We start from the raw sequence: 57,671 nt of genomic DNA, 5'->3' as shown, positions 1-57,671 counted from the left end.
TTGAATACATGCATGTGATCTATAAAACATACTTTGTCATATTTATTCGTGAAACTTATCAACAAGTCATTTGTTGTAGCATCTTGTTCAAGTATTACTTCAATCACTTTTTTGCCTCAAGGCATCTATAAATCATCAGATGTAATCTGTTCTATAATTTTATGGTAGTCAATAATCTGACTGATCTAATAATTCACGTAAAGTACTATCAGGTAGACATTGCCCTTTTAGCCAATGACTATTTAGCAAATAGATTAAAGAACTTAAACGCTCTGATTTACGTTTAACTTGTGCAATGAGCTCATCAGCCTCTTTTTGTTTTTTCTCTAAACGCTCAATAATAACGGTATGGTTTAGCTCATCATTAGATTTTTTTAGCGTTGTAATTTCATCGATTGAAAACCCTAAACTTTGTGAAAACTTAATGCGTTTTAACTCATCTACACTGCCTAATGTGTATTGCCTGTAACCATTGTTATTGCGAATACTCGGTTTTAGTAACCCTTTGCTTTCGTAAAAGCGAATAGTACTGGCGGGTATATTGGTAAGTTTTGCAAGTTCGCCTATTTTCATAACTAATAATAACTCCACTTTACATAAACTTAGTAGGTTGACCTTCAAGCTAACTTTAAGGTTATAGTTGTTTTAATGTCAATTTAATTAGCCAATAATTATGCGCAACCCTGTGTTTACCTCCTTTACCTTGCCAAGTGGTTTAGTATTAAAAAATCGTATTGCCAAAGCCGCTATGGAAGAAAACCTAGCACAAGAGGACCAAACACCCTCCCAAGCACTTAAAAACGTTTATAGCGCATGGGCTAAAGGCGGTACAGGGCTAATTATTACTGGCAATGTAATGGTTGATCATTTAGCGATGACAGGCCCTGGTGGCCTTGTGCTTGAGCAAAGTACCGATATTACTGCCTTTGCCGAGCTTGCTCGTTTATCAAAGCAAAATAATTGCAAAGTGGTGATGCAAATTAATCACCCTGGTAGGCAAGTATTTAAAAAAATGGGTGGAAAGGCTCTATCAGCGTCAAGTATTGCACTTAATATGGGTAAGCACTCGCACTTATTTGGCGTACCAAAGGCAATGACGCAAACCGACATTGACGATGTTATTACCCGCTTTACACAAACTGCACTACAAGCCGAAAAAGCCGGTTTTAATGGCGTACAAATACATGCAGCGCATGGCTATTTACTTGCCCAGTTTTTATCGCCACTTACCAATAAGCGCGACGATAAATGGGGGGGAAGTTTACAAAATAGAGCCCGTTTACTTCTCGAAATAACCCGCAGTATTAAAGCGGTTTGTTCCCCGACCTTTTCGGTTTCAGTAAAGTTAAACTCTGCAGATTTTCAACGTGGTGGGTTCGAATCCAGTGACGCGCAAGTTGTAGTGGATTTATTGAATGAACTCAATGTTGATTTTGTAGAGCTTTCGGGTGGTAGCTACGAAGCCCCTGCCATGCAAGGTAAAACAGGTGACGAACGCACACTTGCCCGCGAAGCATACTTTTTAGAGTTTGCAAAAGCGATTAGCCACCGCTCATCAATCCCAATAATGACCACCGGCGGCATTAGTCGCTTATCTATTGCCAACAACGTGATTGAAAGTGGAGTGGCCCTCGTGGGTATTGCCACTGCGCTTGCATACCAACCAAATTTACCAAACAAATGGCAAAATGAGCCACTGCAACTAGCCGTATTACCCAGTGTTACTTGGCAAGATAAAACCCTCGCAGGGCTTGCCACTATGGCACTGGTAAAAAGGCAAATACGACGTATAGGCCAAGGCAAATCTGTAAAAACAAACGCTTCACCAATATTTACTTTAATTAGCGACCAGCTACGCTCGGTTAAATTAACTAAGCGTTACCGCAATCGCTTTGCTAGTGAGATTAACTAAGCTTTGGTATTCACTCTTTTTATGTATTCCGGTTTTGTTTACTAATTTTTACACTTGAATAAATGTAACCATTTTTATGTTGTGTAAATGAGTATTAAGGCGTGCACCAATTTGGAAGTTTGCTTTTTTATCAAGCTATTAAAGTGCACTATTTTGTGCATATTAAAGTACTGTACGAGTAAAGAAAATAATCATTCTAAAATGTTAATTAAAGTGCGCGTTCAGCGTTTGTTAATTTAGCTATCTTATTGAAAGTATTGACATTTATTGCTTTCCTCTCGCTTGAGTTTGGTTGGTATTTATACTAGTTTATAGCGTAGATATTTAACCTTACTCAAGGAGAATAGTTACATGGTATCTCGCAGAAATTTTATTAAAGCAGGCGCTGCTTTAAGTTTAGGCTCTATTTTTAGTGCTTCAGCTTTGGCTGAACAATTAAAAGTAAAAATGTCTAACGGCAGTGTTATGCAAACTAAAGGATCAATAGATAAAAGCGCTGCTCTGCCCACAAACGATGTTACTAACGCTAAGCATTACCGGCCTGAATCCAGAATGGGCTTAGGCGGTCTTGCCGCTGGGAATGGCTTTAATACTATATCAAGCGATGCAGAAATTTTAACAATGCTAAATGCAGCATGGGATTCTGGTATTCGTCATTTTGATACGTCACCTTTTTACGGCTTGAGTTTAAGTGAAAGGCGCTTCGGTGATTTACTTCGAAACAAAAAGCATGAAGATTATGTTTTATCCTCAAAAGTAGGTCGCCTTCTTACCCCTTCAGCAGAGCCTCTAGAAAATAGTTGGCATTGGGCTGATCACTCACCTTTTCATTATAAATATGATTACTCTGCATCAGGTACGCGTCGTTCAATAGAAGACACGTTACATCGTATTGGTGTCGCCTCACTTGATATTGTTTATATTCACGATTTATCACCGCAAAATAGTGATATGGGAGATGATTGGCTTAAGTATTTTGATCAGGCTGCAAAAGGGGCTATTCCTGAGTTAACTAAAATGCGTGATGAAGGAATAATTAAAGGCTGGGGTTTTGGAGTAAATACACCTCATGCTATTTATAAAGCGCTTGATATGTCAGACCCTGATATTTGCTTACTAGCGCTGCAATATTCAATTTTAGATCATAAGCAGGCACTTGATAAAACCTTTCCTATGCTTGATAAACGAGGTGTTTCAGCAGTCATTGGTGCTCCGCTTAATGGTGGTTTTTTAGCCGGTCGTAACCGCTTTAATTATTCACCTAAAATTCCTGGGCCTATGCAGCAAAAGTTTAATGCAATAAGCGACATTGCATCTAAACATGGGATTGATATTAAAACAGCTGCACTGCAATTCGCAGAGGCACCTTCAACGGTATCCTCAATTATTCCTGGCGCACGCACGGCAGAGCAAATTAAAGCTAATGTAGCCTCAATGAAAGTTACCATACCAAGCGAATTTTGGAGTGAATTGAAATCTAAACAGCTTATTGCAGAAAACGCCCCCATACCCACATAACAAAATAGGTGTGCCATTTGCTTGGCACACCTAGTTATAGTCAGTGTGGTTTATTTTTAAGCAACGCTTAGTAGTAAGTACATTGATTGTTGGGCATTTATATAAGCGCAGCTTGCTGGCGTTTAAAAACGTAGTTTTTAAAATTAGTTTTTAAAATTAGTGATTAGGCAGTCAAAAGCTCGGTTTCTCGCGTGAGCAAGCTCTACATGCTGTGTCTCGATAAATAATAGACACAAGGCGCAGAGCTAATAGGTAGGAAAAATCTACCGATTACACTACCTCAAGCAGTAAAATATTTTATATAACAGCTCGTAACCTTATAAACCAAATGAACATCTCAGTGAGTATGTTAAAAGAGGATTGTTTAGTTGTGGTTGGCCAAAAGCATCATTGCGTGCCTATTACATATTATGCATATCGGTATCATGCTGCGCTTCACCCTAGTGGTGAGAGCGTGTGGAACATATTAAAAGAGCTAAATATATAAGGCAAAAAGTTACTGTAAACCCCCATTACAGTTAGCCGGTAAATAGTACAAATAGTAAATTAGCACTACTTAGTCAATTGAGCAGTGCTAATTGGTTTAATTAAAAGCCACATTTACCGTTATTTATTGCCATTGCGCTTTTGCCAAAACGATCTCAATACTCCACAGCGTTGCTTTTATAAACTTAAAAATATCAAGCACATTGCGATTTATTAACCCATCTTTTGTAAGGTTGGTACTTATCGTACAACACATTAAAAATATACGTGTATATGAGTATAAAAACTAAAAAGCCAGCTTCTAATGCTGTAGCGGCTAGCCATGTAATATTTAAATACCAAGCAAGTATTGGCAGCGTTATTACTAACATACCCAGCTCAAAGCCACATGCATGCGTAATGCGGGTTACTAAACCTCGCTCGATTCGGTTATGCCCAACTATTTTATCAAACACTATGTTGTAAATGTAGTTCCACAACATGGCAAAAATTGATAAACCAATACCTACAATTGCCATTTTTCCTGTTGCAAACCCACCAAAATAAACAGATGCAGGAACAATAATAAATAATGCAATCATCTCAAATATTAGGGCCTGAAAAATACGTTCTGCTGTGTTCATATATAAATAAGTTCTTTAGTGAATGACGAGACGGTTATTTTCATTCATTATTAAGATACATGTTAGTTAGCTAGTATCGGTAAAAGCGATATGTTTAGTATTGAACAACTTCAGGCATTTGTAGCTACCGTTGAGGCTGGATCGTTTTCGGCCGCAGCGCGTAGTTTAAGTAAAGCGCAGTCGGTAGTAAGTCAGCATATTATTAATTTAGAAATAGACTGTAATGCGACATTATTTGAGCGCACAGGGCGCTATCCACAATTAACCGAAGCCGGTAAACAGTTACTACCCCAGGCTAAAGCCGTGCTTAATCAACACCAGCGATTAACAAACTCTGCATTAGCACTAAACGAAAAAACACCAACCGAAATCACTATCGCACTTGACGAAGGGATCCCGTTTAAAACTATCGCGAGTATTATTAGCAAGCTGCAAACTAAGTATCCTTATGTATCGCTTGAGTTTTTAAGTGCATCCAGCCATGACATAATTGACATGCTAAACAGCGAAAAGCCTATAACGGGTATTATTTTTAGTGAATTAAATATACCGAGTTACTTAGACTATGAATATATTGGATCAGTAAAATTTGATTTATATGTTGCTAAATTGCACCCTTTAGCGGGGATCAGATGTGAAAATATGGATGGTCTTCGGCTACATCGACAACTTCTTCTTCGTTCTCGCAATACGCAAACAAGTAGCTTTCAGCTAAAAATTAGCCCAGAGATTTGGTATGCCGATAATTACTTTGTATTACTCGAGCTAGCAATACAAGGTAACGGGTGGTGCTTATTACCAAACCATGTAGCTGTAGATGCAGTACAAAGTGGTGAGCTGGTTAAACTTCCTCTTGAGTTTGAAGAAATGGGTTGGTTGGCTAATGTTGATGTATTACAGCATCAGCAACACAGTAATCAAGAGGTGTTTAAAGTACTAAGAAGTTTACTACGGAATTTTTTAAAAATTTAGCTTTTATATAATGCCTGTTAGGCGGTTTACTTTTTATTACGCTAAATCCCAGTAAGGTGTATCGCCATAATAGCCACTTGCAAAATCAACAAACGCACGTACTTTACTGGGTAAAAACTGTCTGTTTGCATACACCATGTAAAGCCCCATTGGCTCGGGTTCATAGTCTTTTAAAATGCGCACTACTTTACCTTGAGCCAGTGCTTCCCCTGCTATAAATGTTGGCTGCATAGCAATACCACCACCCGCAATGGCTGTATTTAGTAGCAAATCACCATTGTTAGCCACAAAGTTACTTTCAAGCTTTAGCTCGCTTTTTAGCTCATTAACCCCAAATAATCGCTTTGTGGGCTCGCTGTGGGAATAGCGTAAATAATTATGTGACTGTAAATCTAAAAGCGTTTGTGGCGTGCCATGGCGTTTTAAATAGTCGGGTGATGCAAACACCGCTAGGTGTATAGGTGCAATTTTTTTAGCTATCAACGTTGAGTTTTTTAATACGCCAATGCGCAGAGCAATATCAATACCCTGCTCTACTATGTCTACATATTGGTCGGTGAGCCGTAAATCTAACTTTAAATTTGGATACTGCTTTTGAAAATCAACTAGCAAGCCTGCTAAATGCTTTGTACCAAACGACATAGGCGCACTAATACTAAGCACACCCGATACATTTTCGCTTAAGTTATTGAGGGAGTTTTCCATGTCTTCAATATCAATAACCACCTGCTGACAACGCTGATAATACTGATTTCCAGCCTCTGTAACACTTACTTTTCGCGTTGTACGGTGTAATAAACGTGTGCGTAGATTATCTTCCAGCGCAGAAATATATTTGCTGACTAACTGCGGCGAAATATCGAGTTTATCGGCCGCTTTTGAAAATGATCCTTCTTGCACAACGGCTAAAAAGGTCTTCATGGTGGTGAGCTTATCCATTTTTTAACAATGCCTTGTTGATAATGTATAAATAAGTATCATATTTATCGTCAAATTAGAAACTTATATAGTGTTTATAACACGTTTATTTGTTTAAGGTTTTAGTATGACTCAGCCAGCTTTATTTATATCTCACGGCTCGCCAATGATGGCTGTTCAGCAATCGGCTACGTCAGATTTTCTTGCATCATTAGGTCAAACGCTTAGTAAACCACGTGCTATTGTGGTTTTTTCTGCCCACTTTGATGAAGCGCACGATATAGTTATTACATCAGGAGATACGCCGCATACTATTCACGACTTTTATAACTTCCCCAAGCCCCTATATGAAATTCAATACCCAGCACCAGGAGACCCTAAGCTTGCTAATACTATTAGTGAGCACTTTTACAAAGCGGGTATTAAAACGGTGCAAAGTGCAGATCAAGGGTGGGATCATGGTGTGTGGATCCCGCTGCGCTTAATGTACCCAGCAGCTAATATTCCCATTGTTCAGGTGTCTATTAACACGCGTTTAGGCGCTCAGGCGATGTATAAATACGGACAGTTACTTGCACCACTGCGCAGCGATAACGTATTAATTATTGGCTCAGGCGGTATTAGTCACAATCTACGTGAAATATTTAAAAGCCCTGCTACACCTAATCGTGTTCAAATGGTTAATGAGTTTACTTATTGGGTTGAGCAAAAATTAATAGCGCAAAACACCCAGGCGTTACTTAGCTATTTAAATGAAGCACCCCATGCTTTATTTAATCACCCTACCCAGGAGCACTTTTTACCTCTTTTTGCAGCGCTTGGAAGTAGTGACGGTAAAGCCAAAAAAATACATGAAGATATAGAAATGGATATTTTAGCACTCGATGCTTATAAGTTTTATTAATTTGAGCGTTCGTTCAAATTAAGTTAAGCTGTAAGCAAGTACTCTAAAACCAACTTCATTTATTTTATTGCGGAGCAAACATGGCAACTACACTTGCATTTGACGTATACGGTACGCTAATAAACACTCACGGCGTACTGTCCTTACTCGACGACATGATTGGCGATAACGCCCAAGCATTTTCAAATACATGGCGCGAAAAGCAATTAGAGTATTCATTTAGACGTGGATTAATGCAAAATTATATTCCTTTCTCGCTATGTACAAAACACGCACTCGATTACGCCTGCTTAGCACACAAAACCGAGCTAAGTGAAGATCAAAAGGGGCAACTGCTAGAGCTTTATAAAACGCTTCCTGCGTTCGATGATGTAAAAGAAGGCCTTGAGCAATTAAAAGCGAAGGATTACCGTTTGTTTGCATTTTCAAACGGAGCTGCCGACGCAGTTCATACCTTATTAGAAACCGCAGGTATTAGTGAACTTTTTGAAGGGGTAGTAAGTGCCGACGACATTAAAACCTTTAAACCAAATCCAGGGGTTTATAGTCACTTTTTACGCGAAACCAATTCAACAGGCGCAAACACGTGGCTTGTATCAAGTAACCCGTTTGATGTAACCGGTGCCATATCGCACGGTATGCGCGCGGCGTGGATTCAACGATCTAAAGAATCAATCTTCGATCCGTGGGAAATACAGCCAAATACTATCGCAACCGACTTACTCGATTTAAAAGCAAAATTAGAAAGCGTTAACTAATTTTCTGTTCCCCCTTTTGCCTATGGTATTAAGTGCCGTGGGTGTAAAGGGGGTTTACGTTTTAACTATTTACTCCCGCCTTTATTAGCTCAATCACTGTATTCATACGTTTTGCCAACGGCCTATTTCGGTGATGGCACACATAAATAGATTCACTAACCGGACATTCTAAATGATGCGTTTTAATAAGCGCGGGCTTATTGAATGCGCCAACAGCATGAGCAGGTAATACCGTAAAGCCCAACCCTAAACTTACTGGTTCTAGTATTAAACTAATTTGGTTAGAAAATCCCGTACGTCTTATTTGGTCAATATGCTCAAACTCACTGTAGTTTTCGCTTAGTAGTAGCTGCGCATGATGGCTTGCATCGGGATGAGCAATAAACCCTAGCTCACACAGGGTTTGCCAATTAGGCATGTTTATACCTGCAGGCGTTACAAGTAGTAGTGGCTCTTGGCTTATTTTATGGCTGGTTAGTTCGCTAAATGTTGGAGCTTGAGTTAAAAAACCGATGTCGGCACTGTGGTTTGCTACAGCTTGTTCAACACTTACATTGGGCGCAAAGCGGTAATCAATAATCAGCTCTTTATGCTCAGATTGCAGTGCTAATAATTGATTATAAAACTTTAAACCACAACTGCCCGGAGATTGAATCTTTACCGCTCCGCTGTACGGCGAATCATCTTTTAATTGTTGTTCTAAAAACTGCCAATCATTAAGAAGTAAGCTGCCCTGCTGATATAAGTTTTGGCCCTGAGGGGTAAGCGAAAACTGCTTACCATGGCGCTCAAGTAAAGCGCAGTTAACTTGTTGCTCTAGCTTTTTAATGTGCTGGCTTACACCAGATTGGGTCATATAAAGGCGCTCAGCTGTTTGGGTAAAATGATTTACCTCAACCAAAGTGCAAAACGTATTTAACCATGTTGGATTTATCATTACAAAACGTACTCAAAATGATGATTAATGATAATTTTACTTAATGGTGGTCGATTCGTAAACTAACTCCATCAACTAGTCACAAGATAAGTCACAAGTTAAAGAGGAAGCATTATGAGTCATACATATCCACGTAGTTTTTCGCACATTGGTATTTCGGTTCCCGACGTTGAAAAAGCAGTCGAGTTTTACACTAAGGTTATGGGTTGGTACACCATAATGGAACCCACTTTAATTACCGAAGACAAAAGTCCCATTGGCGAAATGTGCACAGAAGTATTTGGCGAAAAGTGGGAAAAATTCAAAATAGCGCACCTATCTACAGGGGATCGTATTGGTGTCGAAATTTTCGAATTTAAAAACCAAGAAAACCCAAAAGACAATTTTGAATACTGGAAAACAGGCATCTTTCATTTTTGTGTTCAAGACCCTGATGTAGAAGGTTTAGCTGAACGTATTGTAGAAGCTGGCGGTAAAAAACGTATGCAAGCCCCTCGTTATTACTACCCAGGTGAAAAACCATACCGCATGATCTACATGGAAGACCCGTTTGGTAATATCCTTGAAATTTACAGCCACAGCTACGAGCTTATTTACAGCGCAGGCGCTTACTAAATAGCACTTAGCTAAAAACAAAGACCGCAGTATTTATTACTGCGGCCTTTTTGTTTCAGTTATAGAGTTTTAAATACACTTCACCGTCTTCTTATTCTCTATAACTTGTTTTTGCTTAGCTTGTGCTGCATGTTTTGCCCTGAGTTGAAAATATTATCAACCTCCAGAAAAACACTACCAATCGAACTGTGTCCTAGTGAATTTATGAACGACATAATGTATTTGTTAGGAACTTTTGCTCTTATCCACAAACAGGCTACATGTCAGTACCGCTGAGATTAAAAAACAAAACATTACGCTTAATGTAAATAATATAAAGTTTTCATTTTTTGATATAGCTGCTCCTTTAAGGAGTATTTCACCGCTATTAAGTGCATCTACTCCTACATAGATCATCAACGGAATTACAAAAAATGCATTGCTGAGCTTAATAAGTAAGTCCTTTGATGAAAGACTTACTAATTGAGAAGCATTATGCTCTTCCTCGTCTCTATTTAATAGTTCGGCTTTTAATAGCTCAAAGCGTTCAGGGTACAAAGCCCTATCAATAGACGTGATAGCTTCTTGCAATTCAGTAATAGAATATTCTGAATAATTTGGTTCCATCTATTAAACCTTCTCCAGTGCCTAGCGCCTGTGTAAGCGTTAGTCTTTGATACTTATTAGAAAAATGATTTTAAAGTGTAGCCACATTGAACTAACTCTTTTGCTACTTGGTTTTTCCATGCACCAGGATCATCAATAGTGACATATAAAACACCACTTATATCATTTGGAGTTTCAAGAGCCCCTTTAACTAAAGGGCAGACATTTTCTCGACCAAGCTTCGCAATAAGGTAACCATGTTCAAACACTACATTTTGTCGTGCTCTATTTTTTGGAGGGTTTGGCTCTGTTATAGCTCTCCCTAAATCACATGGAGTATATAAAACAAGAGCAAAATCAGCATCATTTGAATAATGTTCAATTTTTTCAATAATTGTCATTCCTGCGTTAGCTTGCTCATGCAGGATAATAGCTTCTAAACCAAGTTGCTCGACAAAGCGACTTACTTCTTGTTTTACTTCGTTGTTATGTCCATGAACAATAAACACTTTCCGTTTGTTACGAGGAACTTCTTTAGCTGGAGGCACTGGTGTATTTGTAGTAGTTGGCATTACTCCCTGAGTTGGTTCCCCGAACTCTAATTGATCTAATATTGGTGTGAACTCACCAGATAAATACGTACGTCTTTCGGCGTAACTACTAAATTTTGGCTGAATAAACCCCCAAAATGAATCTAAATTACGGTGCTGTCGTAACCACTGAGGAAGCATTGGTGCAAGATTAGAATTACTCAGCAATTCAGAGCGTAATGCTTCAAATTCACCTGAGTCAGATGCAAGTCCAGTTGCTCTTGCAGTGAGCAAATTCAAAAGGTAGCTAACCTTATCGAAATCCGTTTCTAAAAATTCAATACTCAATTAGATCTCCTATAATTCAATCTAGAACTTAAAAGCACAACAATTTTGCGTATATTCCTGCGGTTGTCACGCTCATTTTCTACTTTACACAGTTTTAACAAATTACCTAAGATATTGCTATCAAAAGCTATTTAATATTTACAAGCAAAGTTAAGGCATATAAATGCGCGTTTCGCTCATTTCCTTGATTATGTAAGTAAGCAGCAGTTTGGCTGGCTTAATAGGTATTACAAGTATATGATATTGATAATTATTTGTATTAACGGGTTTTGAAAGGTGTGTATGAAAAAGTCTATGTTAACTCTGGCGTTAGTTACGGGTTTGAGTGGTTGTAGCACAACAGCCACGGTGCCTGATAAAAGCTCATCGCTTTATTACTCAGCGCTTTATAATGCACAAGCAAAGCCTGTTAGCTCTGTATTATTAGAGCCTTCGCTATTAAATGCCGATGTGGTTTTAGTGGGTGAATGGCATACACATCCGGGCGTACATTTATTTCAGGCGGAGTTATTTGAGCAATTAAGTGTAGGTAATAAACGCACTGCCCTGTCGCTTGAGCAATTTAGCCGCGCAGATCAGCTTACTTTAAACCAGTTCGTTAAGGGTGAAATTGGTGAGCAGTACTTAATTGATAACACCCAAGCATGGCCTAATTACAAAAGCGATTATCGGGCGCTGGTAGAGCTGGCAAAAACGAACAATAGCGATGTAATCGCTGCAAATGCGCCTAAAAATATTGTTACGTGTGTTGGCAGGCAAGGCATAAGTTACCTAAATAAACTTGATGAAACACAGCAGAGCTATATTGCGAGCACTATTGATACGTCCCCCAGTGAATATAAACAACGCTTTATGGCGTCAATGCACCACGGCTCGCCCAGTCAAAACGAAAACTATTTTTCAGCACAAGTTACATGGGATGAAACCATGGGGGAGTCTATTGTTAACTATATAACAGCACATAAAAATACGCAGGTAATGCATATTGCGGGCGATTTTCATGTGAAAAATGGCGAAGGTATAGCGCGTGTTATTAAACGTTTAGCGCCAGAGTTAAATGTTGTCTGGATATCGCCGGTTACAAGTGTGCAAGCTAACCAAACAGGATATCAGTTGCAGGTTAACCCTTTGCCACCCCGTTACATACAAAAAGAACATCAACAAGCGGCTTTTAAAGCGTTAGGCAAGCGAGGCGAGCAAACAGCTTGCTTATAAAATAACGACATAGTTAGTAAACCTCTTAACCAGAGCTCAGGTTAACTATGTCGTCATGTATTTAGTTTAGTTATTGCGTGCTTGATTGGTTAGCGTAACCAGCGCTTTGCGAACCTCTATCGGGCTGTTGCACTGGGTTTTAAAGTTAATAAAGTAGTTACGCTTTTGGCTTTGTATATAAAAGCCAGTGGGTAGTAGGCCGCTCATTATTGGGGTGTTATCAGCTACGTTATAGTGCTGCATTAATATGAGCGACATAGCATCTTGATGGTCGTCGTTCATATGATTAATCATGCTTTGCTGTTGGCTTTCGTCCCAGTTTTTTGCTTCGTCTTGCCATTCGTTTTGCTCAAGCCAAAATATTTTTCCAAAGCCACCAATGTAGCGCACGCGTATTACGTCTAATTGCCATAATTGAAAGTCGTGCGCGTTGCGATAGCTGGCGGCTTCGGGGTATAAGGCAATATAGTTATTAAGTAAAGTGTTTGCTTGCTCACTTGGCACAACAGATCCATCACCTACAAGCGTTACTCGCCCGTGCTCGTTTTGGTCGCCGTAGTCGGCGGCGTCAAATATAGTAAGGCTCATACGAGAGTCGTGCTTTAGATTTTTAGTGTGCTGGGCTATATCGCTAATAAAAAAGTATAGTCGGCCTTGTTCGTCGCACATATAAGGGGTTACCGAGCCAAACGGGTAGCCACGTAAATTATTAGAAATAGTCGACATGACACCGGCATTGGTTTTGTAAACCAAGGTGCGTGCATCGTTTAATGCTTGCTCTCTCATAAAAACTCCTGACGTTGGGAAAAAACCATGGGTGCATCGTTATAAGGATGAGGATTTACGTGCAGTTTCATGGCGTACATTTGTTGTAAGTTTTGTTCAGTTAATACGGTGTTTATAGGCCCACTTTGCAGCACTTTTTTGTTGTGCAGTAAAATAGCGTCGGTTGCATAAAGGCTGGCTAAATTTAGATCGTGTATTGCAATAATGGCGCTGTTGCCCTGCTCTACAAAGGTTTTAACGCAGCTGAGCAGTGCATGTTGGTGGCGCATATCAAGTGCTGATGTAGGCTCGTCGAGCAGCATTAGTTTTGGCTCTGCCGATTGTGTAAAGGCATTAAGCTGCGCTAAAGTACGCGCCATATGCACGCGTTGTTGCTCCCCGCCCGAAAGCGCACTTACGCGGCGAGTTAAGTAATGGCTTAAATCCATAATAGCGGCGTATTTATGTACTTTTTCGCTTTGCATTTTTAATGACTCTACATACGGGTAGCGGCCCATTGCAATAAGCTCAAATACATTAAAATCAAACCCTACGTGGTTAGCTTGCATCATGACTGCGCGCTGTGTTGCAAGGCGTTTTTTAGCGTGAGAGGCCAGCGGCTTAGCATTAAAAAGTACACTGCCTGTAAAGGAGTGCATACCTGCTAAGGTATGCAGCAAGGTAGATTTACCTGCGCCATTTTCACCAAGTAGTGCTACAAGTTGCCCTTGTTTAGCGCTGCCATCAATAGCGTTTAAAACGCTATGATTATCAAAGCCAACGCTTAGGTTGTTAAACGTGATCATGACCAACCTCGCTTATTTTTCACTATTAAATAAATAAACAATGGCGCACCCAATAGCGCGGTAATAATGCCAATGGGTAGCTCTGATGGCATGATCACAATGCGTGCTAGCCAGTCAGAAAGTAGCAATACCACTACGCCAATTAGCATACAAAGCGGCAGCATATTACGTAAATGCGGCCCCACCATTAAGCGGGCAATATGCGGGACTACCAAGCCAACAAACCCTATTAAACCGGTAAGCGCTACAACCGCACCTACCCCTAATGCAACGAGTATAATGACATACAATTTAAGCTTATTAGTGTCTACTCCTAGGTACTGAGCTTGTGACTCGCCAATAAGGAGTAAGTTCATGGGGTTTTTTAACCGCCACAGGCCAATTAGGCTGATAAACAGTAACGGCGCAGCTTGAATAATCGTGCTCCAGCTTGCTCCGCCTAATGAGCCCATGGTCCAATAATTTATTAATCGTAGTGCGCTATCGTCGGCAAAAAAACTCAGTAGCCCAATAACAGCGAATGCTAACGCGTTAATAGCGACTCCTACCAATATAAGTGTGGTGATATTAATTTGCCCCTGCTGCTTGGCAATAAAATATACCAGCGAGGTAACACCAAGCGCCCCTAAAAACGACGCATAAGGTAAATACAACTGAGCGTTAAAATTAAACTGCGCGCTAAGTGCAATAAACGCCACTGCAACCATTGCCGCACCTGCACTAATGCCAATAATAGATGGGTCGGCCAACGGGTTACGGCAAAGCGCTTGGGTTGCCGCCCCTGTTTGGGCAAGTACCAACCCTACTAATACAGCAAGCACAAAACGCGGCAAACGTATTTGCATTACGACATTTATTTGCAGCGCATCAAACTGATTAAAGTACTCGGGTGCAAGCCAGGCAATAGCTAAACGCCAATCCCATCCTGCAGGGCCGTACCCAATGCTTAGTAGCGCCAAAGCAAAAATACAAACAGAGGCTAATAGCATCCACTTATGAGTTTGGCTAAGTGTTATGGGCACAAAGCGGCTCAATGTTAGGGTGTTCATAAGCGGGTTTTATACTCGTTAAGCTCATTAATTGCTGTGGTAATACGTGGCGACATGCCAAGCGAAAGCAGGCTATCCATAACAAGTAAGTTACAGCTTTGCGCAGCTTTTAATAAGCGTAGGTTCGGTTGCTTACAAAAAGCCTGCTTGCCGCCAATGCTTTGTACAACATGCTTTGGCGCAACTAAAAAGTCAGGCTGATTTACAGCAAGTACTTCGGTATTAATTACTTTAAAGCCTGAATGTGTAGCGCCTATATTAGTAATGCCCGCATAGCTAAATAATAAATTAGGGACGGTTTCTTGCCCTGCGGCAACAAGCCCGCGCTCATTAGCTGAGAGTAAAAATAGCGCGCTGCGTGTCTGCACTTTTGCTTTTACAGGTAATGAGTTTGTAATGTGCGTAATAAGTGATTGCGCTTTTTGCTTGGCGTTTAAGTCGGTACCAAGGCGTTTAATTAGCTCAAGTAGCTCATTAACTGAGGTCGGCTTTTTATAATGAATTAGCTTAACCCCTGTTGCCTCAATTTGTTTAAGTGCTTGGCTTCGCCCTGCGCCTTCAAGCGCTAACAAGGTGGTTGGGCGCATAGAAAGCACGCCTTCTGCCGCTAAATCGCGGTAATAACCCACTTGTGGTAATTGCGTAGCTTGCTGTGGGTACATACTAGATTGATCAACCGCTACAAGGGTATTTTGTTTGCCCAGTGCATAAATTATTTCTGTAAGGGTGCCGCCAGCACTAATAACGCGCTCCTGTGCAATTGCAGGTTGAGCGACTAAAGCAAACAATATAAATAGGTATTTCATTACAAACTCCGGCTTTTATTTTTCGGCTATTATAACTAGTTAAATCTAAATGAAAATGATTATCATAATTAATTGATCTTAATTTGACTTAGTTGTAACATCCTCGCCATAAATAATAACTATTATCATTTGGAGTTAAAGTGAACCCCTCTACATTTAAATTTACTGCTATAGCAACCTTATTACTCGGATCTGGCACTGTATTTGCCGAAAACATAATTGACGAACATATTGTTGTGAGTGGCTCGCGCTTTGAACAAAAGCTTAAAGATGTAACTGGCTCAGTTACTGTTATTACCGAGCAAGACATAGAGCGCCAGCTCGCTGTAGATTTACAAACCATGTTTAAATACGATTCAAGCATTGCAACTACTGGCAGTGGTGCAGGCGCGCAAACGCTTACTGTACGTGGCGTTGGTGGTAACCGCGTTGTATTTATAAAAGATGGCCGACGCACCAACGATGGTTATGCAAGCGGAGGGGGTTATTTAGTTGGCCGCAATTACTTTGATGTAGCGGGCGTAAAACAAGTAGAAGTCGCCAAAGGTGCTGCATCGTCTTTATATGGCTCTGACGCACTCGGCGGCATTGTGGTTATAACCACTAAAGATCCAAGCGATTACTTAAAAGATAGCAGCAGCTTTGTAAAAATGGCACTGGGGTATCAAGGTCAAAGTAACCAAATTGCTGCTGATATTACCGGTGCAAAAGACTTAGGCGACTTTGCAGTAAGCGCAGTTTATAGCCATCGCGACAGCGAAGAAGTACAAAATTACGACGAAAACTTACCCGGTTATGATGCAAAGTCGGACGCTTTAATAGTTAAATTTGAGCAACAGCTTGATGAAAAACGCACACTTAAATACACCCTTGATTATTTTAATCAAACGACTGAGCAAGTAATAACCCCCGCGGTTCAAGAAACCGAAGAAGACGATACAAGTTGGTCGCTGGCGCTAGATTACCACTCAGAAGTAGCAACCGCTGCGTTTGATAAATGGTACGGGCAAGTGTCTTATAGTAGTTACGAGCAACAAAGTGATGCAATTAGTGGCGCAAGCACCTACACCGATTATAACGACTATCGCTTTGAGCAAAATATTTTAGGTTTAAAAGCAGTATTTAATAAAGGGCTTAAAGGAGAAACCACCGATCATGAAGTGGTATATGGAGTTGATATCGACTTATACGACACCACCCGCCCTCGTTTTAAAACACGTATTTTAGCCGATGGCACCGTTGATTTTACCGATCAAAAACAAAAAGCATTTCCCGGAGCTGATACCTCTTTAATTGGCGCTTATGTGCAAGACAGTATTTCGTTTAATAACAGCGCGTGGTCGGTTATTGCAGGTGTGCGATACGATTACTACACCCTAGAGGCTAAAAGTGATGAGTTATACGCCGATGCACAGCTTGATGATATTACCGAATCTGCCTTTTCGCCTAAGCTAGGTGTTATATACCAAGTGGATGATAACTTATCGTTGTACGGGCAATACGTACGAGGCTTTAAAATACCACCACACGACCAAGCCTATCAAAGCCACGGCGTTGAGCCGTTTTATCAAATATTACCAAACGCCGATTTAGACCCTGAAAGCAGTGATTCGTTTGAGCTTGGGCTAAGATACGCCAGCAGCGATATTAGCGTAAACTTAAGTGCTTTTTATGCAGCATTCGATGATTTTATTGAAACCGCCGTAGTGGGTGTTGAGCCAACGTATATTCCTGGCGTAAACAAAACTTTGTATCAATATCAAAATATTAGCGAAACACAAATAAGCGGTGTAGAAGCCGGAATTGCCATGTATGTCGCTGAAAATATACTACTTGAGGCAAACGTGGCCTACGTTGATGGTGAAAACAAAGAAACCGATCAGCCACTTACCAGCATTAGCCCGTTAAATGGCTCAATATTGTTAAGTACAGAGCTGGGTAATATTAACTGGACCGCTGCGTTGCGTTTAGCTAAATCGCAATCGGATGTAGTACTTGATGCAAACGATGATAAAACTACGCAAGGGCATAGCTACGGCGTTGTTGATTTATACGCAAACTACGAATGGCAAGCGTGGCGGCTAAATGTAGGTGTACTTAACTTGCTCGATAAAGAATATGTACCTTTTGAGTTGATTGCAGGTCAATCGCAAAGTGCTGATTTTAGCCAATACACCCAACCTGGGCGTAACTTTTCAGCAAGGGTAAGCTATCAGTTTTAATTAGGGCTAAACAAATGGCAATAAACGCTGCATGGGTATGCAGCGTTTATTGCACATATTTACTCAAGTCAAATTACTTAATGGTGAGTATACTCAGGTACACTTCTACATACTTAATGCCCATTAACACTTTATATAAACAGCACTTTTAAAGCCAAAATCGCCGTTATTTATAAATTAATTAATCGCAAAGTCTTGGTTTTCTAAATAGCTGGGGCGTTTTTAAAACATGCTGTTAGCTTACTTGCAAGCGTTGTATTTATTGCGCTGTCGCATTCTAATTCCCCGTTATACTCCCCCTTAGTAAGCGGCACTAATCTTAACGAGTCATAGCTTGGTTTACTTTGTATTTATGAATTACCAAGCCTTGTTGCTGCGTTAGTTTTACTAATGAAAATGCATTTTTGTGTTTTATTAGTCGTGATTTTTCAACATGTAACGGGTTTTAAAAAGTTAGTTTGGTAGTAAAACTGCTTTGGCATTAGCGTATTTACCAAATTTTTTGATTGATGACTTAGCGCTTACAAAAATAACTGTAAAGGGGGTTAACAGTCACTATAGCAAAGGCATAGTAATGATTTACAAGCCATCAAAAGCAGATGGCTGGCTTAATAAACTCTCTGTAAAGTATTTATCAATTTAAAGTAATACAGTGTATTACTTAACTAAGCTGCGCTTAGCTAATATCGGCCACTACGCATCGGTTACGACCATGCTCTTTAGCATGGTATAGCGCCTTATCGGCACATTTATATACTTGGGCAATATCAGTACTATGCTCAGGCCAGGTCGCAATACCTATAGAAATAGTGATTTTTCCTATGGTGTTTATTTCTGTCGATTCTACTGTTTTACGTAAACGCTCTGCTATTTTATAGGCACTTTGGCTGTTTTCATTTGGTAGTACAAGAACAAATTCTTCACCGCCGATTCTTGATACTATGTCGTCTCTTCTTGATAGTTTTTTAATTATATTTGTTAGCGAAACTAAAGTTTCGTCGCCTTTATCATGTCCAAAAGTATCGTTAACACGTTTAAAAAAGTCGATATCAATTTCTAATATAGCGAATGGGGTTTGCTTTAGCATAAGCTGGTTAAGTAGGCCGTTTAAGCTTCTTCTGTTATGCGTATCTGTTAAGGGATCTGTTTGTGAGTCATGGCGTAGCACACCTATTTGTGCTTGTAATAAAGTAACCTCTCTTAACATCGCTAACTTCAGTTCTTGACTTTCAAAATACCACGACTTCACGCTTTTAAGTTTTTCTAAGCTTTTTGGATCATCGAGTGTATTTGCGTTATCGGCTAATCGCTTTAGCGGCCTTGCTATAAAGTGTGCGAATAAACCAATAAAAATAAATGTGACTAATGCCATAGGTATTGTTTGTTTAATGACTTCAATAGTTAATGTATCTAGCGAAGAGAGCGTTGATTCTAATGGTCTTTGCGCCACTATTCCCCATTTAGATAAAGTAATGGGTGCGTAGCCTGCGAGCATCGGCTTATTTAAGCTATTAATAACCGTTGAAGTGCCTATTTCGCCATCTATAACAGCGTCAATCACAGCATTGTTAGCAATAACGTTGCCGATTCTGGCAGGTTCTGGGTGATATAAAATGCGCTTATTTGAGCTAACAACATAAAGGTACGAACCACCTTTGTAGTAATGTTGTTCTAAAAGCTCATTTAAAATATTTTTCTCTTTTAAATAAAGAGAGCCCCCAATATAACCTAAATACTTACCTTCAGAATCAAATAGCGGGTGCGAAATAAAAACAATTAAATTATCAGCTGCCGATAAATAAGGCTCACTAATTAATGGGCGTTTTTCTTTTAGTGCTTCTATTGCTCCTGGAGACTGTATTTGTTGGCCTATTAAACTTTCAAAGTGAGGCGACGTCGCTGCAACTACACCATGTAAATTAATCACAACAGAGTTAAAGCTATCCGTTTGATGATTTAAACGAATGGCTTCATCGTTTAATAATTTGGAGTTATTTGGTGATTGCTCAATAATTTTAGCTGAGTATTCAAGCTGCTGAAGCGCAGACTTTAAAAAGTTATCAGTTGCGGAGGCTAATTTTTGTGCATAGGCTAAATTACTTTTTAGCGTATATGATGTTAACTGCTCTTTTTGAACCTGATAGGTAGAATAAAAACTCCCTACCAATGTGCTCAGTGCTGCAGAGAATGCGAGTAGCAATATAAGAAATCTTAAATTTAAAGCGGGTAGTAATTTATATAGCAAAGCTGCATTCCAAAGCACTCAAATTCAGCGCGTATTATACGAAGTTAGGTATTATACCCGTTTAAGTGTTTTTAATTAAGTTGGTTTGTTCAATTTAGCGACTATGCGTTAGGGTATGGCGTGATAAATAATATATTCCAGTATTGCCATTTTTTATCCTTTAATCAGTAAAACTCTAGCCAACTAAGTGAACGCACCGAGGTTGTTTATTAAGCTTTAAGATATAAGTTGTTGATGTCGTATAAAAAGGCAATATGACTAATAGATAAGTCAAAGTGTATGGCCATGAAAAAGTTAATATGAGGTCAGGACTAAAAACATCACACTAAGTTTATAAAAAAGGCCAGAAGCAAAAGCTACTGGCCTTTCATTAAAGCCGTCATGTGTTTAGAGACGACGGGATGTTATTTAAACTTATTTACTAACGTTTTTACGACGTCTATTAAACCATACTAATGGAGTAAGTAATAAAGCTATAAAGCCAAAACTACCACCACCGCTAGATTTTGCTTCTGTTACAGGCACTGTTGCTACCGCTTCATTTTTTACCATTACAGTACTTTGTTGAGTCACAGTTGTTACACCATCACTTACGGCAACTTCAAAAACAAGCTCTTCATCTGCAGTAATAGCTGCAGGTGTGAAGCTCAAAGTTGCTGTATCAGTACCAGTGAGCGTAGCATCACTACCGCTAACCTGAGTCCAAGCATAAGTTAGTGTTTGACCATTGCGATCTGACGCTGTTGCTGTAATTGTTCCTGTAGCAGATTCAGTAATTTCCGCTGATGCGCTTTCTACTAAAACAAGTGGAGCTGCGTTATCACATGCTAGTGAATCACCCGCTACAAGCTCTGAAAATACAGGAGATAAAACGTTAGACATAGTTAGGTTATCAATCCACCAACCTAAATCACTTACTGCGCCATCTGATGAAATTCTAAAGCGTACTTTTACTAAGTTGCCGTTTAGAGCATCACCAAAGTTGATAGTTTCATAATTACCATACGCGCCACTATCTTGTACGTTATTACCTGTGTATGTTTCACGTTCTTGAAGCTCTTGAGAATCGTTTTCGATTAGAACAGCGTCATAGCCAACATCAAATGTGCCGCCAATTTCAGTAGCATCAACCCAGTCACCACCATTAACACTAACTTCTACAACACCACCATCCCAGTTTTCCTCGATACTATAGAAATGCCAGAATGAAATTTCAAAGTCGCCAGAGTAACCGACTTCGAATGACTTACTCTCTACTGCTACATCCGATTGGAAGCCATTATTTACAAGGCGCATTGCTTGTGTGCCTAGGCCAAAGCCACCTTGTTCAAAGAATGCAATATTACTACTATTATCCATTACTTGAGTGCCAGCAGCTAAATCACCACCAAACATTACGTTTTCTTTTAAATCTAATAGTGATGAACTTGCTACTTCCATATCATCAGAAACTACAGCTCCAACAGGCGTTTCTGACTTAAAGCCCATATTTACTTCAAACGTAAGTGTTTGATCAAGCGCTTCAACGATATCATCGTCTGTTTCAATTTCAGGGAATGTGACTTCAATTTCTAGTGTTTCAGCTGTACCCGCTTCGTTCAAAGTAACTTTAATATCGTTACTTGTTATTGCTTCGTACGGTTGAACTTCACCAAAAGTAAGTAGGCCATCATTTTCAAATGTTACATCATGATCGCTTATAACTGTCAGTTGTGCTGTTGTACCACTAAGTACTTCACTACCACGGTTAGTAATTGTTACGCTAACCGTACTCGTTTCGCCTTTATCTAAAATATTGTCGTTAGTACAAAAACCAAGCTCTGTACCATTGTACATGTTGTTTAAGTCAGCACTTGCAAAAGCATAGCTAGAAAGCTGTGTTTTATCTGATTCAACTACACCAGTAAGGTCTTCACTGAAACGATCTGGCGATACTGCGCCAAGACCCATACCACGTTTAGCAAATGCGCCTACCATTAACTTGTAATCAGCAGGGTCTACTGCATAGGCAGCAGCTAAAATAGCATCACGTGCTTCAGTGTAGGTTGGTGCTATAGGTGTTAATTTGTAACCTGCAACTAAGTAATCTGCCATTCGAGTTTGTGCTTCATTAAAGCCATGCTCGTTAATAAGCGTTACGTAGTTTTCCCATAATACAGTTGCCCAAATTTCGCCGGCAGCATGAGGAGAAGCCACGCTTGTTGGTGAAATACCAATATCAGCACCAGCATTTTCAGTAATATGTCGGAACGATAATGCATTTACATCTGTATCAGTTGAATAAGGAAGACGACGAATACCGAAGTAGAAGTCTTCTACAAATGTGCCGCTACCATATGCTTTTTGGAACTTATCGTTACCTGTGATATTTATATCGCTTTCTTTAGCGATAAACATTAATGAGTGGAAATCGCCCCAGCCTTCGCCCATTGCGCGGCCTTGGAAGTTAATAAGGCCTGATGAATTACCGACTAAGCGGTTACTAATGTAGTGACCCCATTCATGAGCAATAATACCATTATCAAACGTACCATCTTTTAATGTTGCTTTGGTAAACATGTTTACAGTAACAACTTCACTAGCATCAATTAGGTCATACATTGCATGACCATCAGCGTAATTTAAACCCATATTTGGAATAGTTACAGTATCGTCTTCACCGCCCATTGGTGCCGGTTCTGCTGTATCTGGGTCATTATTAACAACGATAGTTGCTATTGCACCCGCATCTTGTGCATTTTTTACTTTAATTGTAAATGAGCATGAGCCACGGTCTACAATTGCAATTTTACCCGCTAGTTCAGCTGCATTTATAGCAGGCTCACAACCATCATTCACACTTGTTGAATCTACTGTATTTCCATCATCTAAACGAACAACTTCTGCAGCCACATCACTGAATTGGTATTTACCAAAGCCAGATTCTTTTGTTGAAGCTAAAAGGCCTAAAGAGTCATGTGAAGTTACTGTAATACCAAAATCTACACCAACAACGGCATCTTTACTGTTGTACAAGTACATTTGCATACGTGGGCTAGCACCATCAGCTGGCGTAGACATATTTGCGTTATTACGACCTGAGTTATCTTGAGCCTGTGCTTCAATCGGGTCACCTTCTACGCCGCCACGACCAAAGTTAGATACTTGAGCTACATTTGACGTTTCATCAAAACCATGATCATAGAAAAAATCATGTAAAAAGTTATTCATATAAAACAAGTTAACAATAGCCGCTTTACGGTTTGCGTAGCTATTTGCAACTTCATCTACTTTATAAGGGTAGTCAAATGTGAAGTCTGCTGTTGTTTCAGCAGTAAAGTCACCTTCACTAAAGTCTTGAGGTGCAACCACATCTGCGTAAGCAAATACGTTATTACCTGATGTTGTCGTTGCATCATCAGCTAACCATGGGTCCATTGTGCTTAGTTTACTGTAGTAAGATAGAGATACCATTGGCGCGTCTAAAATCTCAGTCTCGTCTACTTGCCCTGGGTCATCTGCAGGAATTACGTCACCGTGCGGGCTTTCCATTGGGTAGCCATCTTGGTTAGCGTAAACACGGTAATTAAAGTCAGCTGCATGAGATTTCAAATCTTTCGCAAAATATACTTTGCTGTTATTCGAATCTACTACATAACTAAAGTAGTCACTTTCTAAAGAGCCAACTTCTGCTACTTCTACTTCAATGTAGTAAGCAGATTTAAGCTCGCCTGCAACTTCAAAAAACACTTCTTTTGCACGTGGTGTACCTAAAACAATCTTAGAGTCATCTAATGATTTAGCCTCATACTTTGCATATCCACCCTCGTTACCAATTTTACGAAGTGAGACATCAATATTTGCTAATTCACTAAATGCTTTTTTTATACTTTGCTCAGAGCTTACAAAACCCGTTAATGCAGCAAGTTTATTTTTAGATGACGACGTATCCGCAAAATAACCCGAGCTTGCTACTAGGTTGTACTCTTTATCCATTAACAAGTTGTATTCGCGGTTAAAAACTTCAACACCGTTTACTTGTTGCTTGTATTTTGCACTAATAGAACCGCGTTTTTGCTCTGATAAATCAACCATAACAGCAGAAGATGCTGTTGTTTTACGATTACTAATACCTGTTAAAGTTTCAATATAAAAGTCAGCAGCATATTGATTACGGTTATCAGCTGCGATTAAAGCCATGTCAGGCTTACGCTGACCTATTGCTTGCCATAAAAATGTTGCTTTACCCATTTGTGCATCGTAAATAGATTTTTGACCCGATACAGTGGCGCGTTCGGCTAAGGTTCTCTGCTGAACAGCAGCTAAAGAAGTACCCTGAGTAACTGCATTTGTAGCACTTACATCATAAAATCGGGTTTGTTCAGCGGCCGTTAGCTCACCTGCTGCTAATGTTGATGCTACAACTATGGCAATAGTTGTTAATTTAAATTGAGACATGTATCCACCTGTTTGTATTTATTATATTAAAGTACTTAATGTTTTTTAATTGATTATTTTATGTAAACGCATAGTTAAGTTGTTAATATACATACTTGAATGAAGCTGAATAGCTTTAAATTTAGAGAAAAGTAAACAAAGGTAAACGAATGCAAAAAATAATTTTTATAAGTTCAGTGCCAATAATTGCAGCTTTATTACTATCTGCATGTAATAACAGTGAAAAAACAGAGGTTAACAACTCTCAGGCGCTACCTAAAACAGCAGAAATCATTATAAAAGAACCATCTAAGAACCAGAAAACTGACACTATTTTTCCTAAAAAAGAAAGTAGTCAAGGTATTATGAAAAAAGCATCTAAAAGCATAAATTCATCGGGTGATAAGCTTATTTTTAACTCTGAGCAGTTATTTAAAGGCGACGTTATTTATAATCAGAACTTAAAGCAAAAAGGTGTAGTAACAGGTACTCTTACCATTACATTAAATACCGATTCTTTGCCTGATGAGTTAAAAAATAATTATGAGTTAGTTAAATCGACAGCTCACAATTACACATTACTTGTTGAAAAGGATGTTGATATTGCAGGATTATCTAAAGATCTAAACAATTATAGCTCAGTGAGCAATGTAGAAGTTGCAATTGATTACTCTCCTATCGAAACACACTTTTAATCAGCAACAATGCACTTACCACTACCATACTTATTAACATGGTAAAGTACTTTGTCAGCACATTTGTAAACTTGGTCTATTCCGTTACTACGCTCAGACCAAGTTGCAATGCCAATAGGAATTATTATAAATCCAATAGTTTACGTATTTATAGACTCAACGGTTTGACGTGATCGCTCCGCTATTTTGCGCACTTTGCTGTTCTTATTAGGTAAAAAAATACAAATTCTTCTCTACCTAAATGCGCCACAATATTGTCTTTTCAAGATGATTTTTAGTTGAATAGGCAGGTTATTGCATTGCTGATTCTAAAGAGTATAAGTTGTTGATGCTAGTTTATTAGCGCAGGCATAGTTATTTTTAGTGTAAGTTTTTAACTGCTCCTTTTGTGCTTGGTAGGTAGAATAAAAGCGACTTACTAAAGTACTAATAAAGGCTGTAATCGTTAAATGAAAAATAAGAAATCGAAGATTAAGGCTATTAATAATTCTTTCGAAAATGAATGCCATCCTAAGTATTAGGCATTCAATACTTGCACCTATAATTGAGCATAAAGCCTGCAATTACAGCCTATTAAAAATTTATTACCTAATATCAATAAAGCCAGAAAAAATATAACTTTTCACTAAGTTCAAAACTATAATTTTTCTTCAATTTTTACAATACGTTAATGGTTTTTGTAAAGAAAACCTTCTTTTGCAGTTACTTTAAAAAGTAGTTAAGCTGCATACATTTATCTACTTTTTAGCCTTGGAGAGCGTTTTGCTAAATAAGTATGCTGTATCGTCTATCGTTTTTTTATCTGGGTGTTTAATGCCATTACAATCCTCGTTTGCTAAACCCGTGCTTTCTCTTGAACAACAACTTGGGCAAAAGTTAATACTCGACTTTCGCTACTTCTGCCAGCAAGGAGCAAGTAATAAATGCCGAACGCCAATGACCGAGTTACCTAATGAGCTTGCCGTCGCTATTGCTAAATACGATATTGGCGGAGTTATTTTATTTTCTGAAAACACTCAATCAATAGAACAAACCATTACGCTTAATAGCCAATTGCAAACAGCTGCAAGTAAGTCCAGTAGTAAGCTGCCTTTATTTATATCAATAGATCAAGAAGGCGGACGTGTAGCGCGTTTACCACGCGATGTTGCTACATCATTTACCGGTAATATGTCGATTGGCGCAACGTACAAAAAACACGGTACAAGCTTTGCCACAAAAACAGCAACAGTAATAGCTAAAGAGCTAAATTCGCTGGGTATCAATGTAAATTATGCGCCTACCGTTGATGTAAACATGAACCCCGATAACCCTGTTATTAATGTACGCTCATTTGGTGAAAACCCAGCACTCGTTAGTAAATTAGGCGCAGCTCAAGTTGCAGGATTTGAAAACAACGGTGTTATTACCTCGTTAAAGCACTTTCCTGGTCACGGCGATACAAACGTAGATAGCCATACAGGTTTGCCTAAAGTAAACCATGCAAAAGAAGTTATTTACGAGCAAGACCTAGCGCCGTTTAAACACATTATCGCCAAGCAAAACCCTGGCATGATAATGACGGCGCACATCCAGTATCCAGCGCTCGATAGCACAACGTTTGTAAGTGTTGATGGCAAAACCATGATAAAACCGGCAACAATGTCACGTGCAATCATTACTGATATTTTACGCGGTGAGCTTAATTACCAAGGTGTTGTAGTAACCGATGCGCTTGATATGGCTGGTATTAGTAACTTTTTTACACCAACTCAAGCGGTAATTAATACGTTTGCGGCTGGGGCTGACATTGCCCTAATGCCCGTTGAAATTAGAACACCCAATGACTTTAATAAGCTCGATGACCTTATTAAAGAGCTTGTTGCAGCGGTTAAATCAAAACAACTTGATGAGCAAGAAATAGCGCAATCTGCGATGCGTATTACCTCTCTTAAAAATAAATTTAGATTAAGCACTAATTTTGACCCTATTACCGCGCTTACAGAAGCTAAGCAGGTTATTGGCAGTGCTGCACATCGTGAAATAGAAGCGCAACTTGCTGTAGAGGCAATAACGCAGGTTAAAAATAATAACAGTACTTTGCCGCTTAATTTAAAAGCAGGAAGTAATGTTCATATTATTATGCCCGACACGCGTAAATGTATGGCAATGCAGCAAGCAATTGAAGCTACCAGCCAGCAAAAATTCACCTATAGCTGTAGTAGCTTACAAGGGTTCGACCCTGCACTCGCAAAAGCACAAATACACGCTGCTGATGTAGTGATAGCCGGCAATGCAACGCCTAATCAAAGTGCGGTAGAAATTGGCGGTATGGATGATTTAAAAGACGACCCTAATTTTGCACTTAATAATGCAGAGCAACCAAAAGCACTTGAGTCATTATTAGATATGGCAAAAGATGAAAATAAAAAAACTGTTTTTATAAGCTTAAGAGCCCCTTACGACATTGCTAAATTTGGCGATTATGCAAATGCTGTACTTGCATCTTACGCATATAATATTGATGTAGATAAAAACGATATTGTATCTGGGCCTGCTTTTACCGCCCTTGCAAAAGTGTTATTTGGTGAAGCACCTGCTAACGGCGTACTGCCTGTCACAATAAAATCGCGAAAGGCGCACTAATATGAAACTTAATTGCGATTTAGGTGAAAGCTTTGGCGCGTGGAAAATGGGGCTAGACGATGATGTAATGCCTCATATTGATATGGCTAATATTGCCTGTGGATTCCATGCTGGTGATGCTGATGTAATGGCAAATACGCTGCTACTTGCCAAACAGCATAATGTTCAAATTGGTGCTCACCCAAGTTACCCCGATAGGCAAGGCTTTGGTAGACGCTCAATGAATCTTAGCGAAAAAGAGCTTACACATTGCCTGCATTATCAAATTGCAGCGGTTGAAGGTATGGCAAAAGTGCAGGGATTAACACTTAGCTACGTAAAGCCACATGGTGCGCTTTATAACGACATGATGGCTGATGAAACAATATTAAACACTGTCATGCATGCCATTGCCATCTACCCAACCCCATTAAAGCTCATGCTACTTGCAACAGCTAAAGCACAAAGCCATCAGCAACTTGCCAAAACATACCAATTAACATTAATTTTAGAAGCCTTCGCGGACCGTCAATATACCGATGCAGGACTGTTAGTATCGCGGAATATTCCTGGTAGCGTGCATAATAAATCGGCACTGATTGCGCAAGTAAAACAATTGTTAACTACAGGCTGTGTAACAACTCAATCGGGAAAGGTATTACCTTTACATGCTGATAGTTTATGTGTGCATAGCGATAACGAAGCAAGCATTGCCCTTATTCAGGAGATCAAAGCTCTGTGCCAAACTCGTTAAACACTCAAAAACTAAGTAACCTGACTCTGGTTAAGAGATTTACTGCGTATTGAACCATGGTGATATTTAACTTTATTTTCTCTAGCCAGAGATTCTCAGTGAAAAAAAGACGAATTTACGCATCAATAGCGGGCCTATTGCAAGTAAATTCAACGCAGTTAGCGCTGAAAATAGCTGCTCGATATAGATTTATTATCCAGAGTTCAGGTTAATTAATCATGCATATTGTACATTACGCAATGAGCTTAAGCTCAGCACAGGTCATAAACTTTACTTTATTTATTATATTTTTAACGTACCATTAAAGCGCTACTCTTAATTTTAGGAAAAATGCAAATAGCATATGGAACTTTCCCCTTATACTCAGTTTACACCCTACCTTAGCCACAGCACTTTTTGTTGTAAATTTGATAGTAACCACTTTATTGATAGTGACTTTTCGAGTTATCAGATTTTTTCACCGCTGCAACTTCAAAAAGCAGTCACAAAACGAAAGGCCGAGTATTTGGCTGGCCGATTTTGTGCGAAAAAAGTACTAAACGCACTCGGTATTTCCTCTTTTGATATTCTTTCTGGCAATGATCGCGCGCCGATATGGCCTGATAAAGTTATCGCTAGTATTACCCATACTCAAGGGATTGCAATGGCAATGGCCTCTCAGCGCACAGATATCGCTGGCATTGGTATTGATATCGAACAGCTAATGAGCGCAAAACAAGAGCGAGAGCTACAAGAACAAATTTTGCACCCTAATGACTATCCTCAGTTTAGATTGTTCGCAGAGCAGGTATCACACCCGTTAACCATTATCTTCTCAGCAAAAGAAAGTATTTTTAAAGCTTTGTACGCAAGTGTGAAACAATTTTTTGGCTTTGAAGCGGCTACGCTCATTGCCTTTAATGAACAACAACTGCAATTTAAAATAACCCAAGCACTTTCACCGCAAGTGCCTAAAGACACTTACTTAACCGTATTTTACCAATGTGACAAAAATATAGTGCTCACAGAGTGCGAATTCAAAAATTCCTAGTTATACCAACCTGCATAAACCTTTGAGCAATTTAACGAATTAAATTGCACTATATGTCGTTAAAATTTTTATTTGAAACAAATAGATAAAAAATTTGTCTAGGACCTGTTTATCTTTCGAGGTCAAATTTTCAGCCGTATGCTTGGTATTTAGGCAAGGCTGAGCTTATGTAGTGTGGTTATTCCCCATAAATAGGCGATAACGTTGAATAAATGCCAAATATGCGCTGCCAGTAGGGTAACGCAGGAGCCGTTACCAAGCCCACTAGGTTACAAACCTCACGCCGCGATTAAATCGCCCTAGATTGAAATAACAGCCAAACCACCTCTCTACTGATTAACAATTAAGTTAAAAATACAACATTAATTAACTTTAGTGTTGTATTTTAATACAATTGAATATAGCATTGAAAATAATTATCATTTACATTTACGGAAGGGAATACCTGTGAAATTTAAGGATGTTTTAATCCCCCTCGCAGCACTTACATCTACTACAGCTTTAGCTAATTCTGATAACAATGACGCAGTGGATCAAATGACCGTTATTGAAGTTACTGGCGAGTTATTATCAAGAAGTCTACTACAAAGTGGTAATAGCGTTGTTGTTTTCGATAGTAAAGAACTTGAAAGCCGCCCCGAATTAAGAACAGTAAGAGACGTACTAAGCGAAATTCCAAACATCACAATGGTCACTGGTACTGGTAAAGCTCCAACAGTAAGGGGTATTGATGGTACTGGAGCCGCAGAAAACGCGAATGCATTTTTTGCAGGCAGCAGAGCACGCTTAAACTGGCAAATTGATGGTCGTTCAGCTACTTATAACGAAATAGTTTTTGGCGATTTAGGTATTTGGGACCTTGAACAAATTGAAGTTCTCAGAGGGCCGCAAAGTACTTTAGCTGGGCGTAATGCAATAGCAGGTACAATACGCGTAGAAACACAAGATCCGACGTTTGAACAAGAGTTCACAATTCGTGCTGAAGGCGGGAATTTAGACCAAAAACGACTTTCAGCTATTTATAATCAACCTCTTTCGGAGCAGTTTTCCTTACGAATTGCAGCAGATCAATTTGAGCGTCGTTCATCTGTTGATTATGAACCTTACCCTGGTGTTAAAAACCCAGCTGACATGGAAGGCCGTGCAATTAGAGGGAAATTACTTTATGAGGGCGATGACAAATACGGTACACGCGTTGTTGTCACATTAACCGATAACAAATACAGTGGTCCAAATGGTGAAATTATTGATTATCCATTTGATCAGCGTCGTTCTGACTTTCCGCAACAACCCGTTCATGTTACGCATACTAAAAGCTTAGGCATTGAATACAGCGCATCATTAACTCAACAACTACAGCTAGAAGTAACAGCTTCAGCAACAGACTTTAATTTTGAACGTAAATCTACGCCAGATGGGTCTAAAGCGAATGTTGATAACAAAGAGTTTGTGATAGAACCTCGTTTACGCTATCAAGGTGATAACGGCGAACAATGGGTTATTGGTAGTCGCTACTATACTTCGGAACAAGATGATTGGATCCAATTTATTGTAAAACAAAGCTTTACTGATGATTCAGATAATTTTGCAATCTACTCTGAAGGTGCCCTCCCATTTAGTGACAAGTTTGAGCTAACGGCAGGTTTACGCTACGAAAAGGAAAACCGCAAACGTGAAGGTGGGGATCCTGATAGAGCGATTGCAAAAATAGAATCCGATAACGACTACAGTGCCTTATTACCTAAACTTGGGCTTAGCTACCAAGTAAGTGATACGCATATTGTCGGTTTACAATTATCTCGCGGGTATAATGCAGGAGGCGGCGGCATTTCCTTTGGCGCACCAATTGTTAACTATGAATATGATGAAGAGTACGTAAACTCTTTAGAAATCTATGGTCGTCAGCAATGGGCTAATAACAGTATAAACACATCTCAAAACCTGTTTTATTCGCAATATACAGACATGCAGCTACCTTTTGATTTAACACCTGAAAACTCACGTGATGAAGCTTATGTAGTTAGAAATGCAGACGAAGTAACTACTATTGGTTTTGAATTTAATGCCGATTGGCAGATTAATGATCAGTTCAATCTTTATGGTGGTTTTGCACTGTTAGATTCTGAGATCACTGATTATCCAAACTCAGGACTAGAAGGGAATTCATTATTTACGGTACCTTCTGCTTCTATGAAATTAGGGACCACATGGCAATCAAATAATTGGGTTGTTAACGTTAGCGGCCAGTACACTGATGGTTGGTATACTAGTATTTCAAACGATGAAGGCGGTAAAACAGACGCTTTTGCGACCTTTGATACAAGTTTGAACTACGTTATCTCTGAGCAAGCTAAAGTGTATCTTTCAGTGCGTAATATTTTTGATGAAGATGCTCCTGTTGCATTGTATCCAGGTACAGCACCTGCTGATAGCAATGAACCTGATACTAACTTTGATAAAGCAGTATTGACCCAACCAAGAACGATTAGTGCGGGCATACAGTATACATTCTAATCAATCAGATTTTCCCACGGCAAAGCTAAATCATTTGCCGTGGAAAAATCTATAAAATCAATAATAAAGGTTATTAAGTATGACAACAATTAAATACGATAGCAGCCTCTGGCCATTAGCTGTAACAGTGGCAAAGGGGGAGTGCACGCTAGCAATGCACTTAGACTCTTTAATATCATGGGATCGTTGGTTTGATAGAGCTGAAGCATTTATTGTAGTACGTGTTTATACAGATGAAGCATCCTTACAACACCCTAAAGGGGCGGGTCCTGCAACACAAAAATGGCTTAAAGATGGTGCGGCAGAGAAAATGCAACAACGTGTTCAAGCGATGCTTATAGTTGTTCCTGAGGAGCAATATCAAAAATTGCAGAATATGAGCGTTCAAAAAGCCTTTGGTATACCTGGAGCCGTATTTAAATCACTTGATGATGCTGCAACATGGCTACAGGCATCAGCCAAAGAGATAGCGATACCTGAAAATATTGAATTACAAGATGTAGCTACACTTGTCCACTCTCATTGCGGTAATACCAATTAGCTTAATTAAGTGATCTATTTTGAGGTAAGAAAATCGTGTCGATAACAAGGCAACAAAGAGTTAATCGTCCCTAGAAAGAACCCAAAGGGTAGCGAATGTTTGGTCTTTATGCTGCGTTATCGCCTATTTATGGGCAGTGACCACACTACATAGGCTCTGCCTTACCTAAAAACCAAACAGGCCGCTGTAAATTCAACCACCAAAATTCAACACGCCCTAGTTACCCCTTTATAAAAACACTCAATAATATGTAATCGATACAACTTAAAATCATATATTTGTAAGTGTTTTTTCCGCCACCATAATGTGAGGAAGTACATCTTCAATATCTGTTTGCAGCTTTGCATTAATATTATAAACATTACTTAAATGGCGCTGTGTTAGTACTTCTTCAGGCGAGCCATGAGCAACAACTTTTCCTTTATCAAGCATGTAAATTCGATCTGCAAAGCTCGCAGCAAGTGATAAATCATGAAGAACAGCAATAACTCCCGCGCCTTGTTTTGCCGTTGTAACGGCTTGGTTCATAACTTCATATTGATGATATAAATCTAAGCTAGCAGTTGGTTCATCAATTAATAAATAAGCATTTTTTTGCTGAGTTAAACTTGGCTGTAATTGGCACAATACACGAGCTAATTGAGTACGTTGCTTTTCACCACCAGAAAGCTGAGTAAAGCATTGCTGTGCTAGGTGAGTAATCCCTACGGCTTTCATTGCATCATAAGAGCACTGTTTCAAAGTAGCCTGCGTGCACTGTTCTTGATGACTAAAATGCGCCATATCAACAACTTCATTAACGGTAAAAGGAAAATCTAACTCGTAGCTCTGGGTTAATACCGCCCTTAATTTAGCAAGCTCTAGCAAACTATACTCATTTAACTCTCGTTGATTAATATTTACCGTTCCGCCACTTAACGGCAAATCTCCTGATAATGCTTTCATTAATGATGATTTACCTGCGCCATTGGGACCAATGATAACTACAATTTCATGTGGTTTTACATAAAAATCAATATTATCCAGCAACGTTTTATGTTTGATTTTTACGCTAAGCTGGTTGCCAATTAACATAGTTCACTTTGCTCCTTGGTAAGTTTTTAACAGCATAATCAAAAAGAATGGACCGCCAATAGCACTGGTTATTAGACCTATGGGAACTTCTGCTGGTAGCATTATGGTACGGGCAAATAAATCAGCAAGGCTAAGCATTAATGCTCCCCCTAACATACAAGCTGGTAATAAATAACGGTGATCAGGGCCTAATATTAAGCGCATAATATGCGGCACTATTAAGCCAACAAAACCAATAACGCCCGTAATTGCTACGGCTGCTGCAGTGCAAAGTGCCGTATATATAAAAACCTGCTTTTTCAATTTAGTCACATTAATGCCGACATGCTTCGCTTGAGCCTCTCCTAATAAATACACGTTAAGAGGTTTAGATAAACGTAATAAACCAATACAACAACCAATAATAATACCGAGTGTTGGCATTATCATCGCAAGGTGATTCCCCGCCAAAGAGCCCATGCTCCAAAATGTTAAATCACGTAATTGTTGCTCATTACTTACCAGTGTTAAGATACCGATAATAGCGTTTACAATCGCATTTACGGCAATCCCTGCCAGTAGTAGGCTAACAATAGTAAAACGCCCATTTTGCGCGCCCAACCGATAGATAAACATACATACCGCAATACAACTAAAAAATGCCCCTACAGGCACCGCATAGTAGCCTAAGTTGTCGCTAAAATTAGCAAACAAGCTTGTTCCTAATACAATAGTTGCTACTGCACCTAACGCTGCACCACTGGCAATGCCAATCAAACCAGGATCTGCTAATGGATTTCTAAATAAAGCTTGCATTGCAGCACCGCAGGTTGCTAAACCAGCTCCAACAACCATCGAAAGTAGAATACGAGGAAGGCGGATCTGCCAAATTATAGCGTGTTTAAGCTGATCATCTACCGGCTGGGTTAGCATAAGCATCGTCTCGCGCAGCGTTATCACAACCCCTCCCTGACTTAGAGCAATAAAAAATACCAATATACAAATAATAAACAAAACAGGAATAGATAAAACCCGTATCCGTTGTTGCGCTAATAACCTATTTCCTAACGCCAGCATAACTATCGCTCGTCCTGTTGTTTTGTGCTGTTTTCAGCTAATTTTAAAAATCTATATTGATAGCCATCTGGCAAGCGTGTTTTAGGATAAAATGCATGCGCTAGTTCTACGGCCGCTTGAGGCGTTCTAGGCCCCATACTTAACAAATAGAGCGCATCAAAATTGTAAATACGCCCATTTTTTATCGCATTTGAATATTTAAAAACAGATAATATTTCAGCGCTTGGTTGCTGATCATTGGCGCCAATTCCCATACTAATAATCACATCAGGATTTAGTGCCAATGCAGCCTCGCTTGAAATCGTCTGCCAATTAACCACTGTTTGAGCCATCATATTCACTCCACCTGCAATAGTTACCAACTCATCAGCAGTCGTCTCTGCCCCTGCAACCATAAGTTGACTACTGCGGATAACCAAAACCTTAGGTTTAGTACTTGTTTGCTCTAAAATATATGACAAGGCCTTGCGGTCCGCTTGCAAAGAGTCTGCGAGCATATTGCCCTTACTCACAACATTTAATTGTTTGGCTATTTGCTCTATTTTATTTTCAATACGCCAAAAGTTGTCGTTTTCATGCAAGATAACCAAGTTAGCGCCAGTGAGCTTTAATTGCTCAACCATTTTTTTAGGACCAATATCTGATTCAGCGAGGATAATATCTGGATTTAATGACAACACACCTTCAACGCTTATTTGGCGAACATAGCCAATTTGTGGCTTCTGAGTTGCAGCGGCTGGATAAACACTGGTGCTATCAACGCCAACAATGCGTTGTTGTTCACCAAGGGCGTAAATAACTTCTGTTATTGAGCCCCCTGCAACCACTATTCGCTGTGGGTTAAGAGGCTGCGGACTTGCATGTACATAGCTATTAGCAAGTAAAATAACAAACGGAATAAATAAAATAGATGAGAGTTTCATGATGTTAAACTTAAATTGCAAATAAAAACAATAACAGTTTTCATTTGCAACTAGTAGCTTTTATTATGATTGTTTTAATGCCCTATAAAATTTAGTTTAACCTCTTAGGTAATAAGGTATGTGAGCTTTCGGAGTTAAATGATTTCAATTTAAAGGCTATTTAATCACGGCGTGAAATGTGTAACCAAGTCACCTCATACGGCCCGCATTACTCTAATGGCTGTATCCTTGTAAGAATAAGTAAAATACTGGGTAACAAAAGGGTTTCATCACCAAGTCAAACCTAAATAGCAGCGAGTGTCATTTATGCTTGCCATCACCTACTTATGGTAAATAACCACACTATGTAGGCTCTGCCTCGCCTGAATACCAAACAGGCTGCTGCAAATTTAACCTTGAAAGATTAACAGACCCTAAACTCTATGTATAAAATTTATAGTTTAAATAAAAGCCACTTCAAATAAGTGGCTTTTATATTTACCGCTATAGTATTCAAACTGTAAACCCCCTTTACACTTCTGTGACAGTTAAATATCGGACTTAGCTAAAGCTTCAGTTAGTAAAATTTCGGTTTATAGCCTTTTTTGTAACTTGAGTTGGTAAAATATCGGTTTGAGTCACTGTTTATACCCTCTCAGTTAGTAAAATTTTGTTTTATAGCAACGAGAAGTTAGTAAAAAATCGGTTTATAAATTTCCTCTGTTTGTCTATTAAAGCAAAAATCAGTCACTTATCCGCTTTTTTTAGTTGCTGTAAACGCTATTTACAGCAAAATCACCTAAAAAAGGTCGTTTTATGAAAGGTTAGTTAAACTCTGATCTGTAAATTTACTCAGGTAGTTAAATCGTGATCCAACATGATTAGGTTAGTTAAAGTCTGATCTGTAATTATGCTTCAATGTTCTAACTTTATTTAAAACAATAAAAAAGGGCCTATTGGCCCTTGAGTAACACTATCTAGTTAGGAATTAAAATTGGTTCATGGTGTTATCTTCACCACCGGCTTTTAGCGCGTTATCACCAGAGAAGTATTCTTTGTGTGTATCGCCCATGTTAGACCCCGCTAAATCTTGGTGCTTAACAGATGCTTGTTCACGGCGAATTTCTTGGCGTTGTACATCACGTACATACGCCAGCATACCCATGTCGCCAAAGTAACCTTCCGATAAAATATCAGTGCTTAGCGCAGCTGTATGGTATGTAGGCAGAGTAATTAAGTGATGGAAAATACCCGCTTCACGTGCGCCATCGCGTTGGAAGTTTTGTACTAATAAATCGGCTGCTTGAGCAAGCTCTGTTGCATCCATTTCTGGAGCCATTAAGCCTTTGTTGTCGCCAAGGCTTGGGTAAGCACTTAAGTCACGGCCAGCTTCTTGCCATTCTTGATATACTTGCTCACGGAACTTAAGCGTCCAGTTAAACGAAGGCGAGTTGTTGTATACCAGTTTTGCATTTGGCACGTGTTCTTTAACACGATTTACCAGCTCTGCGATTTGTTTAACATGTGGTTTTTCTGTTTCAATCCACAGTAAATCAGCGCCAGACTGCAAGCTTGTAATACAATCTAGTACTACGCGGTCTTTTTCAGTGCCTTCGCGGAACTGAAATAAACCGTTATCTAGGCGAGTTGGTTTACATAACTGGCCATTAATTTTCATTGCTGTGTCGCCTTCATTTAAGTCATCAACACCGTTAATTGGCGTGGTTTCTAAAAATGCATTGTATTGGCTTGCTAAATCACCAGGTGTTTGCGACACAGGTACTTTTTGAGTAAGGCTAGCACCTAATGAATCTGTACGTGCCACAATAATACCGTTATCAATACCGAGTTCTAAAAAGGCGTAACGTACTGCGTTAATTTTTGCTAAAAAGTCTTCGTGTGGAACAGTAACTTTACCAGCTTGGTGACCACATTGTTTAGCGTCAGACACTTGGTTTTCTATTTGAATGGCACAGGCACCGGCTTCAATCATTTTTTTAGCGAGTAAATAAGTTGCTTCTTCGTTACCAAAGCCTGCGTCAATATCAGCAATAATTGGCACAACATGGGTTTCAAAGTTGTCTATTTTATCAATAACCGCTTGAACGTCACCGCCATTGGCTTTTGCTGCATCTAGGTCGTTAAATAAGTGGTCTAGTTCGCGTGCATCAGCTTGCTTTAAAAACGTATAAATTTCTTCAATTAATGCAGGTACCGACGTTTTTTCGTGCATGCTTTGATCTGGCAGCGGGCCAAATGCAGAGCGAAGCGCTGCAACCATCCAGCCACTTAAGTAAACATAGCTGCGTTTAGTTGTTTTTTGGTGGCGCTTAATAGCCATCATCATTTGTTGGGCAGTAAAGCCATGCCAACACCCTAAAGATTGCGTGTACAAGCTTGTGTCTGCGTCATATGCAGCCATATCTTCACGCATTACGTCTGCTGTGTATTGCGCAATTTCAATCCCAGTACGAAAGCGGTTTTGTAAACGCATACGGCTTGCGTATTCAGGGTTAATAGCTTTCCATGGGCTGCCTTGAGATTGGCAAAGAGTAGAAAGAGTGTCTGTTTCGCGTTGATATGTTGTCATAATAAAATCCTTCGAACGAGTGTGTAAATTATTTTAATGTTGTGAGAGTGGCTAGGAGTGTGTGCTCCGTTTCGCTTGATTCAACATTAGGCTCATTTTTTAGATTTAGTAAATTTATAGTTATTATTGCGGCTATACATTTTGTGAATGGCTAAAAAGCACTCAACATTGCTTTTTTGAGTTATTGTTGCCTTAACGCACAAGCACACAACAACATCGCGACCGTTTAAGGAAGGCAATTATGTCCCACACTCTCACACATTCAGGACTCAGCGTAGACACACAACTTGCTGATTTCGTTAAAAACCAATTACTCCCTGGCACGCATTTGAGTGAGCAGCAGTTTTGGCAAAACTTTGCACATATAGTGCAAACACTTACCCCTACAAACACAGCATTGCTTGAAAAGCGAGAGCTGCTTCAAAAGCAAATAGACGACTACCATCTTGCTAATAAAGCGTGGGATAGCGTTAAGTACCAAGCCTTTTTGCAAGATATTGGTTATTTAGTAAAAGAGCCTGCCAACTTTGAGATTGAAACTCAAAATGTAGAACCCGAGGTAGCGCTTACAGCAGGGCCTCAGTTGGTTGTGCCTGTAAGTAACGCACGCTTTGCACTTAATGCTGCTAACGCACGTTGGGGTTCGTTATACGACGCTTTATACGGCACTGATGTGTTAAGCGAAGAAGACGGCGCCGAAAAAGGCACTACTTACAACCCAGTACGTGGTTTTAAAGTCATGGCCTACGCTCGTCAGTTTTTAGATAAAGCATTGCCGCTGACTAATGGCTCGCACATAGAAAGCACTAATTATTCAGTAGTAGATGGCGCACTTTTAATTACGTTACGTGATAGCTCTCAAACCACATTAGCCGACCCATCTCAGCTTATTGGCTATCAAGGTGAAGCGCAAAATCCTACTGTAGTATTATTAAAAAACAATGATTTACACATAGAGCTACATATCGATCACCACCACATTATTGGCCAAGCAGATAAAGCAGGCTTAAAAGATGTAGTGTTAGAGGCCGCACTCACCACCATTATGGACTGTGAAGATTCAGTAGCTGCAGTAGATGCAGAAGATAAAGTACAGGTTTATAAAAATTGGCTTGGTTTGATGCAAGGTAACTTAGTTGAATCGTTTAAAAAAGGCGATAAAACCGTAGAGCGTACCCTACAAAGTGATAAAATATACACCGCACTTGACGGCGGCACCGTTACTTTAAAAGGCCGCAGCATGATGTTTGTTAGAAACGTTGGCCATTTAATGACGAACCCTGCTATTACCGATGTGTACAATCAACCGGTATTTGAAGGCATTATGGATGCGATGTTTACAGCCACCGCTGCCCTGCACGACCTAAACAAAAAAACAGGTATAAAAAATACCAGCGCGCAAAGTATTAATATAGTAAAACCAAAAATGCACGGCCCTGAAGAAGTGGCGTTTACTAACACTTTATTTAGCCTAGTAGAGGAAGCGCTAAGCTTACCTAAAAACACCCTTAAAATGGGTATTATGGATGAAGAACGCCGTACATCTGTAAACCTAAAAGCCTGTATTCATGCAGCTAAAGAGCGTGTGGTATTTATCAACACCGGATTTTTAGATAGAACCGGCGATGAAATTCATACCTCTATGCAAGCGGGTGTTGTACTTCCAAAAGCACAGATTAAACAGCAATCATGGATAAGCGCATATGAGGATCGCAATGTCGATATTGGCCTTGCTTGTGGCTTAAGTCATAAAGCACAAATTGGTAAAGGCATGTGGCCAATGCCAGATAAAATGGCATTAATGATGGAGCAAAAACTAGCACATCCTAAATCAGGTGCTAATACAGCATGGGTGCCCTCCCCTACAGCCGCTACTCTGCACGCAATGCATTATCACGATGTAAACGTATTTACCGAGCAGCAAAGTATTGCTAAACGTACTATTGCTAGCCTTAATGACCTGCTTACACCGCCGCTAATGGCAGACCCTAAAACGCTTTCAAAAGAAGATATTCAAAGTGAGCTAGAAAACAACGCACAAGGCATTTTAGGTTACGTTGTACGTTGGATTGATCAAGGTGTTGGCTGCTCAAAAGTACCCGACATTAACCATATCGGGCTAATGGAAGACAGAGCAACACTGCGTATTTCAAGCCAGCATATGGCTAATTGGTTGCTAAATGGCGTGTGTTCACAGGCGCAAATAAAATCAACAATGGCTAAAATGGCCAAAGTAGTTGATGGTCAAAACGAGCACGACACTGCGTATACACCCATGGCAATAAACGAAGAAACCCTTAATAACAGCATTGCGTTTCAAGCTGCACTTGCACTGGTTTTAGAAGGCGCAACACAACCGAGTGGTTACACTGAACCACTACTACATAGCTACCGTATAAAATATAAAGCACAAAAAACGAATACGCTTTAAGCGCTTAAGCAAAGTTCAGATTAAGTACTAAACCAGCTTTTAAGCTGGTTTTTTATCGCCTAAAATTAGAATAACAGCACTTTTAAGGCATTTTAAAAATATATATTCAAATAAGCATAATACACATGAATATCTAACATTTATTCAAACGTAAAAAAGCGTGTTTTGCATACACAAAACACGCTTTTTAAATTTTTTAGCTAATTAAATCTAATTTTTTACAATAGCATTGTGATAAATGTTTTGTACATCGTCACAATCTTCAAGCATATTTATAAACTTATCAAAGTTAGCAATAACTTCTTCGTCTTCAATTTCAATATTAACTTGAGGAATAAACGTAATTTCGTCAACTTCAAAGTTAATGCCTTCAAATGCGTCTTCAAGGGCAGTTTTAGCTTTAAAGTATTCTGTTGGCGGTGCAAATACCGATATTTTACCGTCCTCGGCTTCAACATCGCTAACATCAACATCAGCCATCATTAATGCTTCTAATACTATTTCGTCGTCATCACCCGCAAAGCCAAGTACCGCATAATGATCAAACATATGTGCTACGCAGCCAGGAGTACCAATTTTTGAGTCTGTTTTAGTAAACGGTAAGCGTACATCTTTAATTGTACGGTTCGGATTGTCAGTTAAACAGTCAACTATAACCATGCAATTACCAGGACCATAGCCTTCGTAACGGGCAACAGAGTAATCTTCCCCTGCGCCACCGGCTGCTTTTTCAATTGCTTTATCGATAACGTGCGCGGGTACTTGGTCTTTTTTAGCTTTTTCGATTAGACGGCGTAGTGTTTGATTTACTTCGGGATCGGGATCGCCACTTTTTGCTGCAACGTAAATCTCTTTACCATACTTTGAGTTTACTTTTGTTTTTGCATTAGCTGTTTTGATCATAGAACTTTGACGAACTACAAATGCTCTGCCCATTTTTTGCCCCTAATGAATACGTTACGTTTTGCGGTATTTTACCAATTCAAAACGTATTGGGCTAGGAACAAACGTTATTTTGTAATTTAAATAACGTAGCACTTATTCTTAAATAAATTTAATAGTGCGCTATTTAACATAACTCTATTTTTTCAGAATAACTCTCAACTAATGTCACTAATTCAACAAAGTCATGTAAAACGTAATCTGCCTGATCGGCATAAGCAGGCGTTGACTCTGGAGCGTATAAACACGCGCGCATATTTGCATTGTGCGCAGCTTGAATGTCGTAAAGGTAATCGCCTACATAAAGTAAATTTCTGGCGTTAATGTTCCAAAGTGTAGCAATGGCATTTAAAGCGCTGGGATCTGGCTTTGCTGGGGCATCGCTTCGCGTTAAAACTGTACTGATAGGGAGTGGATTATTTTGTAATTTAATTGCCGCTGCTTTATCAAAATTGCGAGTAACAATCGCCATCGGAATATTTTTAGACTTTAAAGCATGAATAGCTTCACTCACACCAGGTAATATTCTGGCATGTTGTGCATCTATTAATTCGTGTTGGTGAACTATATTCATTGCCTCTTCACGCATATACGGTGAGGGCAACTGAGCAATGTAATCAAGTAAGTCTTGCTCGCAAGGGCAACCTATTTGGGCCTTTATTAATGCAAAATCTAATTCTGATGAAACCAATGTTCCATCTAAATCAAAAATCACTCCAAAAATAGCCTCAACCTGAGTAGTCATATCATTCCCTGAATTTAGTTATTACTAAATGAAATTTAAACATAAAATTCTCTACTGCTTATGCCCTAGGCCGGTAAATACAAAGGGATAAATGAAACTAACTATATTTAAATATTAATACGCACCATTATCAATCTATTGATAACAAAGTAATTTAAGTGCTTGATATATCATGCGCAAAAAAAGGTAAATATACAAATTGAACTCACAAATTTTACGTAAATTTACAAATAACAGATCAAACATGAACGCAGTTTAAACGTATGAAGAAAACGCGCACATAAACAACTGCTGTGCGCGTCGGTTGGGGAAGTTTTAAATATTAATTTTGCTCAAAGCGGGCTTCGAGCCAAGTATCATCTTGAGCAAAGTTTAAAGTTTTAATCTTACCTTTGCCCTCAACGTTTACCATATTTACCTGAGATGGCCATAAATCACGAAGTGCGCCATTACTCATTTTAATTCCTTCAATATTTTCAGGAATTGGTGCTTCTTGGTAAACCCAAAAAAACTTACCATCAACTTGTGCTCCCACAAAGTTAAGTGGTAAAGGTTCACCACTTAACGTTTGTAGAGCAACATGCGATTCAACATACTTAGCAAAACGTTGTTGGTCGGCTTTATTACTAATAATATCAATTTTGCCTTTAAACAATGTTCCTACGGCGTGTTCGGTATCATGTAAATAAAAGCGATGCATTAATTCAACATTATGCGTTCGTTTATTAAAAAGCACGGTTGTAACTGACGACTTTAGTTGATGCGCCATACTTGGCGCAGCAACTAAAAGGCAAACAATAATAAGCAAAAAGCGCATTATTGCTGCTCCTCACCGTCATCCTTTTCGTCTTTCTTCTCATCAGTTTTAAGCTCAGTTTTAATATCTTGCATGATATCGCGACTTACTTTAGCTTTACTCTTTTCCTTTTTAAACACTTCAATACGTGAAGGAATAATACGACGAGGGTAGTTATTGTTTTCAACATCTACGTCAGCTGTTTCCCAGCCTGGGTCAACAGTAACTGATACAAGCGGTTTGTTTTTATCGGTAACAATCAGCTTTTGAACGTTTTTATAATTACGACGCCAAATTTCAGCAGGAATATAGCGCTCTTCTTTAGTGCCATCTTCATATGTTAGCTCTAATAAAATAGGCATTACCAAACCACCAAGGTTTGAAAATTCCATAACGTAATAGTTTTTATCTTCTTCTAAAGCACGCTCAAGCGTTTTACGCTCCCACGGCTCTAAGCCTTTTAAAAACTTATTGTACGAGTTACGTTCTTTATTGGTTACAGTAAAACGGTCGTTTTCGTCATAAAAATCGGTAACATCAGAGTTTTTCTCAACCCATGTTTTTTTACCTTGTGCGCGGTTACGCTCAACAAATAATGAAGTAGGTTTGTCTGCTTCAATATCACGTAAACGGCTGTAATCAATATCAGGGTTTTTAGTGTCTAAACGTAGTTGATATACTTTATCTAAAGAGATATCTACATGGTCTGTGGTGTAAAACCAGCCACGCCAAAACCAATCTAAATCAACACCAGAGGCTTCTTCCATTGTACGGAAAAAATCAGCTGGAGTAGGGCGCTTGTATTTCCAGCGCTGAGCATACTCTTTAAATGCAAAGTCGAATAAGTCACGGCCTAAAATTACTTCACGTAAAATATTAAGGGCTGCTGCAGGTTTAGTATAAGCATTAGGACCTAAGCGTAATACACTGTCTGACTGAGTCATAACAGGTACTTGGTTTTCAGACTTCATGTAGCTCACTATATCGCGAGGCTCAACACCCCAAGGAATAGTAGGATCCCATTCACGACCAGCAACGCCATCTAAAAAGCTATTTAAGCCTTCATCCATCCACGTCCATTGGCGCTCATCTGAGTTAACAATCATTGGAAAGTAAATATGACCCACTTCATGAATAACTACGCCAAGTAAAAAGCGCTTTTCAGCTTGAGAATAAGTACGTGTACCATCATCTTGTAACTTAGTACGCGGGCCGTTAAAGGTAATCATTGGGTATTCCATACCGCCAACAGGGCCATTTACCGATTGCGCAGTTGGGTATGGGTAGTCAAAAGAATACTTAGAGTACACTTCCATTGTGTGTACTACCGCTTCAGTTGAGTACTTCTCCCATAAGTCACCACCTTCTTTAGGGAAGAACGACATTGCCATAACTAAAGGTTGAACGTCACCACCTTGCTGATAACCCTTTGCATCCCACATAAACTTACGAGACGACGCCCAAGCAAAGTCACGTACGTTTTGCGCTTTAAAGTGCCACGTTTTAGTTTTGTCGGTGCCTTCTTTTTCGTTTTCTAGCGCTTCTTCTGCGTTAACAATAAACACAGGACGCTTAGATGTTTCGGCTTGCTTTAAACGTTTACGCTGAGTACTCGTAAGTACTTTGCTCGCGTTATCAAGTTTACCTGTTGCCGATACAATGTGATCTGCCGGAACAGTAATCTCAACATCGTAATCACCAAACTCAAGCGTAAACTCACCTGAGCCTAAAAACGGCTTGTTTGTCCATGCTTCGTAATCGGTATAAGCCGCTAAACGAGGAAACCACTGAGCAATTAAGAATATGTCGTTGCCGTCTTCTTCAAAGTGCTCGTAACCAGAACGTGCACCCACTGCATCTTCTTCAACAATGTTGAAGGCAAAGTTCATGCTAAATTCGACTTCTTTACCTGGTTTTAATGGCTCGTTTAAATCGATGCGCATTAGGGTATCAACTACAGTTACGCGTAGTTCTTTACCATCGTCATCTTTTACGCCACTGATTGTATAACCCAGTTCGTTGTCGCTCATAAATTGCTGACGACGTAATTCACCTAAACTTAATTTAGCGGGCTTTTGAGCTGGTAAGCTTTCTAAAGTGCTTTTAAATGTTTTTGTTGTTTCGGCAATAGAGTCACTTTTAAAAATATTTTGATCTAACTGTAACCATAAATATTTAAGCGTATGTGGTGAGTTATTTTTATATTCAATGCTTTGACTACCAGTAATGCGGTGCTTTTTTTCATCTAGCTTCACATCAATATCGTAATTTACACGTTGCTGCCAGTATTTTTCACCTGGTTCGCCAGCGGCACTACGATATACATTGGGTGTAGGAAGTGCTTCATCTAATTGACGAAATTTATCAACAAAAGAACCTTTTGTTTGCTCAACCGAAGACGCCATAGCTGCACTCGATATTGCGAATGGCAATACAAAAGCACTTAGCGTAAGACCTATTTTTTTCATTGTTAGTCCTAATATAATTTTGTGAGCGTACTTTGACAAATATACCAGTTAGCTTCAATAAATTAGCGACCAAGTACCGTATTTTTAGGGTGATGTTCACTTAGTTTTTTAGATTGAAAAATACAATTATTTTGTAACAAAATACGAATAGATAAAAACTGTAAAGGGGGTTTACAAAATTGGGTTTTAATAATGGTTTTGATCAGTTAAATACAAAGTCCCAGAACTTAAAAAAATATCATTCACTTTATATATATTGCTAAAAAAGTATTGCTTTGGCATTACTAGGTAGACCATTAATCCTACGTATAAGTATTGCTAATTCGCAACAAGTAAAATGGCCTAAAAGCCCTTTCTACTGAACAAAAACACAGTGAAACGAGTAAATAATTGGCTCAAATATTGCCGAACTTCATTAATATTCGCTATTTGTACGATAAATGACAAATAGTGTAATTTTAGGTTGATCTTTAGTGCTGTTTATATTTAAAATCGCCAACCTTTTTATTTGAGGCAAATAAATTCGTCACATTTATCCTCAAATTAATATCGATTACTAGCAAGAAATGCGGTGGGCTTATGGATTTTTACATCCTAAAAAAACAACAAGAACTAATTGCGATTCCAGCAAGTGAGAATAACTGTAAGCAGTATCTCGATTCGGGTTATTTTTATATCGATAAAGTAGCAGCGTGCAACGAAACTAATGCACTAAAGGCGCTACACGCAAAACAAACTAAAACGTTAAAAATTCCATTATTAATGGCACTTTTAGCATTACCGGTTGTTTTTTCAGCTTGGTACAGTTTAACCTAACGTAATGCATGCCTTAGGCTTGCATCTTTAACAGCCTTGGGTATATTGGCGCTCTTACGGTTTTATTAAGAGCGCGACATGAAAGTCCTCCACACCTCAGATTGGCACCTTGGCCAACAATTTTACGAACACGATCGCCGTGTTGAACATCAAGCTTTTTTTACATGGTTATTAGCCACTCTTGTTGAACAACAAATAGACTTACTTTTAGTTGCAGGCGACATTTATCATACAGCGACTCCAAGTGCTAGCGCCGAAAATCAGCTTTATCAATTTATTAAAGATGCCAAAAAAGCATGCCCACTATTACATGTAGTGATTATTGCGGGTAACCACGACTCTGCAAATCGCATTTTGGCAGCTCAGCCATTACTAGCCCAGTTTGATACTCACGTAGTAGGGCGCTTTGATGCCGTAATACCCGATGAAACTGTTATTACCATAAATACTAATGGTAAACGCGCTGTAATCGTCGCTATGCCATTTTTACGCGCAAGCGATGTTAGTTCACTTAGCCAAACTGAAAACGGCTCTAGCTATGCACAAGGCGTTGCAAAAGCTTACGAACTTGCACTAGAGCAAGCTGTTAATATAAATGAGCAAAACTCACCATTAATAGTTATGGGGCACTTACACGCTAAAGGCGGAGATATTTCAAGTGATTCTGAGCGTAACTTAGTAATAGGCGGTGAAGAGTCTATTTCAGCTAATGTATTTGGTAAACAAGCTAACTATGTTGCCCTTGGACATTTACACAAAGCGCAACAAGTTGCTAAAAGCGATGTTATTCGCTACAGCGGTACGCCTATTCCAATGTCGTTTTCAGAACGTAACTACACCCACCAAGTAAATGTTATTGAATTTATTACTGATGAAAAACAACAGATTAGTACAACTGTAAACCCCCTTTACATTCCGCGCTCTGCCGATGTAATTGTTTTACCAAAAGGGGAGTGCGTTCCATTAAGTGAACTGTGCGAGCAAATAAAAGCACTCGACACATCACAAAATACAGTAGCGCCTTATTTACGTGTAAAGCTTAAATCGAGCGATACCGACACCACCTTCAGAGAGCAAATAGAACAAGCACTTGAAGGCAAGCATATTAAATTTTGTGGTATTGAACGCGTACGCGAGCAATTAGCTAACAATGACGACAACACCGTATTTGAAGATTTAAGCGAGGTTGAAATGCTCAACCCACTTAATTTATTAGAACAAGCATTTGCAAACGATAAAGACATGGCAGGGCAAAGCGTACCCGATGAGCTAAAAGCACTTTTAAGTGATGTAATAAACGAGCTTACGGAGCAAGAACAACTATGAAAATAACTGCAGTTCGTATTCATAACTTAGCCTCAATTGTTGACGCTGAAATAGACTTTACTAAAGCCCCATTAAAAGACGCGGGTTTATTTGCCATTACAGGCGATACCGGCGCAGGTAAAAGTACCTTTTTAGATGCGATATGTTTGGCGCTTTATACAAAAACAGCACGGCTACGTGGCGATAAAGGTAATTTAATAGAGTTTAACGGCGACAGCATTAAGCTAAATGATGCGCGAAACTTACTGCGCAGAGGTACATGGGAAGGCTACGCCGAGGTTGACTTTTTAGGGCAAGATAAACTGCTTTATCGTGCGCGCTATACAATTTCACGCACCCATAAAAAAGTAACAGGCAAACTTAAAGTAGCAGAGCACACTTTAGTAACCCTACCAGACGAAACCCTAATAGCAGACAAAAGCCACACAATAAAAGAAGTCGAGAGTAAAATAGGGCTTAACTTTGAGCAGTTCTCCCGTGCCGTACTTTTAGCGCAACATGAGTTTGCTGCGTTTTTAAAAGCCACTGGCGATGAGCGAGCGCAACTTTTAGAGTGCTTAACAGGCACCGATAAGTTTAGCCGTATTGGCGTGCGTATTTTTGAACGCCATAAAGAGCAAGTAGCAAAGCTTGAAGCGCTTAAAGCAGGCCTTGAAAGCTATACTCTATTAACGAGCGATGAACTTGAGTTACAACAAACCAAGTTAGCGGATTTAAAAACGCAAACCGAACACGCTAAACAAGAGCTGACCAAAACCGAAAAAGCACTTAGCTGGTATCAGCAAGCAACAGTGCTTGAGCAAAACTTACTCCAAGCACAGCAAACGCAGCAACAAGCAAGTTCAGCGCTTGAAAGTATCGTTGAGCAAAGCGAGCAAGCTAAACAAGCCAAACAGGCGCTTGAAATAAAAGACAACCGCAGCCGCTTTACTGTTTTAACAGATCAAAATACGGCGCAAAATGAGCAAATTACAACGCTTAAAAGTGTTGACCATTTAGCGGTAATTAATGAGTGTAATACCGCGCTTACTAAACACACCGAGCAGCTTAATAACGCAAATGAGCAAAAACAAAATGCAGCGCCCGTTATCGCTAAAGCGCGCGAGCTCGACAGCAACATTGCTTTGCAAAGCCAAAGTATAAAAGGTACTGAGTCACAAATAGCTAAAGAGCAAACGCAGCTAGATGAACTCAATCAGCAGTTAAAGCAAAGCAGTAACGAGTTAGAGCTTGCTAATACCGACTCTACAAAAAGCCAGCAATGGCTTAATGAGCATGAGCAGCTGCATGTTTTAGCAAAAGATTGGAGTTATTATAAGCAAAGCTTTACTACCTACTTAAGTGCACAGCAGCAATTAGCCGCAAACGTTACGCAAAGCCAAACTCTTAATAGCGAGCTTGCAAGTCAGAACGAGCTTTTAAATACACAAAATAATAAAGTGCAGCAGTGCGAGGCGTTACTTAATAATGATCAATCGGCATTACAGGTATTAAATAACCAGCTGACTGAGTTTAATGCAGAGCATTGTGATGTACAGCTAAAAAGTATTGATTACTTAAAAGAGCAGCGCGAGCGTTACGGGCAATTTAATGCAGAGCTAAAACAAAGCACGCAACGCCAACAAGTACTTAATCAGCAATTAAATGAAAGCCAGCAAGCTCACGCTTTACTTAACCAAAATTTAATAACCAGTGAGCAAGCGCTTAAAAGCACCGAGTACGCACTTAATCAAGCGCGTTTAAGAGCCAGCGAAAACGTAGAGCATTTACGCACTGAGCTTCGCCCTAATGAGCCTTGCTTAGTATGCGGCGCCACTGAGCACCCGTACGCGGTAAATCAAAATCAGCAATTAAATAACTTAATTACTGATTTTGAAAATGCTTTTAATACCGCCAAAAAGCAATTTGAGCATGCACAAAACGAGCTGCATAAACATCAAACTCAAGATGCCGTATTAACCGCAGAGCAAAAACAACTTGAGCAAATAATACAAACAGCAAAAGCTAAACAGCTCGACATTAAAAATACCATGCAAGGCGCACGTAACGAGCTTAACGACTTAACACCTGATCAGCTTGAAGTCACTTATAAGCAGTTAACGGAGCAAAAAGCGCAGTATTTTGAGCAACAAAAACGCCAGCGTACACTGCAAACCAAAGTAAATGAGCTACAAGCAGCACTTAAAGCAGAGCAGCAAGTACAGCAGCAGCTTAGCAATAAACAGCTTGAGCTTACACATCAGCAAAACCAAATAACGAGCAAGCATAGCGAACTAAGTGCGCAAATTAACGAGCTGGATACAACGCTTAATAGTCAATTTGAAAACAGTGATTTCTGGCAACAACTACAAGCCAGTACGCTTGAGCTTACCCAGTTGCACGAGCAGGTTACGCAGTACCAGCACACTCAAACGCAACTTGAGCAAAGCCAAAAACAGCAACACACAGCTAATGAGCAAATAAAACAACTTACCCCGCTTATAAGTAACAACGAACAATCGTTAAAAACACTAAGTGAAGAGCTCATAAAAGCTAAAGCGCTATTAAGCACTGTGCAAACTGAGCGCTTAGCATTATTTAATAACGAGCAAATAAGCGCAGACGACTACCAAGCAAAACTTGTCAGCGAGCAAGAGCAAAAGCAATTGCTGGTTCAAGCATGTCAAAAAGCGCATGACGATGCTATTAAGCAGCGAGACGAGCACGCTATAACGCTTAAAAATGCAGAACAACGTTTACTTGAAAACAGCCAAGAGCTAGCAACGCTTGAGGCACGTTATAACGAGTGGTTTAGCGACTTTAAAGCGCAATTTAGCAATGCAACGCACGAACAGGTCAAAATTTTACTAACGCTTAGTAGCGAGACGATTAAAGCGCATTTAACTCAGCACGAACAGTTAACTCAAGCGCTAACAGATGCAAACGCCGCATTAAAACAGCAGCAACTTACGCTTGAAAAACACAACAGTAGCGATAAACCAACGCAAAGTGCAGAGGCTTTAAATACCCAATTAAGTAGCTTAAACGAGCAACAAACGCAGCTGCAAAGTTCATTACTGGCAACCAATACCGCTATTGAGCAACACAACCAAAACGCAAAAGCGCTTGAAGGTAAGCAAGCTGAGTTAACTACGCTTAAAACGCAGGTTGAGCAGTGGCACTTGCTTAATAAAGTACTAGGTGATGCAACGGGTAAAACCATGCGTAACTTAGCGCAAACGCAAACGTTAAAAATATTACTGCACTATGCCAACAGCCATTTAAAAACACTCAACAAACGCTACGAATTAACGGCAATAGCACAAACGCTCGACATTGCGATTATTGACCGCGACATGGCCGACGAGCAACGCTCTGTTAATACGCTCTCGGGTGGGGAGTCATTTTTAGTATCATTGGCGCTTGCACTTGGTTTAGCATCGCTTTCGTCAAACAAAGTACAAATCAATTCTTTGTTTATTGACGAAGGGTTTGGTACGTTAGACAGCGAAACCCTCAGCATTGCAATGGACGCACTTGATTCATTACAAGCACAAGGTAGAAAAGTAGGCGTTATATCGCACGTAACACAAATGAGCGAGCGCGTAGCCACTCAAGTGCATGTAGCCAAAAAGCCAGGTGGATATTCCACAGTTGAAGTTATATAGCTATTAGGGAGTTTAAAAATGCCAACATTTACAGGCGAACAAGCAACACAATACGATAGCCGCATTACTCGTTTAGTCCCAGGTTATGAGTTATTACACCAACTAACTAACGCACAGCTACAAGCAACGCTAAGCGACAATGCACATGTTTTAGTAGTAGGGGCAGGCACAGGTAAAGAAGTGCTCGCACTGGCTGCATTAAACCCAACATGGCAATTTACCGCGCAAGATACATCAGCCGATATGCTAGCAATTGCAAAGCAGCAATTTGACGAGCAGGGCATAACTAGCCGCGTAACGATTCACAATGGTCCTGTTGATAAATTATCAGTTAAAGCTGATGCCATTTTATGTTTATTAGTCATGCATTTTGTACAAGACAATGGTGATAAAAAGCAGCTATTAAAAGCAATTAAGGGCAATCTTAAAAAAGATGCACTCCTTTATATTGCTGATTTAATGCGCCCCGAAACGACGTTTGAGCGCGAAGCCCAACTTACGACATGTGCGCAATTAGGTTTAACCGAAACCGGTAAAACACAAATGGGACACGACCTAGAAAATGAGTTTTACCCACTCGATAGAATGCGTTTTAGCGAACTGCTAAACGAGTGCAAATTTGGTATTCCAAAGCTGTATTTTAAAGCGTTAGGTTTTAGTGGGTATGTAGTTTAATTTATCGATCTATTTAGAAGAATGTGGCTTACACCACTGAACTGTGTGCTTATGGCGCGGTATTGTTTTACATTCTTTATTAGAGTCGGCACCTGGCTCGCTAGCATATTGCGAGCTTGGCGCTACGTTGGCACAACCTGCAGCCAATAATATAGCAAATACGGGTATTAATTTTTTCATTTCATCACCTATTAAAATATGTTTTAAAGCGCTTTGCAGTTACTGTAAATACAAAGCGCTTATTAGTTTGCTAGCATCTCTCACCAATATGGCGGGTAGTTATGCATCTACAAAAATAACTTCGCCAGTAATAAAGCCATCAACCGAACGCTCAAACGCTTTACCTACAAGCTTGCCTGGCACTGGTTGAAAACCTGGCATCATCTCGCCGTATACGTCCCATGCTTCTTCAAGTACGGTAGGGTTAACCACATTAATACGTGTGCCACGTGGCATTTCTAGTGATACGCATTTTGCAAACGTATCTATTGCGCCGCTAGTTGTTGCATCAGCAATCGCAAACGGAATAGGTTTAACGTTTAAAATACCGCTAATTAGCGTAAATGAACCGCTATCGGCAATGTACTTTTGACCAATGCGCACAAGGTTAATTTGCCCCATCATTTTGCTCATAATAGTGCTCATCCACTGGGCTTCGCTCATATCTGCAAACGTTTCGTACTCACATAAACCTACGGTATTAACTACGGCATCAAAATGGCCTACTTTTTCATACAGCTCAGTAATTGATTGCTCGCTGGTAATATCAACAATATGATCTACATCGCCCGAACGACCCGCTGTAATTACTTTATGCTTAGATAAACCGGTTAATGCCGCTTGACCCATTTTTCCTAGTGCGCCTATTAATATTACTGTTTTCATTGTTTGCTCCAATCATTTGTTCTCTTTAGTGTGTAGGAGCATAGTAAGGGAGTATTTTAACAATTAGAAACAACCCTTTTATGTAAGAGATACAAGATAATTTGGTTATGTGATAAGTTAAATATTATTACTAAATAACACTGGCAGCAGCATGAGCAAGTTAGACCGATTAGATATAAAACAATTGCGTATTTTCCAAGCGCTCATTCGCGAGAAGAACGCCTCAAAAGCAGCGAGTAAATTGGGCTTAACCCAACAAGCAGTGAGTGAGCAACTAAAAAAGTTACGCGATGTGTTTGACGACCAGTTGTTTTTGAGAAAAACCACTGGCTTTGTGCCTACACCTTATGCAGAGGAGTTGTCGGTAGACATAGACAAACTCCTAAACGACTTTCAGGCATTATTAGCACCTAAAATATTTGACCCAAAAACAGTTAATGATGAGTTTGTAATAGCCGCTACCGACTACGCACAGCAAGTCGTTTTACCAGCATTAGTTAAAGTACTCCGGGCACAAGCGCCAAATTTAAAGCTTATAATAAGAGACTTCGAGATAGACAGCCTGCACGATTTAATGGAAAGCGGCAAAGTAAACCTTGCTATTGCATTTCCTGACTATATCCCAAGTACTTATCCCATTATTAAATTGTTTGAAGAGCAACATATTTGCGTTACCTCGCCGAATTCATCAATAGCAGGAACTAAGCCAAGCCTTGCTGAAATCGCCAGTTATCCAAGTATTATTGCCTCGCCTTCGCGTCCAAATTTTAAAGGGTCTATTGACGATTGGTTTAAAAGCTTTGATTTAACGCGTAACGTAGTGGTGTCGGCACCGTGTTTTTCTATTGTGCCGATGTACCTAGAAACAACCGACTCTATCGCATTTTTACCCTCACGCGCAGTAAGCTCAGAGCTAGTAAAAATAGAGCTGCTACAGTTACCTACGCCGTTTGACGTAATAGCCGCATGGCATCCGCGCTACAATAAAAACCCGCTTCATAAATGGGTAGTATCAAAGTTGGTGGTTGAGTGATTTGAGAGTTATTATTTGTAATAAAAAATAAAGCGGTTTTAATAAAGCTTTTAAGACAAGAGCATTATGAAACGTAGATCGATTAAGTGAAGCGCCACCCGTCGCTCTAATATCAACATCACTCAGCATGTTGCTATGCCAGCAATCCTAACCAATCTCGCCAAGTGCTTTCATAGCGGCTTGTGCTTTATCTGTTTGTACGAAAATGTGGTCGTGATAAAACGCAGCTACCACATTAGCACTAATACCATGCTCAGTGAGCTTTGCAGATACCGCAGCGGTTAACCCTACCGCTTCAAGGCTTGAATGCACGTTAAGAGTAATTAAATTATATTTACTCTCAAAGGTAATACCGGCTTTATCGGCGGTTTCAGCTTTTAATATAAGAGTTAGGCCTTCTTCTTCTACAAAAGTAGCAAGTGGCTCTAAATGAACATAATCAGCGAGCTTTCCTGCCAAGCAACAAAAAATATACTCGCCTTGCTTAAGCTCTGGCTGCATTGATTTTAATAATTGGTTTAGATCTAAAATTCCGGCCATGGTCGCTCCTATTAACCTAATTCAATTCAATTCAAATAAGTAAGTCTATTTTCAAACTGTTTTTTAATTAAATTACTATCTCGTTTAACTATTATTTTTTCGACAATATCCCAAACACCGATCAAATTTTAAGGCTCTATTGGCGATTGGTTTAAGCTTATACCATTCCAATAAATAGCTGATCTATTTTACTTGCTAAAACAACCCATTTCTTTGTTGTCAATTTCGCAAAGGGAACAACCATTTACATCAATTTACGCCTAGAACTGAATTATTTTTTCGGCGTAAAATTTAGATCACATACTTAATGGAATTGGTATTAAATACTATAAAAGGAGTAAGTTTAAAGAGTCGCTTAGTTTTTAAGTTGAGCAAATTAACTTTCAATCATTTTTATTATTTTTGCAGGATTCCCACCTATAACAACGTTATCGCCAAACGATTTTGTAACAACAGCACCCGACGCAACAACTACATTGTTACCTAAAGTAACGCCTGGATTTATGACTGCATGACCACCAATCCAACAATCATTTCCTATTGTTATTGTTTTTGCATATTCGAGTCCACTTCTTCTATCAATTGGATTTATAGGGTGTGTAGCGGTATAAATTCCAACCTGTGGCGCAATAAAACAATTGTTACCAATATTAACTTCCGCAGCGTCTAAAATAACGCAGCCAAAATTAGCATAAAAATTTTCACCTACATGAATATTTGACCCATAATCACAATTAAATGATGACTCTACATGAACTTGTTTTCCTGTTGAGCCAAATAACGCATGTATAATTTGAGCTCTTTCATCCAAATGAATAACACTTGTTTGGTTTAGCGTTTCCGTTTTTAAGCTAGCTTTTAATCGTAATTCAATAAGCTCAGGGTCACTTGGGTCATAATACTGACCAGATAGCATTTTTTCTTTTTCTGTCATAATTTAAAATCCAAATAATATATTTTTTATAAGTGGCAGATTCAGCTTTTAAGCTAAGCACCACTACCTTTGTTTAGTACGTGTACATTTAGTTACTTTTAACTATTTTTTAGTTTTGCAACTAGCTCGCTAAGCCTAGCTATTTTTATATTACTTAGCTGCCTGTAATCAAAATACGGGCATACTATAATATTGTTGGCTGTATCTATTGCAAACTCGTCGTCGAGCCAATTAAATTGCGCATTAAGCTTACCTTGTTGGAGTAAGCTTTTAGCGTGCGTACGCCCAGCAATTATGTGTAGCTGGTTTTTATTACTAGAAGATTTATGGGCACACGTAATAGTAATATTAGGCGCGCTAAATAACAGGGCCGTTTTACTATTCTTTTGAAGCAAAAACTCATCGCGATATTGCTGCCAAGTAGGCGCTTGTTTAGCAAATGAATAGTGCTCGCTTGGTAGGGCAAACAATACTTTGGCGTATACGTTAAATACTTTTCGCCAACCATTACCACAGTGCTGGTTTATGGTATTTATTTGCTCGTTTATAACCGGTTCAAGGCATTGAAGTGTTTCAAAAAACGGCATTGGTGGCGCTTTTGCTACGTACACTGCCACGCTAAATTGCGTATCGCCTAAGCCAACTAATTGTGTGTTCAAGTTAGTTAGCCTTGTTTTGCGCTAAAATACGATCGAGATTATTAGCAAAATTTTGACGGTCGGTTTGGCTAAGTGGAGGCGGCCCACCACTCATTTCTACACCACTTGAGCGCATGGTATCCATAAAGTCGCGTACGTTAAGTATTGAGCGAATATTCTCCGTGGTGTAAAGCTCGCCACGCGGGTTGAGCGCCTGCCCACCGTTATCAATTACTTCACTCGCCAGCGGTATATCGCCAGTAATCACTAAATCGCCTTTTTCAATACGTTTCACTATTTCGTCGTCGGCTACATCAAACCCTGACGATACTTGAACGCGGCTTATGTATTTTGACGGCGGAATACGCATTGCGTGATTAGCCACTAAAATAGTGTCGATTTTCATACGCTCTGCCGCTCTAAAAAGTATTTCTTTTATAACGACAGGACACGCGTCTGCATCTACCCAAATTTTCATGCTATGGTCATTTTTATTGCTTTAGAATTAAGACGATCCTATAGCAAATTTTATTCTTGTGAAATAGCATAAATTACATAATTGAAAAGGAGCTTACATGAAGGCTATAAAATACGGTTTACTTATTACTGGTCTATTTTTTCTTAGTGCCTGCACCAGCCCCCCTGAGGGAATAACACCCGTTAAAAACTTTGATATACAAAAATATAAAGGCAAATGGTTTGAAATAGCGCGTCTTAATCACTCGTTTGAAGAAGGTATGGAGCAAGTTACCGCGACTTATTCAATTAACGACGACGGCACAGTAAAGGTCCTTAACAAAGGCTATTTAACGGATGATAAAAAATGGGATGACGCCGAAGGCTTGGCCAAATTTGTTGAGGGCACCGACACCGGACATTTTAAAGTCTCGTTTTTTGGTCCATTTTATGGCGCTTACGTGATTTTTGAACTTGACCAACCCGATTATCAATATGCATTTATAACCAGTTACAACAAAGATTACTTGTGGTTTTTATCGCGTACACCAACGGTTAGCAAAGAGCTTAAAAACCACTTTTTAACTAAAGCGAAAGAGTTAGGCTTTGCTACTGATGAAATAATTTGGGTAAATCAAGAGAGTATGTAAAGGGGGTTTACAGTTAGCTGTATGCGCTTTTAAAGTGGTAATAAAAACGTCATCCAACTGTAAAGTAAATTAAATATATAAACGCTATATTGCTAGCACTTACAGTGAGACAGTAAGTATTAGGAACACTGAATATCCCCTATTGTTGGCAAGCTATATAGCTTGCCATTTTTTTTGCCTAGGGCGTGTTGATCTTTGTGGATTGAAATCTGTTCAATCTAGGGGCGATTAAATCGCGGCGCGAGGTTTGTAACCTAGTGGGCTAAGTAAAAACCGAGCAAAGCTTCCGCGTCCTGCTC

Annotated in this window: 48 protein-coding genes (1 of these 48 running past the window's edge); 21 read left to right on the top strand and 27 right to left on the bottom strand. The window is 39.4% G+C overall.

Annotation, left to right across the window (positions count from 1 at the left end; genetic code table 11):
• Both GQR52_RS06940 and GQR52_RS06935 read right to left on the bottom strand, forming a co-directional pair.
• Positions 1–107 carry the 5' end (the start) of a hypothetical protein gene (locus GQR52_RS06940; protein WP_165727941.1) on the bottom strand. 274 nt of this gene lie to the left of the window's left edge, so the window shows 107 of its 381 coding nt (coding positions 1–107); the start codon lies at positions 105–107; the stop codon falls past the left edge of the window.
• Between the two features lie 61 nt (positions 108–168).
• On the bottom strand, positions 169–573 hold the full coding sequence (locus GQR52_RS06935; RefSeq protein ID WP_165727940.1) for a MerR family transcriptional regulator: 405 nt from the start codon (positions 571–573) through the stop codon (positions 169–171).
• Between the two features lie 100 nt (positions 574–673).
• Between GQR52_RS06935 and GQR52_RS06930 the strand changes: the two genes are divergently transcribed.
• Positions 674–1,912: an NADH:flavin oxidoreductase/NADH oxidase family protein gene (locus GQR52_RS06930; RefSeq protein WP_165727939.1), complete on the top strand. Its 1,239-nt coding sequence runs from the start codon at positions 674–676 to the stop codon at positions 1,910–1,912.
• Between the two features lie 351 nt (positions 1,913–2,263).
• On the top strand, positions 2,264–3,430 hold the full coding sequence (locus tag GQR52_RS06925) for an aldo/keto reductase (RefSeq protein ID WP_165727938.1): 1,167 nt from the start codon (positions 2,264–2,266) through the stop codon (positions 3,428–3,430).
• Between the two features lie 680 nt (positions 3,431–4,110).
• Here the strand turns inward: GQR52_RS06925 and GQR52_RS06920 are convergent.
• On the bottom strand, positions 4,111–4,539 hold the full coding sequence (locus GQR52_RS06920; protein ID WP_165727937.1) for a PACE efflux transporter: 429 nt from the start codon (positions 4,537–4,539) through the stop codon (positions 4,111–4,113).
• 90 nt (positions 4,540–4,629) lie between these two features.
• On the opposite strand from GQR52_RS06920, the gene GQR52_RS06915 reads away from it, so the two are divergent.
• A complete protein-coding gene (locus GQR52_RS06915; protein ID WP_165727936.1) occupies positions 4,630–5,511 on the top strand; it encodes a LysR family transcriptional regulator in 882 nt (293 codons plus the stop codon).
• Between the two features lie 36 nt (positions 5,512–5,547).
• Here the strand turns inward: GQR52_RS06915 and GQR52_RS06910 are convergent, their stop codons facing one another.
• Positions 5,548–6,450, bottom strand: a complete 903-nt coding sequence (locus tag GQR52_RS06910; RefSeq protein ID WP_165727935.1) for a LysR family transcriptional regulator — start codon at positions 6,448–6,450, stop codon at positions 5,548–5,550.
• A gap of 106 nt (positions 6,451–6,556) precedes the next feature.
• On the opposite strand from GQR52_RS06910, the gene GQR52_RS06905 reads away from it, so the two are divergent.
• Positions 6,557–7,333 carry a class III extradiol ring-cleavage dioxygenase gene (locus GQR52_RS06905; RefSeq protein ID WP_165727934.1) on the top strand — a complete coding sequence of 259 codons (777 nt, stop codon included), beginning with the start codon at positions 6,557–6,559 and terminating at the stop codon, positions 7,331–7,333.
• Positions 7,334–7,413: 80 nt separating this feature from the next.
• A complete protein-coding gene (locus GQR52_RS06900; RefSeq protein WP_165727933.1) occupies positions 7,414–8,091 on the top strand; it encodes a haloacid dehalogenase type II in 678 nt (225 codons plus the stop codon).
• Positions 8,092–8,152: 61 nt separating this feature from the next.
• Here the strand turns inward: GQR52_RS06900 and GQR52_RS06895 are convergent, their stop codons facing one another.
• Positions 8,153–9,028 (bottom strand): LysR family transcriptional regulator, encoded by an 876-nt coding sequence (locus tag GQR52_RS06895; RefSeq protein ID WP_165727932.1) that lies wholly within the window; start codon positions 9,026–9,028, stop codon positions 8,153–8,155.
• A gap of 114 nt (positions 9,029–9,142) precedes the next feature.
• Between GQR52_RS06895 and GQR52_RS06890 the strand changes: the two genes are divergently transcribed.
• Positions 9,143–9,643, top strand: coding sequence for a lactoylglutathione lyase family protein (locus GQR52_RS06890; RefSeq protein ID WP_007583656.1), 501 nt, complete (start codon positions 9,143–9,145; stop codon positions 9,641–9,643).
• Between the two features lie 225 nt (positions 9,644–9,868).
• Here the strand turns inward: GQR52_RS06890 and GQR52_RS06885 are convergent, their stop codons facing one another.
• Both GQR52_RS06885 and GQR52_RS06880 read right to left on the bottom strand, forming a co-directional pair.
• Entirely contained in the window at positions 9,869–10,249 is a 381-nt protein-coding gene (locus GQR52_RS06885) for a hypothetical protein (RefSeq protein ID WP_010552898.1), read from the bottom strand.
• A gap of 56 nt (positions 10,250–10,305) precedes the next feature.
• Positions 10,306–11,106 carry a nucleotide-binding protein gene (locus GQR52_RS06880; RefSeq protein WP_010552897.1) on the bottom strand — a complete coding sequence of 267 codons (801 nt, stop codon included), beginning with the start codon at positions 11,104–11,106 and terminating at the stop codon, positions 10,306–10,308.
• Between the two features lie 282 nt (positions 11,107–11,388).
• On the opposite strand from GQR52_RS06880, the gene GQR52_RS06875 reads away from it, so the two are divergent.
• The gene (locus GQR52_RS06875; protein ID WP_165727931.1) at positions 11,389–12,321 is read left to right on the top strand and encodes a ChaN family lipoprotein; all 933 of its coding nucleotides are present in this window, start codon (positions 11,389–11,391) and stop codon (positions 12,319–12,321) included.
• A 66-nt stretch (positions 12,322–12,387) separates the two neighbouring features.
• Here the strand turns inward: GQR52_RS06875 and GQR52_RS06870 are convergent, their stop codons facing one another.
• Genes GQR52_RS06870 through GQR52_RS06855 form a run of 4 tightly spaced genes read right to left on the bottom strand, consistent with a single transcriptional unit; the run spans position 12,388 to position 15,747 of the window.
• Positions 12,388–13,107, bottom strand: coding sequence for a DUF2470 domain-containing protein (locus GQR52_RS06870; RefSeq protein ID WP_165727930.1), 720 nt, complete (start codon positions 13,105–13,107; stop codon positions 12,388–12,390).
• Complete coding sequence (locus GQR52_RS06865; RefSeq protein WP_165727929.1) at positions 13,104–13,892, bottom strand: heme ABC transporter ATP-binding protein; 789 nt, start codon at positions 13,890–13,892, stop codon at positions 13,104–13,106. Before GQR52_RS06865 ends, GQR52_RS06870 begins: the two co-directional genes overlap by 4 nt.
• Complete coding sequence (locus tag GQR52_RS06860; protein WP_007583641.1) at positions 13,889–14,941, bottom strand: iron ABC transporter permease; 1,053 nt, start codon at positions 14,939–14,941, stop codon at positions 13,889–13,891. Before GQR52_RS06860 ends, GQR52_RS06865 begins: the two co-directional genes overlap by 4 nt.
• Positions 14,938–15,747, bottom strand: coding sequence for an ABC transporter substrate-binding protein (locus GQR52_RS06855; protein WP_165727928.1), 810 nt, complete (start codon positions 15,745–15,747; stop codon positions 14,938–14,940). The genes GQR52_RS06860 and GQR52_RS06855 overlap by 4 nt, the downstream gene beginning before the upstream one ends.
• Before the next feature lie 140 nt (positions 15,748–15,887).
• On the opposite strand from GQR52_RS06855, the gene GQR52_RS06850 reads away from it, so the two are divergent.
• The gene (locus tag GQR52_RS06850; RefSeq protein WP_165727927.1) at positions 15,888–17,969 is read left to right on the top strand and encodes a TonB-dependent hemoglobin/transferrin/lactoferrin family receptor; all 2,082 of its coding nucleotides are present in this window, start codon (positions 15,888–15,890) and stop codon (positions 17,967–17,969) included.
• 676 nt (positions 17,970–18,645) lie between these two features.
• Here GQR52_RS06850 and GQR52_RS06845 read toward each other — a convergent pair.
• Together GQR52_RS06845 and GQR52_RS06840 are read right to left on the bottom strand one after the other, a co-directional pair.
• A complete protein-coding gene (locus GQR52_RS06845; RefSeq protein ID WP_165727926.1) occupies positions 18,646–20,169 on the bottom strand; it encodes a sensor domain-containing diguanylate cyclase in 1,524 nt (507 codons plus the stop codon).
• 459 nt (positions 20,170–20,628) lie between these two features.
• Entirely contained in the window at positions 20,629–24,651 is a 4,023-nt protein-coding gene (locus tag GQR52_RS06840) for a rhombosortase-dependent M36 family metallopeptidase (RefSeq protein WP_165727925.1), read from the bottom strand.
• Between the two features lie 149 nt (positions 24,652–24,800).
• Between GQR52_RS06840 and GQR52_RS06835 the strand changes: the two genes are divergently transcribed.
• The 6 genes from GQR52_RS06835 to GQR52_RS06810 all read left to right on the top strand — a co-directional run bounded on the left by GQR52_RS06835 (position 24,801) and on the right by GQR52_RS06810 (position 32,768).
• A complete protein-coding gene (locus tag GQR52_RS06835; RefSeq protein ID WP_024592711.1) occupies positions 24,801–25,325 on the top strand; it encodes a hypothetical protein in 525 nt (174 codons plus the stop codon).
• Positions 25,326–26,138: 813 nt separating this feature from the next.
• The gene (locus GQR52_RS06830; protein ID WP_165727924.1) at positions 26,139–27,950 is read left to right on the top strand and encodes a glycoside hydrolase family 3 protein; all 1,812 of its coding nucleotides are present in this window, start codon (positions 26,139–26,141) and stop codon (positions 27,948–27,950) included.
• 1 nt (position 27,951) lies between these two features.
• Positions 27,952–28,683 (top strand): 5-oxoprolinase subunit PxpA, encoded by a 732-nt coding sequence (locus GQR52_RS06825; protein ID WP_165727923.1) that lies wholly within the window; start codon positions 27,952–27,954, stop codon positions 28,681–28,683.
• Between the two features lie 343 nt (positions 28,684–29,026).
• Positions 29,027–29,713: a 4'-phosphopantetheinyl transferase superfamily protein gene (locus GQR52_RS06820; RefSeq protein WP_165727922.1), complete on the top strand. Its 687-nt coding sequence runs from the start codon at positions 29,027–29,029 to the stop codon at positions 29,711–29,713.
• A gap of 447 nt (positions 29,714–30,160) precedes the next feature.
• The gene (locus GQR52_RS06815; protein ID WP_165727921.1) at positions 30,161–32,227 is read left to right on the top strand and encodes a TonB-dependent receptor; all 2,067 of its coding nucleotides are present in this window, start codon (positions 30,161–30,163) and stop codon (positions 32,225–32,227) included.
• A 79-nt stretch (positions 32,228–32,306) separates the two neighbouring features.
• Positions 32,307–32,768, top strand: a complete 462-nt coding sequence (locus GQR52_RS06810; RefSeq protein ID WP_165727920.1) for a hypothetical protein — start codon at positions 32,307–32,309, stop codon at positions 32,766–32,768.
• Between the two features lie 270 nt (positions 32,769–33,038).
• On the opposite strand, the gene GQR52_RS06805 is transcribed toward GQR52_RS06810, so the two are convergent.
• From GQR52_RS06805 to GQR52_RS06790, 4 genes are all read right to left on the bottom strand, one after another.
• Positions 33,039–33,842 (bottom strand): heme ABC transporter ATP-binding protein, encoded by an 804-nt coding sequence (locus GQR52_RS06805; RefSeq protein ID WP_165727919.1) that lies wholly within the window; start codon positions 33,840–33,842, stop codon positions 33,039–33,041.
• A 3-nt stretch (positions 33,843–33,845) separates the two neighbouring features.
• Entirely contained in the window at positions 33,846–34,898 is a 1,053-nt protein-coding gene (locus GQR52_RS06800; protein WP_165727918.1) for an iron ABC transporter permease, read from the bottom strand.
• Between the two features lie 2 nt (positions 34,899–34,900).
• Positions 34,901–35,821, bottom strand: a complete 921-nt coding sequence (locus tag GQR52_RS06795) for an ABC transporter substrate-binding protein (protein ID WP_165727917.1) — start codon at positions 35,819–35,821, stop codon at positions 34,901–34,903.
• A 967-nt stretch (positions 35,822–36,788) separates the two neighbouring features.
• Positions 36,789–38,390, bottom strand: coding sequence for an isocitrate lyase (locus GQR52_RS06790; RefSeq protein ID WP_165727916.1), 1,602 nt, complete (start codon positions 38,388–38,390; stop codon positions 36,789–36,791).
• Between the two features lie 241 nt (positions 38,391–38,631).
• Here GQR52_RS06790 and GQR52_RS06785 point away from each other — a divergent pair, with 241 nt between their 5' ends.
• A complete protein-coding gene (locus tag GQR52_RS06785) occupies positions 38,632–40,821 on the top strand; it encodes a malate synthase G (protein WP_165727915.1) in 2,190 nt (729 codons plus the stop codon).
• Between the two features lie 210 nt (positions 40,822–41,031).
• On the opposite strand, the gene GQR52_RS06780 is transcribed toward GQR52_RS06785, so the two are convergent.
• The 4 genes from GQR52_RS06780 to GQR52_RS06765 form a co-directional block, all read right to left on the bottom strand.
• The gene (locus GQR52_RS06780; RefSeq protein WP_024591562.1) at positions 41,032–41,757 is read right to left on the bottom strand and encodes a YebC/PmpR family DNA-binding transcriptional regulator; all 726 of its coding nucleotides are present in this window, start codon (positions 41,755–41,757) and stop codon (positions 41,032–41,034) included.
• 133 nt (positions 41,758–41,890) lie between these two features.
• Positions 41,891–42,508 carry an HAD family hydrolase gene (locus tag GQR52_RS06775; RefSeq protein WP_024592706.1) on the bottom strand — a complete coding sequence of 206 codons (618 nt, stop codon included), beginning with the start codon at positions 42,506–42,508 and terminating at the stop codon, positions 41,891–41,893.
• Between the two features lie 322 nt (positions 42,509–42,830).
• On the bottom strand, positions 42,831–43,325 hold the full coding sequence (locus tag GQR52_RS06770) for a DUF6702 family protein (RefSeq protein ID WP_007583614.1): 495 nt from the start codon (positions 43,323–43,325) through the stop codon (positions 42,831–42,833).
• Positions 43,325–45,772 (bottom strand): M1 family metallopeptidase, encoded by a 2,448-nt coding sequence (locus tag GQR52_RS06765; RefSeq protein WP_024592705.1) that lies wholly within the window; start codon positions 45,770–45,772, stop codon positions 43,325–43,327. The genes GQR52_RS06770 and GQR52_RS06765 overlap by 1 nt, the downstream gene beginning before the upstream one ends.
• 579 nt (positions 45,773–46,351) lie before the next feature.
• Here GQR52_RS06765 and GQR52_RS06760 point away from each other — a divergent pair.
• The 4 genes from GQR52_RS06760 to GQR52_RS06745 all read left to right on the top strand — a co-directional run bounded on the left by GQR52_RS06760 (position 46,352) and on the right by GQR52_RS06745 (position 52,236).
• Positions 46,352–46,588 (top strand): hypothetical protein, encoded by a 237-nt coding sequence (locus tag GQR52_RS06760; RefSeq protein ID WP_002959190.1) that lies wholly within the window; start codon positions 46,352–46,354, stop codon positions 46,586–46,588.
• Between the two features lie 78 nt (positions 46,589–46,666).
• On the top strand, positions 46,667–47,914 hold the full coding sequence (locus tag GQR52_RS06755) for an exonuclease SbcCD subunit D C-terminal domain-containing protein (protein ID WP_165727914.1): 1,248 nt from the start codon (positions 46,667–46,669) through the stop codon (positions 47,912–47,914).
• Positions 47,911–51,561, top strand: a complete 3,651-nt coding sequence (locus tag GQR52_RS06750; RefSeq protein ID WP_165727913.1) for an AAA family ATPase — start codon at positions 47,911–47,913, stop codon at positions 51,559–51,561. Before GQR52_RS06755 ends, GQR52_RS06750 begins: the two co-directional genes overlap by 4 nt.
• An 18-nt stretch (positions 51,562–51,579) precedes the next feature.
• Positions 51,580–52,236, top strand: a complete 657-nt coding sequence (locus GQR52_RS06745; RefSeq protein ID WP_165727912.1) for a class I SAM-dependent methyltransferase — start codon at positions 51,580–51,582, stop codon at positions 52,234–52,236.
• A gap of 9 nt (positions 52,237–52,245) precedes the next feature.
• Here the strand turns inward: GQR52_RS06745 and GQR52_RS06740 are convergent, their stop codons facing one another.
• Positions 52,246–52,416: a hypothetical protein gene (locus GQR52_RS06740; protein WP_165727911.1), complete on the bottom strand. Its 171-nt coding sequence runs from the start codon at positions 52,414–52,416 to the stop codon at positions 52,246–52,248.
• Between the two features lie 99 nt (positions 52,417–52,515).
• Positions 52,516–53,121, bottom strand: a complete 606-nt coding sequence (locus GQR52_RS06735) for a short chain dehydrogenase (RefSeq protein WP_165727910.1) — start codon at positions 53,119–53,121, stop codon at positions 52,516–52,518.
• Between the two features lie 151 nt (positions 53,122–53,272).
• Between GQR52_RS06735 and GQR52_RS06730 the strand changes: the two genes are divergently transcribed.
• Entirely contained in the window at positions 53,273–54,154 is an 882-nt protein-coding gene (locus GQR52_RS06730) for a LysR family transcriptional regulator (protein ID WP_165727909.1), read from the top strand.
• Between the two features lie 147 nt (positions 54,155–54,301).
• Here GQR52_RS06730 and GQR52_RS06725 read toward each other — a convergent pair whose 3' ends face one another.
• From GQR52_RS06725 to GQR52_RS06710, 4 genes are all read right to left on the bottom strand, one after another.
• Positions 54,302–54,694, bottom strand: coding sequence for an ACT domain-containing protein (locus GQR52_RS06725; RefSeq protein ID WP_165727908.1), 393 nt, complete (start codon positions 54,692–54,694; stop codon positions 54,302–54,304).
• Between the two features lie 376 nt (positions 54,695–55,070).
• A complete protein-coding gene (locus GQR52_RS06720) occupies positions 55,071–55,628 on the bottom strand; it encodes a sugar O-acetyltransferase (protein WP_165727907.1) in 558 nt (185 codons plus the stop codon).
• 98 nt (positions 55,629–55,726) lie between these two features.
• A complete protein-coding gene (locus tag GQR52_RS06715; RefSeq protein WP_165727906.1) occupies positions 55,727–56,287 on the bottom strand; it encodes a hypothetical protein in 561 nt (186 codons plus the stop codon).
• Position 56,288: 1 nt separating this feature from the next.
• The gene (locus tag GQR52_RS06710; protein ID WP_165727905.1) at positions 56,289–56,744 is read right to left on the bottom strand and encodes a YaiI/YqxD family protein; all 456 of its coding nucleotides are present in this window, start codon (positions 56,742–56,744) and stop codon (positions 56,289–56,291) included.
• A gap of 97 nt (positions 56,745–56,841) precedes the next feature.
• On the opposite strand from GQR52_RS06710, the gene GQR52_RS06705 reads away from it, so the two are divergent.
• Positions 56,842–57,372: a lipocalin family protein gene (locus GQR52_RS06705; protein WP_165727904.1), complete on the top strand. Its 531-nt coding sequence runs from the start codon at positions 56,842–56,844 to the stop codon at positions 57,370–57,372.
• The last annotated feature ends 299 nt before the right edge of the window (positions 57,373–57,671 follow it).

This window comes from Pseudoalteromonas sp. 31A1 (assembly GCF_011378815.1).
Lineage (GTDB): Bacteria > Pseudomonadota > Gammaproteobacteria > Enterobacterales > Alteromonadaceae > Pseudoalteromonas > Pseudoalteromonas arctica.
The sequence above is the reverse complement of the archived record's forward strand: the minus strand, read 5'-3'. Positions and strand labels throughout refer to the sequence as shown.

Bases quoted from the DNA above. Each gene is read 5' to 3' on its own strand.
- GQR52_RS06935 (WP_165727940.1), bottom strand. From the start codon at position 573: ATGAAAATAGGCGAACTTGCAAAACTTACCAATATACCCGCCAGTACT.
- GQR52_RS06930 (WP_165727939.1), top strand. From the start codon at position 674: ATGCGCAACCCTGTGTTTACCTCCTTTACCTTGCCAAGTGGTTTAGTA.
- GQR52_RS06925 (WP_165727938.1), top strand. From the start codon at position 2,264: ATGGTATCTCGCAGAAATTTTATTAAAGCAGGCGCTGCTTTAAGTTTA.
- GQR52_RS06920 (WP_165727937.1), bottom strand. From the start codon at position 4,539: ATGAACACAGCAGAACGTATTTTTCAGGCCCTAATATTTGAGATGATT.
- GQR52_RS06915 (WP_165727936.1), top strand. From the start codon at position 4,630: ATGTTTAGTATTGAACAACTTCAGGCATTTGTAGCTACCGTTGAGGCT.
- GQR52_RS06910 (WP_165727935.1), bottom strand. From the start codon at position 6,450: ATGGATAAGCTCACCACCATGAAGACCTTTTTAGCCGTTGTGCAAGAA.
- GQR52_RS06905 (WP_165727934.1), top strand. From the start codon at position 6,557: ATGACTCAGCCAGCTTTATTTATATCTCACGGCTCGCCAATGATGGCT.
- GQR52_RS06900 (WP_165727933.1), top strand. From the start codon at position 7,414: ATGGCAACTACACTTGCATTTGACGTATACGGTACGCTAATAAACACT.
- GQR52_RS06895 (WP_165727932.1), bottom strand. From the start codon at position 9,028: ATGATAAATCCAACATGGTTAAATACGTTTTGCACTTTGGTTGAGGTA.
- GQR52_RS06890 (WP_007583656.1), top strand. From the start codon at position 9,143: ATGAGTCATACATATCCACGTAGTTTTTCGCACATTGGTATTTCGGTT.
- GQR52_RS06885 (WP_010552898.1), bottom strand. From the start codon at position 10,249: ATGGAACCAAATTATTCAGAATATTCTATTACTGAATTGCAAGAAGCT.
- GQR52_RS06875 (WP_165727931.1), top strand. From the start codon at position 11,389: ATGAAAAAGTCTATGTTAACTCTGGCGTTAGTTACGGGTTTGAGTGGT.
- GQR52_RS06870 (WP_165727930.1), bottom strand. From the start codon at position 13,107: ATGAGAGAGCAAGCATTAAACGATGCACGCACCTTGGTTTACAAAACC.
- GQR52_RS06865 (WP_165727929.1), bottom strand. From the start codon at position 13,892: ATGATCACGTTTAACAACCTAAGCGTTGGCTTTGATAATCATAGCGTT.
- GQR52_RS06860 (WP_007583641.1), bottom strand. From the start codon at position 14,941: ATGAACACCCTAACATTGAGCCGCTTTGTGCCCATAACACTTAGCCAA.
- GQR52_RS06855 (WP_165727928.1), bottom strand. From the start codon at position 15,747: ATGAAATACCTATTTATATTGTTTGCTTTAGTCGCTCAACCTGCAATT.
- GQR52_RS06840 (WP_165727925.1), bottom strand. From the start codon at position 24,651: ATGTCTCAATTTAAATTAACAACTATTGCCATAGTTGTAGCATCAACA.
- GQR52_RS06835 (WP_024592711.1), top strand. From the start codon at position 24,801: ATGCAAAAAATAATTTTTATAAGTTCAGTGCCAATAATTGCAGCTTTA.
- GQR52_RS06830 (WP_165727924.1), top strand. From the start codon at position 26,139: ATGCCATTACAATCCTCGTTTGCTAAACCCGTGCTTTCTCTTGAACAA.
- GQR52_RS06825 (WP_165727923.1), top strand. From the start codon at position 27,952: ATGAAACTTAATTGCGATTTAGGTGAAAGCTTTGGCGCGTGGAAAATG.
- GQR52_RS06820 (WP_165727922.1), top strand. From the start codon at position 29,027: ATGGAACTTTCCCCTTATACTCAGTTTACACCCTACCTTAGCCACAGC.
- GQR52_RS06810 (WP_165727920.1), top strand. From the start codon at position 32,307: ATGACAACAATTAAATACGATAGCAGCCTCTGGCCATTAGCTGTAACA.
- GQR52_RS06805 (WP_165727919.1), bottom strand. From the start codon at position 33,842: ATGTTAATTGGCAACCAGCTTAGCGTAAAAATCAAACATAAAACGTTG.
- GQR52_RS06800 (WP_165727918.1), bottom strand. From the start codon at position 34,898: ATGCTGGCGTTAGGAAATAGGTTATTAGCGCAACAACGGATACGGGTT.
- GQR52_RS06795 (WP_165727917.1), bottom strand. From the start codon at position 35,821: ATGAAACTCTCATCTATTTTATTTATTCCGTTTGTTATTTTACTTGCT.
- GQR52_RS06790 (WP_165727916.1), bottom strand. From the start codon at position 38,390: ATGACAACATATCAACGCGAAACAGACACTCTTTCTACTCTTTGCCAA.
- GQR52_RS06785 (WP_165727915.1), top strand. From the start codon at position 38,632: ATGTCCCACACTCTCACACATTCAGGACTCAGCGTAGACACACAACTT.
- GQR52_RS06780 (WP_024591562.1), bottom strand. From the start codon at position 41,757: ATGGGCAGAGCATTTGTAGTTCGTCAAAGTTCTATGATCAAAACAGCT.
- GQR52_RS06775 (WP_024592706.1), bottom strand. From the start codon at position 42,508: ATGACTACTCAGGTTGAGGCTATTTTTGGAGTGATTTTTGATTTAGAT.
- GQR52_RS06770 (WP_007583614.1), bottom strand. From the start codon at position 43,325: ATGCGCTTTTTGCTTATTATTGTTTGCCTTTTAGTTGCTGCGCCAAGT.
- GQR52_RS06765 (WP_024592705.1), bottom strand. From the start codon at position 45,772: ATGAAAAAAATAGGTCTTACGCTAAGTGCTTTTGTATTGCCATTCGCA.
- GQR52_RS06760 (WP_002959190.1), top strand. From the start codon at position 46,352: ATGGATTTTTACATCCTAAAAAAACAACAAGAACTAATTGCGATTCCA.
- GQR52_RS06755 (WP_165727914.1), top strand. From the start codon at position 46,667: ATGAAAGTCCTCCACACCTCAGATTGGCACCTTGGCCAACAATTTTAC.
- GQR52_RS06750 (WP_165727913.1), top strand. From the start codon at position 47,911: ATGAAAATAACTGCAGTTCGTATTCATAACTTAGCCTCAATTGTTGAC.
- GQR52_RS06745 (WP_165727912.1), top strand. From the start codon at position 51,580: ATGCCAACATTTACAGGCGAACAAGCAACACAATACGATAGCCGCATT.
- GQR52_RS06740 (WP_165727911.1), bottom strand. From the start codon at position 52,416: ATGAAAAAATTAATACCCGTATTTGCTATATTATTGGCTGCAGGTTGT.
- GQR52_RS06735 (WP_165727910.1), bottom strand. From the start codon at position 53,121: ATGAAAACAGTAATATTAATAGGCGCACTAGGAAAAATGGGTCAAGCG.
- GQR52_RS06730 (WP_165727909.1), top strand. From the start codon at position 53,273: ATGAGCAAGTTAGACCGATTAGATATAAAACAATTGCGTATTTTCCAA.
- GQR52_RS06725 (WP_165727908.1), bottom strand. From the start codon at position 54,694: ATGGCCGGAATTTTAGATCTAAACCAATTATTAAAATCAATGCAGCCA.
- GQR52_RS06720 (WP_165727907.1), bottom strand. From the start codon at position 55,628: ATGACAGAAAAAGAAAAAATGCTATCTGGTCAGTATTATGACCCAAGT.
- GQR52_RS06710 (WP_165727905.1), bottom strand. From the start codon at position 56,744: ATGAAAATTTGGGTAGATGCAGACGCGTGTCCTGTCGTTATAAAAGAA.
- GQR52_RS06705 (WP_165727904.1), top strand. From the start codon at position 56,842: ATGAAGGCTATAAAATACGGTTTACTTATTACTGGTCTATTTTTTCTT.